Here is a 56425-nt window from a genome sequence, read left to right on the forward strand (position 1 = left end):
CCCTAAATAGCCAGAGAGGAGCCTGTAAAGTTTGTGTAAGCGGTCGGAGAGATAGCCCAGTATGAGACTGCAACCCATGCTCCGACGCCAGTCAGAACCCTCGGAAACCAGCCAGCTCCTCAACCAACCTTAGCAGCATTACTCCGGTCCCGTGCCAATCCTCTGCGAGCATGGGATGGTCAAACAACTCGGCATTAGGAAATGCGCGATCGCGAATTTTTCAATTAAGTTGCGATAGCTCCACTGACTGCCGCCTGGAACGCGAGTGTCCTTTGTAAAAGACGGTCCACGATCTCAGCATGCTCGATTGCTTGCAGTTCAATCTGGCTATTTCCCCGCAGGTTGCGCGCTCAATAACTCCGCCATACCTATATAGCGTACGCCCTCAGGCGAAACCTCAAATCGACACGGCAGCACCTCGACACCCGCCGCGATCGCCGCCCGCAACAGTTCCCCGTAAACTGGGTCGGCACTCTCGCCCGGTGCGAAGCGAATGCAGTCGCTGCGGTTGATGAAGTACAAAATTGCCGGCGTCGCTTTGCCAGCGATCGCGCTAAGTTCGCGCAGGTGTTTTTGACCGCGCGTTGTCACCGTATCGGGAAACAGCGCAAGCGTGCCCAACGCCCACGTTGCATTTTTGACTTCGAGGTAAATTGGCAGCTGCGATGCCTCCGGTCCCGTCAGCAGGAAGTCAATGCGACTGCCATCATCTTGCCCATAGCGTACTTCAGACTGCACCCGCGTGTAGCGTCCAGCTAGAGGCGGCAGCAGTTGGCGCTCTAACGCAGACTTAAGAATTCGGTTGGGCAAATTCGTATTGACGCCCACCCACGTTAGCTGCGTGTCCTCGACTTGAATGAGCTCCCAGGTATAAGCGAGCTTGCGCTTGGGGTTGGTGCTGCGCGACAGCAGCACTGACGAACCGATCGCCGATACGCCCGTCATAGGTCCCGTATTCGGGCAATGTGCGACGACGATTTCACCTGAATCCAGTTCGACCTCCGCAAAGAAGCGCTTGTAGCGTCGCAGTAGCTTACCAGACAGCAACGGTGGATATCGGTAAAGCCAATCGCGTTCGGAAAATGCTGTATCCTCGTCCGTCATTCAACAGCATCCTCGATCTCGTCCGAGCTTGCTTCTAGATTGTCGCCCGCCGCGGGCGGTTCAACCTGCAATACGATCGCTTTGCTGGGCAGCATCTCGAACTCGATGCCATCGAGGCAACTGGTAGCCTCAGCGAGCGCGTCTCCATCGGCAGATTGGCCCGCCGAAGCAAGCGGCTCCTGTAAAGGTCCATCTGGTAGGATCTCAGTCTGGGGTTGCTTCACCTCGGGCTGGAACTTTTCAGATTGAGCTTTCTCGGCACGGACCTTTGCGGGCAGCGAGGGCATTACGGCGAGGCGATTGTAAATTTTGCCAGCATCGGCATCTAGGGCCGGACGCACCTTGCCATGTCCCGGACCATACCAGGACGCGAAACCGCTCATCGGCAAGTTGTTGGCGCGTTCGTCGAGCCACTGGCGAGCCACTACCCAGCCAAGCGGTCGAGCGCCCAACCCGGTTCGCACGGCATTAGTCCACTCAAACGCCAATCGCTCCACAGGCACCGTCGGGTCGGAAGCTGCGAGAGCGAGCGGATCGATTGAAAACAGCGGTAGGTCGCCAGCCATTACGCCCGGCTTCCCGGCAACAAAACCCGGCCGCACGCGTATGGAAGCAAAATCAGGCGACGCAACAGCGGCAGCCAATTGCTGGGCGACAGTTGCAGCCTCAGTGCGATCGCGCAGGCGAACGATCGCGCGGTCCCCAATAGCAACTACAGTACCTTTAGCTTCCTCGAGCACCGACACATGACGGCTAGACGCGGACTGGGGCCAGAAACGATCGGCTATGAACGAGAACGGTTGCGACCAATCAAACGGTAGTTCGCCCCACGCAGCACCCGTCTCGGAAAAGACGGATGTCCCCGCTAGGGGTGTGTCCAGCGCGCAAAAAGAATCCAATGCCTCAGTCGAGCCGGCCTCAATGACCGGCAAGAGCGGAGCCGTCCCCGATGCCAAGAGGGCTCCTGCAGCAAAGTAAGCGCTCGTCAGTGACGCCATTTGAGAGAGTCTAGCCATAAGCCTCCACGATTAAATCTGCGCGCGGGTTAAACCACTGCTTTTGTCCCGTGACCGCATCTCAAAACAGCCCCCTTAGGGAAGACAATACATTCCCAAACAGTTCGGTTTATGCCTCGCAGGTTTATGCCTCGCAACAGAAGAATCTCGGTAGAAATGCCTAAAAGATCTTACCCGTCCGCGGCGTGACAGCGATCGCCGAGCGTCGATCTGGAATGTTTCCCCACCCGCATCTAGTCCCCGAGCCCGCTCTCCGTCAGGACAGCGCTAAAATTGTATCAGAATATTAAGAAATGTAAATCATTTGGCATGCTACTACGTCAAGAGCACCGCAGGAAGCTCGACTCTAGTAACGACCTCGACTTTTACGGCGTGCCGCGCTTCGTCACGCACGTCGACGGCAGCTTCATCGATCGTCTAACGCAGCTCTATCGCAAACGCCTGCAGCCAGGCACGCGAGTGTTGGACTTGATGAGTAGTTGGGTGTCTCATTTGCCGGACGATATATCGTTCGAGCGAGTGGACGGACATGGCATGAACGCCGAGGAACTTGCCCGCAATCCGCGGCTCGACCGCTACTTCGTCCAGGATCTGAACGAAAACCCCAAGCTACCGCTCCCCGATAGCGAATTTGCGGCCGTGTTGAATACAGTCTCGGTGCAATACTTGCAGTACCCCGAGGCTGTCTTTAGCGAGGTCCGCCGCGTTCTCGCGCCGGGTGGGATCGCGATTGTGAGTTTTTCCAATCGCATGTTTTTTCAAAAGGCGATCGCAGCGTGGCGCGACAGCAGCGAAGCCGGACGCGTTGAGTTGGTCCGTCAATACTTCCAGGCAGTACCTGGTTTTGGCGAACCGGACGTCGCAATTAAAAAATCCGCCGTGCCGCCAGTATTGCAGATGCTTGGCATTGGCAATGCCAGCCCATTTTATGCCGTTCTCGCCACTAAAGTCGCATAAGGGGCTATGCCAGGAATGGCACCGACATTTAGGAGTCTCGAATCCGTAAGAACTAGTTCGGGCAGAGATTTTAGTCGCTTGAGCGGCGATCGTCCTGACTTGTTCAATACCTGCTAGCTGCAATTTATTTCAGCAAGGTCGTGACCCGCTCCGCACCTTTGTCCTGCCGTTGGGTGGAGATCTTGAGAGTAAAGATGTAATGCCCTGAACCCCACATGCACTAAGGGTTATGGCTTTAGTCGGTGCCATTCGGCTCTCGTACATCCATCCATTTCCTTTATCGAGCTGTCAAGACCCGACTTCTAAACTTATGCAAGCTCCGAAGTGTGCGAAAATCGGGGCGGTCCGACGCCCGCTATTTCGGCCGACGCTCCTCAATCAAGACAATTGCAGTCCCTCGGCGCGATCGTCGTGCATTGCCAAGAGCAAGATAAACAAAGCGAACGGAAGCGAACGACCATGGTGGCAGCGATTCTTTTCGATCTCGATGGCACGCTGGTCAATACCGACCCCATTCACTTTAAGCACTGGAAGGTGCTTCTTCGCGATTACGGCTACGAGATCGACCGTGAGTTCTACGATGCCAAAATTAGCGGCGGCACCAATGAAGCCATCCTGGCGGACATTTTGCCGCAACTCTCGCCGGAACAGGCCCGCGACTTTGCCGAGTATAAAGAAGCCCAATTCCGTGCTTCAGGGTCTGACCTCCAGCGCCTGCCCGGGCTGACGGAAATGTTGGCATGGGTGCATTACAACAACCTGAAGAGTGCCGTCGTCACCAACGCACCGCGCGCTAATGCCGAGTTCATGCTCGCGACCCTCGATCTTGCCGATACTTTCTCGATCTTGGTACTGGCAGAAGATGCTCCCGCTGGCAAACCCGATCCCGCACCATACCTGATAGCAATGGACAAGCTGGGTGTCACCGCTGAGATGACGATCGCCTTCGAGGATTCACCGTCTGGCATCCGCGCGGCCGTAGCTGCAGGAATTTACACAGTTGGCGTTGCCTCGACTCACGACCCCAGTCGCTTGCACTCCGCCGGTGCCAGCCGCACCATCAGGGACTTTACAGACAAGGAGTTGTGGGAGTGGCTGCGCGTCCTCGACTGCGTAAGCTAGTAACACCCTGCATCGCTCACTGGGGCAGCTCGGTAGATGTTCCGTCGAAGGAGCATGCTGCAACGCTATTGCCAAAAGCAACTCATTCAATTTAACTCGACCGATGCGAGGTCAGGCACGATGGATGAATGGATGTGCGCCGCGATCGCTGAAGCGCGCCAGGGACTAGCCGAAGGCGGTATCCCAATTGGCTCAGTGCTCGTGCGCGACGGTGCGATTCTCGGGCGCGGGCGCAATCGGCGCGTCCAAGATAGCGACCCGATGACCCATGCTGAAATCGACTGCCTTCGCAAAGCAGGTCGTATCGGCAGCTATCGCTGTGCCGTATTGTATTCAACGCTGATGCCTTGTTACCTTTGTGCTGGAGCCGTCGTACAGTTTGGGATCGAAACTGTCATTGCTGGCGAGTCAGCCACATTCGGCGGCGCGCGCGCGTTCATGGAATCCCACGGCGTTATTGTCCGCGACCTCGACCTTGACGAATGCAAGCAGTTGATGCGCGATTTCATTGCGGCCAATCCGCGCCTCTGGGACGAAGATATTGGCGAGTAACCCAAGTGCAGGCCGCTCCAATTCCGGTGAGCTTCCCCTAGGGCAAACGCATGCAAACCTATCTAGATTTCTATGCCACGACCTTAGTAGGGTTTTAACGATCTGGAGTGCTTGAAATTCGCTCAGCGCTCTGAACAAGCCCAGAACGGCCCGTGCTTCTTGCGAAAATCGAGCTGAAGTTTAAATATGTCTTGACCCATAGTTTCCTAAGGAAGCGTTGACTAATCCCCCTGCGATCGGCTAGGCTTGTACCTTTGGGTACTTCACACTGTGGCTCCTGCAGCCGAGGAGGGGGAGTACGCACGCACGCCATTAAGGAGTTGAAATATCGTGCCCAAACGCCGCCAGCAAGTTGTTCTCCGCCATGATGTCAAAAAGCTCGGTAGCACCGATGATGTTGTCGACGTCGCGCCGGGTTATGCACGTAATTATTTGATCCCGCAAGGACTCGCTGCAGTTGCAACGCCGGGGCTCCTGCGCCAAGTCGAACAGCGCAAGGAAAAAGAGCGCCAGGCTCAACTTGCACTGCTCAAGGATGCCCAGGACCGCAAAACTGCACTCGCGACCGTCGGCCGCCTGACTATTCTCAAGCAGGTGGGTGAAGGCGATGCTATCTACGGCACCGTTACCACTCAGGACATCGCCGAGGCGATCGCGGCAGGAGCCGGCCAGTCGATCGACCGACGATCCATCGAGTTGACGGATGATATCAACGCCCTGGGCGTTTATAAAGCAGAGGTCAAGCTCCATTCGGAGGTGAGCGCGACTGTGGAATTTGAAGTCGCGCCCCTATAAACCGCACCCGAGGCTTTCATCACATCTGCTACCGAGCGCGCTCGCTGGCTGCAGTCGGTGTATCTCCATTAGATGGCAGTTTGCCCGCGGACAGACTGCGGTCCTAACGCGTTCGCGGGCGCTATCCTATGGCCAACGATCGCGACTTTGCGGTCGATATCCGTGCAATTTACGGTCTGAGATGTCCGACACTAGCGCCCGTTTGCCCGACACCTTGCCGCCGCACAATATCGAAGCCGAAGAGTCGATTCTCGGCGGCATCCTACTCGATCCCGAGGCGATCGCCCGCGTTGCCGACACCCTCTCGCCCGATGCTTTCTACGTACCGGCGCACCAAGCCGTCTACGAGGCAGCGATCGCGCTGTTCGCCCAGAATAAGCCGGCTGACTTGATGAACGTGACGGCCTGGCTGCAGGATCGCAATCTGCTCGCGGGCGTTGGTGGAGCAAGTAAGCTCGCGCAGCTCGTGGAGCGGACGGTCTCGGCTGTGAATGTCGATGGCTACGGCAGCTTAGTCACGGACAAGCACTTGCGCCGACAGTTGATCGGTGCGGGGCGGGCGATCGCCGATCTTGGATACGACACGGCGTTAGAGCTACCAGCCGTGCTAGATCGCGCCGAACAGACAATTTTCCAACTCACCCAAGCCCGGCAGCTCCTCGGGCTGGTGCCGATTGCTGAAACCTTGGTGCAGACCTTCAACGACCTCGAAGACCTGAACCAATCGGACCAATTGCCGGGGATCGATTCGGGATTTTACGACCTCGACGCCATGACCAGTGGGTTCCAGCGCTCGGATTTGGTCGTGATTGCCGGCCGGCCCTCGATGGGCAAAACGGCGCTGGCACTCAACATCGCTCGCAACGTTGCCGGAACCCATCAGTTGCCCGTGGCGGTCTTTAGCTTAGAAATGTCCAAAGAGCAACTCGCCCAGCGGTTACTTGCTAGCGAAGCTCGCATCGATAGCAATCGCCTGCGTTCGGGACGTCTGGCACAACAAGATTTTGAACCCCTAAGCGCGGCGATCGCGCGCCTGTCGGAGATGCCAATCTTCATCGACGACACTGCCAATGCCAGCGTCATGCAAATGCGCTCTCTCTCTCGCCGCTTGCAGGCCGAACAGGGCGAATTGGGACTGATCTTGGTTGATTATCTGCAGTTGATGGAAGGAAGCGGCAGCGACAACCGCGTTCAAGAACTCGCCCGCATCACGCGTGGATTAAAGACCCTTGCCCGCGAGCTAAAAGTCCCGGTTATCGCCCTCTCGCAACTATCACGCGGTGTCGAGCAACGTTCCAACAAACGTCCGATGCTTGCTGACTTACGCGAATCGGGCAGTATCGAGCAAGATGCCGATTTGGTGATCATGCTGTATCGCGACTCGTATTACCATCCCGACTCGCCCGATCGCGACATCGCCGAAGCCATCATTACCAAACACCGCAACGGTCCAACAGGAACGATCAAGCTCCTCTTCTCGCCGGAACTAACGCAGTTCCGCAACATGCTTGCCAAGCAGCCGGCCTATTGACGGGCGATCGCGATCTACCCCCTAGCTTTGACGTCAGTATCCGCTCGAAATCGGTCCTCTTCCCATGACGCGCTCGACCTTTACGAAAAGGTCGGCAAGCTCGGGCTGTGCGGGGAAGCAAATGAGCGCGATTGTCTAGTTGGTCTGGTCGTAAATTTTGAGCGTCCCAGCGCATGGATTGCGGTTGACGAAGTGTTTCGACGCGAGCGCGCGCCGGTCGATCGGCAAATACTCCTGGACGCTCGACAAAGTTATAATGCTGCCGAATTTCTCTTCGCGGACGCAATCGCTCTCGGATTTCGACATCCCCTCGGCAATCAGTTCGGGATTGGAAACAGCTTGTCAGCGATGAACGACTAGCTGTATTTTTCCGCTAATGGACGTTCGCGATCGCGCCAGCCCGAGTAAAATCCGACTTGCCGGAATCCAAATCCGCCGGTCAGAGCCCTAAATGCTGACAGCGGCCGTTCGAAGAGCCAGCCCCAGTCCAGGAGAATAATTGCCAACGATCGGAGCTGGGTTCAGCTTTCCGCCGAGCGTAGGAATAATTGGTCCATCGATATACTTGGTGGCGATCGCGGGCAGTTGCTTCTGGCTCGGGATAGTCCACCACCAAATAGATCGGACGTTTACCGCGGCCTTCTGTGGCACGACTCCAATCGGCTTCGCTGCAAGCTTTCGACCCTAAAGCGATCCCTTGGGTCTCCCGCAGTTCTGCAGGCGGTCAGATTCCCGCCCTAAACGGTAGCGATCGCTACCAGCACGCGATCGCAAATAATCGACACCGGCGGATTCGCGCGGCGTGCGCCTAAAAGTTTGAAAACTATCTTAAGATTTAGAGACAAAGGGCATAAGCACTCGCTCAGAGTAGAGCCCCGAGCTCAGACATCGACCTAGAGATAGAGGAGGCAAGTCATGGCGCTCGTTCCCATGCGACTGATGCTGGATCACGCAGCAGAAAATGGCTACGGCATTCCGGCGTACAACGTCAACAACATGGAGCAAATCCGGGCCATCATGGAGGCTGCTGACGAGACCAACAGCCCTGTGATCCTGCAAGCTTCGCGCGGCGCGCGCAAATACGCGGGCGAGATCTTTTTGCGTCACCTGATCCTTGCAGCGGCGGAATCCTTCCCCCATCTGCCGATCGCGATGCACCAGGACCACGGAAACGGTCCTGCTACCTGCTACTCCGCGATGCGCAACGGTTTCACCAGCGTGATGATGGACGGTTCGCTGGAAGAAGATGCAAAAACGCCTGCAAGCTTCGAGTACAACGTGGCTGTCACCGCTGAGGTAGTGAAGGTGGCGCATTCCATCGGCGTTAGCGTCGAGGGCGAGCTGGGCTGCCTGGGTTCTTTGGAAACCGGACAGGGCGACAAAGAAGACGGTCACGGTGCAGAAGGCATCTTGACCAAAGAGCAGCTGCTGACCGATCCGGACGAAGCGGTTAGCTTTGTAGAACAAACGCAGGTGGACGCGCTCGCAGTGGCGATCGGCACCAGCCACGGTGCGTACAAGTTCACCCGCAAGCCGACTGGCGAAATCCTCGCCATCAGCCGCATTGAGGAAATCCACCGCCGCCTGCCGAACACCCACTTGGTCATGCACGGTTCTTCATCCGTGCCTAAGAAGTGGATCGACTTGATCAACGAGTACGGCGGTCAGATTCCCGAGACCTACGGCGTTCCCGTCGAGGAAATCCAGAAGGGCATCAAGAGCGGCGTCCGCAAAGTCAACATCGATACCGACAACCGCCTGGCGATCACTGCAGCTATCCGCGAGGCCGCAGCTAAGGATCCCTCAAACTTCGACCCGCGCCACTTCATGAAGCCGTCGATCGAGTACATGAAGCAGGTTTGCGCCGATCGCTACCAAGCATTCGGCACGGCCGGCAACGGTACGAAAATCAAGCAAGCCACCCTCGACGAGTACGCGGCTAAGTACGCCAGCGGCGAGTTGGCTGCGAAGATTCAGTCTTCTCCAGCAATGGCTGGAGTCTAGACCGGTTTTTCACATGCGCAATTAACCCTTGCGTTTGTCGAGCTATGACAATAAACGGGCAGTCGTGATGGCTGCCCGTTTTTTTCTGCATGTCTTCTGATGTATGCGAGTAGCGTCACAACACTTTTAGCAAGCTGCGCGATGCGCTCGTCTCCCAAGGCAGTCTGCAACGCGATCGACGACCCCGCACCCGACTCGACGCACCACTCAGTTCGACGATCGGAAGCGGCGGGGGCGAATGACGGCCGCGTAACTCAGACCCCGGACTTCATCGTCCACGGGCACGAGCAACAAGCGCATCCGATCGTTGGTAAAACGCGCCTGCCCGCGCAGCACGGCCGGCCGGGACGGCGTGGCGATCGCGCGCACCACCCTGCCGTTGTAGGTTCGAAAGCGTACTCGAACGCGCCCCGACTCAACCGAAACACGTACGTTTACTGGATACGACCGTGCCTTCGTACGCGATCGCGCACCGATCTGCAGCTTCACGGCATGGTTCAGCACCTCCACCCAACCGATGCACTCGTAACCGCGACCGATCCGCGCCCGGCAGGTCGAGCGATATCCGCCGATCGCGCGATCGCCATTGCGGTTGAGATAGGACGCACCGCCGAAAACGATACCCGTTATCAACATCAATAAGGCGATCGCGAGGGCTACAGCTCCTGGACTGGCTTGCTGCCGATCCACAATTGGACGCTCCTAATATTCGCTGTTTTTAGTCAAGTGCTGACCCGCTTGAACCCCGAGCTCGCGCAAGGGAGGTGGCATTGTCCGGCAACCGAAGTGGGCGATCGCCGGGACTGGTCATTTCACAATCCCCATGCCAAAATAGATGCGAACATGCGAACTACTCGGAGTTACGTTGCGTCTGGGGGTACGACTGGGGTGGCGAGCTAGAATGACGGCACGCTCCCACCGCTAGCAGTTTTTTTGATTGAGGAGCACTTGGGCGATCGCCACGCAGCAAGTCAAAATCCCGCACGAACGTCAGAGACGCGGATTAGATCTGCGATTCAGACTCTAAAATCTACCAGCTTTTTATTGCAAGAGGCATCTATGGCTTCCAGTAGCGTAACAAACGACCCTAATAAAGAAAAAGCTCTCAACCTCGTGCTCGGTCAAATCGAGCGTAACTTCGGGAAAGGCTCGATCATGCGTCTGGGAGACGCAACGCGGATGCGTGTCGAGACCATCTCCACCGGGGCGCTAACCCTCGATCTAGCTCTCGGCGGTGGACTGCCGAAGGGTCGCATCATCGAAGTCTACGGCCCTGAAAGTTCTGGCAAGACAACCCTTGCTTTGCACGCGATCGCGGAAGTCCAAAAACAAGGGGGTGTGGCTGCTTTTGTCGATGCCGAGCACGCACTCGACCCGGCCTATTCGGACGTGCTCGGAGTCGATATCGAAAACCTATTGGTGTCGCAGCCCGATACCGGTGAAGCTGCGTTGGAAATTGTCGATCAATTGGTGCGATCGTCGGCAGTTGACTTGGTCGTAGTAGATTCGGTTGCAGCACTCACCCCGCGTGCAGAAATTGAAGGCGAGATGGGCGACACTCAGGTCGGTCTGCAAGCACGATTGATGAGTAAAGCTCTGCGCAAGATTGCTGGCAATATCGGTAAATCCGGTTGCACGGTCATTTTTCTCAACCAGTTGCGCCAGAAAATCGGTATTTCCTATGGCAATCCCGAAGTCACAACGGGTGGTAACGCACTGAAGTTCTACGCATCCGTACGCTTGGATATTCGCCGCGTGCAAACGCTCAAGAAAGGCAGCGAGGGCGAGTACGGTATCCGTGCAAAAGTAAAAGTTGCGAAAAACAAGGTTGCACCGCCGTTTCGCATTGCCGAGTTTGACATCATCTTTGGGTTCGGGATCTCGCGACTGGGCTGTTTGCTAGATTTGGCAGAGCAAACCGAGGTCGTCAAGCGCAAAGGAGCTTGGTACAGCTATAACGGCGACAATATCGCCCAAGGGCGCGATAACGCAGTGCAGTACCTGGAAGACAACCCCGAAATTGCTGCCACGGTCGAAGAGAGCGTTCGCGAGCAGCTTGACATTGGAGGCACGCCAACAGCACGCGGCAGTCACAGGGGCAAAGGTAGCGATGCCGATACTGGAGAAGAAGAATAAGATTATGCGGATTGGCGGATTGCGTAGCGACTGCTCGTTACTCCCAATCTGCCACAGCCAGCAGAGACCCAGCGCGTGGGATCTTTGCGGGACATGGTTTTGAAAAGAGCTTGGGAAGAGCGGGTGTTGGAACCTAAAGCATCGCATTTAGCTTGGAAAGCCGAACACTTTACTTTAATTTCAAGGGTTACAGACTTCGATTTTCAGCTTATGTCAGTTTTTGACTAGTTCTCACTGTCCGCGGATAGTTGATTGGTCGATATAAAGCCTTCCGATCTGTATCTCGACGCTATTTAGTTCTGGGAAGTAGCTATCTTTTGAACCCATGTCAGTTAAAAAGGGAGACGCCGATCGCACACCCGATCGCGCACTTCATCATCATGAAAAATGCCGACCATGGTACAGCCGCCGGCCTTACGAGCTTCAATAAGTTGCATCACCACTTCACGGTTCTCAGCATCCAATGCTGAGGTCGGCTCATCTAATAGCAAAATCGGGTAGTTAACCGCAAATGCCCGAGCGATGTTGACTCGCTGTTTTTCACCACCGGAAAACGTGGTGGGGGATAGCGACCATAATCGTTCGGGTAAGTGGAGTTGGGCAAACAAGTTGCGGACGGTGTCATAGGCTAGTTCTGGCTCATACCCTAGATCCAGTAGGGGTTCTGCCGCCACTTCGAGGGCGGGAACACGGGGAATCACCCGCAGAAACTGGCTGACATAGCCAATGGTGTGTTGCCGAACGTGTAGTAAGTCATGGGGCGGAAGTTGCGCTAAATCAACCCAAGTGTTTTGATGCTTGACCCAAATCTGCCCGGCATCAATACGGTAATTGGCATAGAGCGATCGCATGAAGGTGGATTTCCCGGAACCCGATGGTCCCTGGAGCGCGACGCATTCCCCGGCTTGGACCGTCAGCGACACGCCCTGAAGGACGGGGATTTGGGCACCGCCCTGATGATGCAGGGTAAAGGTTTTATAGAGTTTCGCCGCGTGGAGCGAGGCAGCGGCAGGTAATGCGGCTGGGACAGCCGTTGGGGTTGGCAATACAGAATAGGTCATGGGTATGGCGCGTGTGCTGGGGTATTCGGGTATGGTTCTGATGGTGTAGCGAGATTTGGTGACTCGCTGTTCTTGGATTAGGGCACGAGCGTAGCACTGACCAGTTGCTGGGTATAAGGATGCTGAGGATCGTCCAAGACCTGGTCGGTTAAGCCAGCTTCCACCACCAGACCGTTTTGCATCACCAGCAACCGTTGCGCCAGTAACCGCACCACCCCGATGTCATGGGTGACGAGAATGACGCTGAGGTGGAGGGTGCGCACCAGCGATCGTATTAAATCCAAGAGGCGAGCCTGCACGGAAACATCCAGTCCCCCGGTGGGCTCATCCATCAGGACCAGCTGAGGACGGGTCACCAAAATGCGCGCGAGCTGCAAGCGCTGTTGCATGCCGCCGGAAAAGGTGCTCGGTAGGTCGTCCATCCGCTGTTGTGGAATTTCTACTTGGGCTAACCACTGCAATGCCTCGGCGCGAATGTTGCCGTAATGGCGATCGCCCACGTCTAATAAACGCTCGCCAATGTTAGCTCCGGCGGTCACACGCAATCGCAACCCGTCGCGAGGATTTTGCTGCACAAACCCCCATTCTGTTTTCATCAGTTGACGACGGCGCGCTTCGGGTAAGGTCTGTAAGTTGAGGATTTGCCCTGCGCGATCGCGATAGCTCAGTTGCCCGCCATCAAGGGCAATTTGTCCGGCGATCGCCCTGAGCAAAGTACTTTTGCCGGAACCAGATTCACCAATAATGCCTAGCACTTGACTGGGATAGAGGTCAAATGAGATGCGATCGCAGGCGGCAATATCTCCATAGCGTTTCGTCAAACCATCAACGGTTAACAACGGTGTAAGTAGAGAATTTTCTGTAGTCATCACTCAAGTTTGGTTAGTCAAGTTTCCGGGGAGTTTGGGTCTGTTGCTGCTGGCGCTGGTGGCAATAATCGGTATCCGAACAGATCCAAAGGCGATCGCCCCGGTCGTTCGTTACAACTTCATCCAGATACGTATCCGTCGCTCCACAAAACTCACACGGTTGCTCCCAGCTTTCCACTGTGAAGGGATGGTCCTCAAAATCCAGGCTCTTCACCTTGGTGTAGGGCGGTAAGGCATAGATTCGCTTTTCCCGTCCCGCTCCAAAGAGTTGCAAGGCCGGGCTCATGTGCAATTTTGGATTATCAAAGCGGGGAATTGGGCTCGGTTTCATCAGGTAGCGATCGTGCACCATCACCGGATAGTCGTAGGCGATCGCAATATGGCCAAAGCGCGTGACATCTTCATATAACCGCACGTACATCGGTCCATATTCTTCAAGAGCGTGCATTTTGTTGGCTTCGGTGCGTGAAGGTTCGATGAAGTACAACGGCTCCGGCATAGGCACTTGATAGACCATAATTTGACCTTCCCGTAAGGCGGTTTCAGGAATGCGGTGGCGCGTCTGAATCAACGTGGCCGCCTCGGTCTGCTCCGTGGTCTCCACGCCGCAGACTTTACGAAAGAAGCGGCGAATATTCACGGCGTTCGTTGTATCGTCCGCCCCTTGATCGATCACTTTCAGCGTATCCGTTTGCCCAATCACCGAGGCAGTAACCTGGATGCCCCCCGTCCCCCAGCCATAGGACATGGGCATTTCGCGGGAGCTAAAGGGAATTTGGTGTCCCGGAATCGCCACCGCTTTGAGCAAGGCGCGCCGGACAGAGCGCTTGGTCTGTTCGTCTAAATAAGCGAAGTTAAAACCGGGTTCGGGTGTGGTTGGAGTCGGAGTCGGTGGGTGCATGGCTAAATGAGGAAGAGTTCAGGTGTGGCGGGGTTTTGCAACCCAAGGTTGAGGATCGAGGTGGGGCATGGTTGATCCACCCAAGGTGGAGTTTCGGGGGTAGTCCTTCACAGTAAGGGTGGAGCAAGGGCAGAACCTGCACTCAGCCATGCTTCTCAGCCAGCACGAGCTTCACACTTCAGGACTGCCCATTCATGGAGTGACCTCTGCAGGAGACTGGGGCATGTGTTGAGAGTCTGGGGTTGGGGAAGGAACGGAGGTATCCTCTGGAGCGGGATCGGCTGACAGGGGGTCAACTGGGGCGGCATCAGGTTTCGACGGATCCTGGGCTTGGCCGTATTCCCGACGCAGGGTGCGAATTAGATTCAGTTCCGCTTGGAAGTCGATGTAATGGGGGAGTTTGAGGTGCTGCACAAAGCCTTGGGCTTCGACATTGTCAGAGTGGAACAGCACAAACTCTTCGTCTTGGGCGGGACCGTCGATTCCCTCATTTAGGTCCCGTGCTTGCAGGGCGCGATCGACCAGTGCCATCGCCATCGCTTTGCGCTCGTTATAGCCAAAGGTGAGGCCGTATCCTTGGGTGAATTGGGGCGGAATCGTCTTGCTGCCCTTGAACTGGTTCACCATTTGCACTTCGGTGACGGTGATATCCGCGATCGCTACCTCAAATCCCAGTTCTTCTGGGCAAATTACCACCTCGACATCCCCCAGCCGCACTTCTCCCGCAAAAGGATGATTCTTGCCATAGCCGCGCTGGGTGGAATAGGCCATGGCGAGTAGGAAGCCCTCGTCGGCACGTGCCAGATTTTGTAAACGGGCATCGCGCTGCGTGGGCGTGGTGAGGGACTGGCGGGTGAGATCGAACGGGTCGGGAATTGGCGCGTAGGACTGCTTGCCATTGGGCGGGTCGGACGAATGAGCTGGGGTCGCATCGGTTGGGGCTGAATGGGTTGAGGATGTATTCGCGAGGAGTCCTACAGGATCGATCAGCTTTTCCCGAGCAAGAGTATTGGCAACTCTGGGCGTGGATTCTGAGACTGAAACAGGCGCGGTGGTGGGTGCCGTAAATTCGTTGGTTTCGGCGGCTAATTTGAAGTCCAATAAACGATGGACATAATCAAAAGTGGGTCCCAGTTTTTGGCCGCCGGGCGCATCTTTGAAGATGGCGGAAATGCGGCGTTGCAATTGCATGCGATCGGTGTTCAGCGGTTTGCTGTAATACAAGCGGGGCAGGGTGGTCCGATAGGCACGGAGCAGAAAAGCCGCTTCGACCAAGTCCCCCCAGGCTTGTTTGATCGCCAGGGCGGCGAGGTCGGGATCGTACAAACTACCTTCAGCCATCACCCGATTTACTGCAAGCTGCATTTGCTGCTTAATCTGTTCCAGTGATAGTTCTGGCACGGCAGGATCGCCGCGGCGTTTAGCCTTGAGCAGAGCTTCGGCATTTTGGATGGCCTGTTCGCCACCTTTAACTGCAACGTAGGGCATTGATTTCTCCGAGGTTTACCTATTCATCTACGGGCATCGAAAAACTCTTGACCCACTGCTCAAATCCCAAAGATTCTTAGCAAGCATGGGCTTTTTTATGCTCGAGGCTGGTCGAGAGGGGCATTTCGTAGCAGCCCGCCGCTCGAGATTGCGCGATCGCATGTTGCATCATGTGCCTCCCAATCCCTTGTCTGTGAAAGTCGGGGGCAACGGCGACTCCTGCCACCCCGCCCGCCGAGGTGCCGGTTGCACCAGAGAATCCATACTCAACAAGAAATATGTGCCTACGGGGGACTGCGGCAGTGCCGTCAATATGACCAGCCCGATTGGGTGGTTAGGGTATTGCTGCAGGCGCTGAAACAACTGCTCGGCCAGAGCGAGGTCGTCCCTGGGTTCGCGATCGATCTCGACTTCGTAATTCAACCGCAGCACTGCCGACAAATCACCAAGCTTCGTTTCCCCCCTCAACACTGACATTACACGCCTTCATGAGGATTGTTGACACGAGCCGTGCGGGGTAAACCCAACACTCGATCGGCGGCAAACCACCAGAGATCTAAACCTAGGGGATAGTGTTGGGTCATCGCTTGCCATTGCTGCCAGAAGGGTCGCGCCAATGGCGATTGGATGGTGATAGTTTCTAAAATGCCGGGACCTTGGAGGGTCACAGCATGCGTTCCAGTCATTGTCGGTAGTTGCACGAGCAAACTGGTCGACGCTTCCGGATATTCGGCTGAGCCCCAATAGAATTCATCTAAGTTGGGCAGAGTGCTCGCATCGGTAATCAAAGCAAAATCTGACTGCTGCGACACGTCCGTAAACCGACAGCCGGTATGAAATACCAGCCAGGCACGAACCGCTTCAGACGTGCCGGGTTGCAACCAAACCTGCGTTTCCAGGTCAAGCAGCGTCAGGCACGCCGCCGCGCAGCTAGGGGTCAACTCCGGCGGATGGGGCGGCGATACCGTGGTTTGAGGGATTCCCGGTCGTGAAAGGGCATCCAGCAACGCTCGAAAGGTGCGTTGGGCATCATGTACTGGATCGCGAAAGCCAGGTAGTTGGGTGGTTGGCATAGTGGCTTCGAGGAAAGGAGGGAGAGGTGGATGGTGGACAGGCAAACGCGTGAATGAGTAACGGCGTAAGTGAGTTCGGAATCCACAGCTAAACAGTCGCAACTGGAGCAGGCTGGTTTGGAACTTGGCTTACTACCTCACCTTCCCGTGGAACCTCAATCATCTCCGAGCTGTTCCACAGTCCGGGCAGCAATCCGTCCGTAATAACGGCGGGGCTGTAGGCAGCCACTCGGCAGTGGCGAGCAGTTTAACCAATCTTTGGTTTGTCCTTTAGTTGCTATCAATTCTTCCAGCTCCAATTTTCTTTAGTGCGATAGTCCAAATGAAGGGAACCGGATTCCTCTAGGTGAATTCCAACAATCGGCGCGATCGTTCGCCAGATGGCAAGGGCTTGGCAAGCGCAATCGAATAACTGACCCGGGGACTGACCAAGCGGTCGAAATCATGCCGAAATTGTGAATCGCGGCACCTACAGCGGCAGGATTTTGTTGCCAAGCAGTCACCCGGTAGCCCTGATTGAAGGCAGCGAAGGCATGAACCATCCCCACAATTCCGGCTCCAACGGTTGCAATTTCAGTGGTTTTTAACGGCATGATTTGGTCCATCTCCGGCAATCACAACAGAACTTAAGCTTGGCTGGCACGTCCAACTTTGCCTCAAGGTAGTGTTGAGGCCGCTTGCTGCTGCTTTGGTAAGCTTTTCCCGGCTTCGCGCCGGTCTTGCACCGCGGTAACAACCATGTCAAAGACTTCTAATTGAATTGCCAGTTTGGCTTCCATCTCAACCTTCTCCTCGGAGCAGGGTAAAGAAATTTACGCGGGTCGATTCCACTTCTGCCGCCGCTGCTTGCCGATTCGCCTGAGCCGATACCTGTAACGGTTGAATCACCTGCCGCTCCACACGGTCCTGCCAGTCAACCTGTTGGAGCAGCGCATCACAAACGGCGGCAAGTTCGGCATGGCGAAGGGAGCGTCCGGCCACATAGCCGAAGCCGGTCAAAGCTTCTTCATTCGTCGGCGTTCCCGACGCTGATGGCACTAATTGCACCACACAGCGAACGATCGTCATCTCCCCCAGGTTGAACGGCTGCCCGGTTCCCTCAGCTCGCCCACGCACCATCGCCAGCCCGATTTCGGGCGATCGCAGAAATTCATAGGCCGGCAAGTCACCCAGCGAGGTTACACCGGCTTCCAACTCAGACAAAGCTGCCTTGGCCAAAACCGAGATCCAGCCCGATCTCGATAAGCCCGTTAGCGTCATGGTTCGCGCTGCGTTCAACATCACTTAATCAAAGGTTAACGGGAACTTGAATTCGTCTAGATGTCTAGATGAATTATGAGGCATAATTGAATGCAATGCAATGCCCTTATCCTGTTTCTATTCGCGTCTAAGTCTCTAAAACCGTTGTTACATGCGCCAAGATGCTCTGCCTCTGTATTTGCAAATTGCCGACGAACTGCGGCGAAATATTAATGATGCGGTGTTTAAGGTGGGCGATCGACTGCCGACGGAAAGTGAGCTGAGCGAACGGTTCGGGGTCAATCGTCACACCCTACGGCGGGCGATCGAGGTGCTGCGGCAAGAAGGCATGGTTGAAGTCGAACGCGGCCGGGGCACCTTTGTGATGGCTGACCCGATCGCTATGACCATTGGTAAGCGGGTTCGCTTCACAGAAGCGCTCAAGGCGCAATCCCTCCAGCCCCACTGGCAGGTACTTCGGGCGCTGGAAATTCCGGCAGATGCCAAATTGGCTAAGCAGTTAGAGATCGAGATCGGAGCCGCCGTGGTGGTGTTTGAACGGCTTAGTTCCATTGACGCTATTCCGCTCGGTCTTTCCACTAGTCACTTCCCCAGTCAGCGATTTCCAGGGTTGCTGGAGCATTGCCAAACCTCTCGTTCGGTCTCAAAGCTTTTGCAACAGGAATATGGATGCGATCACCTGCGGCGGCAAACCCGTCTTTCTGCCCGCGTAGCACAAACAAGCGATGCTCGACTGCTTAAAATGCCAGCCAATCAACCCATTCTCCTGTCAGAGTCGATCAACGTCGACCAGAAGGGGGCGGTCATTGAATATGGGGTGACTCGCTTGCGGGGCGATCGCATGGAACTCGTGCTGGAAAACGAAGACGATTCCATGTAAAAACTCGGTTGCAGAAGGAGCTTGAATGCAGCCCTTAAACAACCCTTTACTTAAGCTTAACCGCCAGTACAATCAATCTTAAACTCGCGATCGGATGATGCATTTGGCTTGTAGCGGATTACAGCTGTAAAAGTTGTCTGGGCATCCTACACCTACATTAAACACATCCTTGTTAGATGTGTTGAAGGTGATGAGATGTCGAAAAGTCCGGCGTCTTAACGTTCAACGGTCAAACCACTGTCATGCGATTAGCTACGGAGTCTGCTTTAGAGAACGCTTTTGCCGCTCCTGCGGTGCAGGTTCGGAAATTAACAAAATCGTTCAAAGGACGTGCTGCTCTCAGCTCTGTTGACTTAAACATTGCGGTAGGAGAGATGGTGGCCTTGGTTGGGGCTTCGGGGTCAGGGAAGTCTACTCTGTTGCGCAATCTGAACGCGTTGCATCAAGCAGAGGTTGGCACCGTAGAGATTTTTGGCAGCCCCCTGCAAGTAGATGGAAAGCTGCACTCCAAGACAAGACAGCTCCGCAGCCAAATTGGCTTTATTTTTCAGCAATTTAATCTGGTTAATCGGTTAACCGTGCTGGAAAACGTTTTAGTGGGCGGGCTCTCTCAAGTTCCACTCCTACGTTCGTTGCGCCGTGGCTTCAGCAAAACTGAAAAGCTACGGGCGCTCTCGGCACTGGAACGAGTTGGCATTTTGGATCAAGCTTACAAACGAGCTTCAGCTCTGTCCGGCGGTCAGCAGCAGCGAGTGGCGATCGCCCGCTGCTTGATGCAGGGAGCGCAAATCATTTTGGCTGATGAGCCAATCGCCTCGCTAGATCCTGAATCAGCCCGCAAGGTAATGGAACTGCTAACTTGCTTGAATGAGAGCGAGGGGATCACCGTGGTCACTTCCCTGCACCAAATCCAAATGGTGCGGCGTTATTTCAAGCGAGCCGTAGCATTACGCGATGGTCGAGTTCGTTTCGATGGTCTCATGATTGATTTGGACGACCGCCAATTAAACGAAATCTACGGTGCTGCTGCTGAAGAGTTAGTTCGCAGCGGTCATGGTGAAGTGTTCACGGCGTCCAAAGCATATTGATCTGCTGCCCTTACCGTCCTAAAAATTGCCGTCAATATGGTACGTATTGAGCGGTGTCATTTAGTTGAGTTGAAATTCGCACAAGGATCGATCCATGACATATTCGACACTAACAAGAGTAGCGGCTCGTCTTACTTTGCTGGTCACTGGAGCCGCATTAATTGCAAGCTGTGGCGGCACCCCAACCCCAGATGAATCAGGTAGCGATACCACTGCCACCGCCGAGGCATCCGGTGATGCTTGTGCTCCTGAAATTGCTGAAATTGACTTCGGTATCATTTCCACCGAATCTCAGACCAACTTGGAAGAACTATGGGAACCGTTCTTGGCTCTTATGTCCGAGGAAATGGGACGCCCAGTGAACAGTTTCTATGCCACCGATTATGCCGGTGTGATTGAAGCGATGGGTGCTGGCAAGATTCAAATTGCATGGTACGGCGGCAAGTCTTACATCGAAGCAGCTAAGCGCTCTGGTGCGGAAGCCTTTGCTCAAACTGTGGATAGCGATGGTTCCAAGGGGTACTACGCACACTTGGTAACCAATGTTGATAATCCGATCGTCTCTGAAATCGATCTTGAAGCAGGAGACGGAGATCGGTACGTCATTGAAAATGCGGCTGAATTGACCTTTGCCTTCAACGACCCGAACTCAACTTCTGGCTTCTTGGTACCTAGCTACTATGTCTTCGCCCAGAACGGGGTTAATCCGAATGAAGCCTTCAGCGAACTGATCTTTGCCGGTAGCCACGAAGCAACTGCGCAAGCTGTAGCCAACAATCAAGTTGATGTTGCTACCAACAACAGTGAATCGATGTCTCGTCTGCAAAAAACTGATGCTGAGGCGTTTGAGCAGGTGCAAATTATTTGGACCTCGCCTCTCATTCCTAGCGATCCAATCGCCTACAAAAGCGATCTTCCGGATTGTTTGAAGGAGGAGTTCCAAGACTTCTTCTACAATATTTCCGATGAATCGGTGTTAGGACCTTTGGATTGGTCTCGTTTTGATGAAGCTGGCGACGAGGATTGGAATCCTATTCGCGAGTTGGATATTGCACGGAAAATCGAAGAGATCAAGAACGACGGCGCTCTCAGTGAAGACGACAAAACCGCCAAGATTAAGGAATTAGGTAAGCAACTAGAGGAGTTGCAATAAGTTTCACAATACTCCTCCAAGACTTCCGCCTGAATTCAACCAGAGCGCGCTCATTTTTCCCGGGGTGAGCTAATCTTACCCCGGAAGTTTGTAAATTCCCAAGACTGACTAAGCAATTCGAATGACCAAAACTCATCGCGGTCGGTAAAAACCAGCCAAACAAACCGCTTGCCGACTTTTTATCATCATAATTAGCGATGTTTTCGCCTTAGCCTCGACTCAGTGGAGGCTTGAGTGAGATGCCTGTTGATCTGTCTGCTAAAACAGACTTGATGCATACGTAAACGATACCGAGAATTTTGTGTAGGATGATGCAAAATCAAGGGGATAGCGCCCCAACCCCAACCACCCAACCCTCAGCCGACGTTCGTCGAGTTATGGCAGAGGAAAAGCCCTTTTGGACAATTTGGAGTATTGGCGGACTCCTTCTAAGTATTGCGATTCTTCTTTATTCAGGCATTATCAGCGACCTTAGTTTTGTTGAGCTGATTGAAGGCACGGGTTCGATGGTCAACTTGATCTTGAAGTTTTTTCCACCGGACTTCCTTCGATGGTGGAGCTACTTCCAAGCAACGATCGAGACGATCGCAATGGGAATTTGGGGAACTTTACTGGCGGTGATTGTCGCGATTCCCTTATCAATTTTGGCATCAGAAAACGTTTGTCCCACTTGGGTGGTGTTCCCTACCCGCCGCATTTTGGATGCGATGCGGGCAATTAATGAGTTGGTGTTTGCCCTGATCTTCATCGTGGCAGTTGGACTCGGCCCTTTTGCTGGCGTATTGGCGTTGTTTATTCATACCGCCGGTACCCTAGGTAAGCTGTTTTCAGAGGCAATCGAGGCGATCGATCCTGGTCCGGTCGAAGGTATCCGAGCCACAGGCTCCAGCAAAGTTCAGGAAGTTATCTTTGGCATAATTCCGCAGGTGGTCCCGCTGTGGACATCTTTTACGTTGTATCGTTTTGAATCTAACGTGCGGTCCGCTTCGGTATTAGGGATTGTGGGCGCAGGTGGTATTGGGGTTGCGTTGTATCAGAATTTTCGGGCGTTCAATTACCAAAATGTTTCCGCAATTTTGATCATTCTGATCGTCACGGTGGGTGCGATTGATACGATTTCAGCACGTATCCGCAACCGATTGGTTTAAGTTTGGATGTATTGCCGCATCCCTTGGTTGGGTCTACACGCCATAGTGGTTGGGTCTACACGCCATAGATTTATTCAGATGGTTGCGGCAATCTTTACTCAGGTAGGAGAATATGACCCGTTTAACTTAGACTTATTAGTACTCTGAAAAGGGAAAGCTATTTTTGGCAGCAACTGCGCCGACAAGCTGCGTTCATAAACACTGTTAACTCATCCAAAATAGAAGATTAAATACCTAATGTAAGTACCCAATCAAAATACAATTGAGATTAATACCATGAACGGCGAATTACTGCTTTATCTGTTGCTGGGCGTGGGCGTGGGAACTCTCAGCGGGTTAATTGGCATCGGTGGTGGAGTACTAATTACCCCTGCGCTGATCTATTTATTTGGCTTCTCCCAACACCTCGCCCAAGGAACGACGCTCGCATTATTAGTTCCACCCATTGGCTTATTGGGAGCTTGGACGTACTTTGACAAAGGTCATGTTGACATTCGTGCCGCTGGTTTTATTTGTGTTGGCTTTGTCTTGGGTGGGTTGTTCGGTGCTAGGTTTGCTGTGGATTTACCCGAAGAGTTTCTGCGAAAAGCATTCGGTGTGTCGCTTATCTTAGTTGGGCTAAAAATGTTTACTAGCTAGCAATTGCATGCCATCAATATAGCACCCACAAGTTTATGGGTAGAATTTATGGTTAGATAGGTGTTATGGCTTCGATCTAAATAGAACGAAACCCCTTTTGCATTGCTGCGAACAATCTAGTTTATTGCAAAGCTTGGTTTGCCGTTTGCTCTATTTTTCTAGCTGCCTCAGCCTTGCGTTCGCTGTAGCGATCGGTCAATTCATCAACCTTGTCACGTAACAAAATCGTAAATCGATAGAGCTCTTCCATCACATCAATCACGCGATCGCGGTAGGGCGAGTCTTTCATTGTGCCGTCCTCGTGAAACTCTTGATAGGCTTTAGCTACAGAGGATTGATTGGGGATAGTAAACATGCGCATCCACCGTCCCAGAATCCGCATTGTATTCACAGCATTAAAGGATTGCGAACCCCCAGAAACCTGCATGACTGCAAGAGTTCGACCCTGAGTGGGTCGAACTGCACCTATACTGAGCGGAATCCAATCAATTTGGGTTTTCAATAGCCCCGAGATATTGCCGTGCAATTCTGGGCTAGACCAGACCTGGCCTTCCGACCAAAGTGACAGTTCTCTTAGTTCTTGCACCTTGGGATGGGTTTCTGGCTCTGCCCCATGTAAGGGCAAACCATATGGGTTGAAAAATTTCACCTCCGCGCCAAATTCTTCAATGATGCGGGCAGCTTCTTCGGCGAGCAAACGACTGTATGACCGTTCGCGCAATGAGCCGTAGAGGAATAGAATGCGGGGTTTACGATCTAAACTCATTTTGAATTGATAGAGTTGACAACAAATGTGTAAGAGCACTAGCAAACGAGCAGGGCATTGATATATGTCCCGGTTGGATTAGTGTGTGACTGGCACACCAAACTCTGCATCTTTAATCGCGATCGAACATTGATACTTGAGTTGGCGATCGCAGTCCGCTAATAGTGTCATAACTTCTACTTCACTTAACGCGGCTAGAGCTGGAGAAATTCGCACATACTGCTGGAGATATTCATAATAATATGCGTGGTGCTGAGCTTGAGTTAAATCTGGCGCGACTGACACGACAAAATCATAGGTTTCAATTGTCTTATTTTTCCCATTGCAATTGCCTTCGGTTAGATCGACTCTGTAGTCTTCGTAAGCTAAAAAGCAATGAATTTGGGGAATAAAAGCGAGTCCGTGAGGTGCTAGTAGCGCATTAACCCCGGTGACAATGTCATCATTCAGGCGATAGAAGCCGAGATTTTTACGTATGGGCAGATCGTGTTCCAGAGCCAAACGGGCGATCGCCCCATGCTTGGTGGTACAGGTTCCTCGCTCTTCAGCGAACAAAATTAGGGAGTCTTCATTACTGGAATTCACGCCATAGGGTAAATCTTTCGTCCACTGACAGGCTTCATGAAACGTGCTTACACCTTGCTGGAGATACTGCGCCGAAATAACACCGCGTTCTTGCAAGGTCACATCTGGCAATACCTGAATCGGTGACATTGACATTGAGTGCATCACAAAATCCTCCAAAAAATAACACGTAAAGCCCGAACACGGTCATATGGCTTGAAAATCTGTCTCCCTGAGCGGTAGAGAGTTTTCGGGTTAGGGCAATAATCTTGGGATGTATCCCAACAAACTGCTGGAAGGCATTTTTATATCACCGCTGTGTAAAGTAGTCCCGCCACAATCGAGCCCAGAAAAGCAAAGCCTAAATAGGCCATGAACACCGGCCTGCGCGCGAGTGCAAACACCGCAATCATAGCCGGAATGCTGGTTGCGCCGCCAGCCAGGAGGAAGGTCATACCCGCACCAGGGGACATGCCTTGCTGAATCAAGCCATCGACTAAGGGCAACGCCGCATAGCCATTGAGATAGGCTGGAATACCGACCAATGCCGCCGCCAAAATCGAACGTAAGCTGCTGTCACCCGCAATCGTTTGAATCCAGCCATCTGGCACATAAATAATCATCAAGCTTTCGAGCAGAAAAGCCAGCGCCAACCATTTACCCAAAAACCAGGCGTTCTTGCGCGCCCCTTCCCAAAATTTTTGCCGCCGCTCTGCTTCCTGCCAATACTGCCAAGCAACAGGCTTGGGATTGCGAACCCGATTGCCCCCGCACCCCCCATTGCCCACCCCTGCTTGAAGTGGATTGGCAAATGCCTGGGATGACCAACCCGATCCAATCAAGATCGAGGTTCCATAGCCACCCAATAAGCCAACCCCCACGGTAGCTATGGTTTTCGCGATCGCAAAGTGCAATCCCAAGGTGCCGACTGTAAGCACAAACATAGATGGATCCATTAATGGCGACGACAGCCAAAAGGCCATGACTGCAGCTACGGGCACCCCCATTGAGAGCAATGCCGCAATCAGGGGTATGACCCCACAGGAACAAAATGGCGAAAACGCCCCAAACATGGCTGCAAGGGGAATCATCACTGCCAGGCGACCTTGGAAGGCTTTGGCAATCAGGTTATCGGCTCCGCTCGCTGTGGCGTAGGCAGCAATGCCAATCGACAGCAGCAGAAAGAGGATCGTCTCCCATAAGTTTTTGAGCGTAAACCACAAGCTCGGACCGACCTGAGTCGGCACTAAAAACGCGAGTCCCAGCACAATCAGGGCGATCGCCAGCACGACGCGGTCAAGCTGTTGCAGGCTGCGCTGAAAGCGGGTCAAAACTTTGGCAGTCATGGGCGAACGTTCCTTGACGAATGCATTGCGGAATGGATGCTGATGAGACTAGTGAAAAGACGTTGAGGGCAATATGCTGAAGCTCAAATGCTTAGACCTTACTTTTGTATTTCGTGAAATATCGAATCAATGCCAAATCCTACATCGATGCTCATAAACTCAACTTGCCATTGCCATCGACCTGCCCAGGAAGTGGGTGAAGTTATGTCGTCCTTGAGCCAGGGTGCGGTGACGTCACCTCGACTCAATCTCGCTCAGTCAAGTCCAGATCGGCCACCGCAATGACCTGATTGCGAGTACAACATTCCTCAAACAAGAAATCAATCAGCGATCGCAGCACCTTAGGCTCCACCGCATACCAAATCCACTGCCGATCCTTTTGTGCCGTCACGATCCCGACCTGACGCAATTTATCCAAGTGATGAGACAGCGTCGGAGCCGCAACCTCCAACTCTTTTTGAATGTCCCCGGCAGGCAAGCCCTGGGGGTGCGCTGACAACAGCAACCGGACAATGCGCAGTCGCGAGGGTTGTCCCAGGGCAGCAAAGGCGCTGGCAATATCATCCGTTGTGGATGAGGAGGTATTTGGCATTTCCATATTTTGACAATAATCGAAATACATTGCAATGTCAACTAATTGGATGTGTCCTGTTCTGCAAATTCATCCCTCATCCCGCAGCCCCTTCAGTCACACGGGGCGAAGGGGAGCTGGATCGAGAGTCATTCTTGCCCGAAAGGAGGAATTTACCTCGGTGACAAGTCGGAGTTCGCCCGATATTACGGCCGCTATCCCATTGCGCGCAGTCAAGCACAATTTGCTGACCCGCAACGCAAACCGTCCAGAAAAGGTGCGATCGCCTGGCCGTGAAGATACTTTGGTCAGAACCTTCCGGGATTCTCTTTAAGCTGCATGATGGAAACCTCGCTGACGCCCGACGATCGCTGGGTTTCGAGGCAAGTGTCAAGAAACATGCCGCCGAACGGAAACCTGGCTGAACTTGCGACAATTGCTACAAAGCCGGTCTCGACTGTACTTGCCAACTTATCCTGACGGCGGTCGGAGAAATCGGTATGCAGCAACTGCGGATCGTCCGAATTCCTCAGAATGGTAAGGCAAGCTTAGCGGCAGTTTGAACAAAAGCTTGGCAGTCAGTCTGGCGATCGCTCAGCGAGAGTCATCGGGCGGCTTGGTAGCGATCGCCAACTGAACGCGATCCAGCTCGCGTAGGCGATCCATTACGGAAACAACTCTACCGTGGGGGACTGCTTCATCGGCGTTAATGACGATGAGGGTGTCAGCGTCAGGGACAAGGAGTACGCTCACTCGTGCGGTCAGGTCGGCTAAGGAAACTGGCGTTTCGTTGATGGCGATCGCGCCGTTGGATGCGATCGTGACCGTGAGTTCTGGGGCGGGTTGCGATTTCGCCGTGCCAGCTTGAGGCAGGTTGACACTCAACCCCTCAGCGCGGGTCAGATACAGTGTCGAGATGATGAAGAACGCTAATATCGAAAATATTACGTCGATGGTGGGAACGAGGTTAATTCCGAATGGTGGGTCTGACTCAGCGGGTAGACGCATAGTTGGGCTGACCCCCTTTCTCGTGGTAGCGGCGGTACAGCAGTTCGAGCTGACCGCCGTACTCTTGAATTAGCGCCAGCTGGCGCTGGTAAAACCCGCGAAAAAGATTTGCAAACACCAACGTAAAAATGGCAACCACCAACCCCATGACCGTCGAGACCAGCGCTTCGCTGATGCCTCCGGTCACAACTGTGGTGCTTTCGCCGCCGACATCGCCAATCTGCAGCGCTGAGAACGAAGCGATCAAACCAAGGATTGTCCCGAGCAAACCCAGCAACGGGGCAATGCTGATGATGGTCTCGAACATAGTCGAAGAGCGTTTCAGTGTCGGAATTTCAGCTTGAGCAGCGCTTTCGAGGGCAAGGCGAAACTCCTCCGCGGTCGGGCGATCGAGTTCGAGGGCCTCTAGGAAAATGCGCGCGATCGGCAGGCTGGCTTGTTTCCGCAAGCGCTGGACGGCAACGTGTGGATCATTCGGGTAGATGCGCAGGATGTCGCGGGCGACGCGGGGTTGGCGGCGGTTTACGCGGCCCCAAAAAATTAGTCGCTCGACGATTAACGCCACAGAGATAATCGAAGCTCCCAGTAAAGGGTACGCCACGATCCCCCCAGCAGTCAGAAAGTTATCGATCTCCATTCCATACACTCGGGTCATCTTGCACGAGAAATCGCCCGAGCGGACCCGAGCGCGCTGTAAAAAGAGAAGCTATTTCATCCCTCCATCATTCAAACACAAAGTTACGAAAGATTTTCAAGAAGATGGGAAATTGGTTACACGCAAGAAGTTCCTGCCAAGCCCTACCATTGCGCCTCGATCGCAGTTAACCCGCTACCCCCCCTAAGCGAGCATCTGCATCAAATCCAGTCTTGGAGGATATTACAAGCCTGTGAATTACTGATTCAGAGGCGCCGTCGCTGTTGATGGAAGTAGCGTTGCCTTCTAAATCCTGCTGAAATTATTAGAATTCAGTTTCAATTATTATGAATGACCTAGCCCTGCGTCTCGGGAGAGCAGCGAGCGATGGAGGCGCGGCTAATGGAGGATTGTTCGGGTTCGGCTTTGCAGACTCGACACCCAGCTGGGTAAGCTGCCTTTGCTGAATCTGAGTTTGTGCTCGAACCCGCCCTCTGGGTCCTGAAGTTGCTTCGAGAGGCAGCGCACTGCCCAATTGGGATGACCCGCGGACGACCGAGGCTCGTGAACCGCGCAGAAATTGTGGCAGGCCGCCCTGACGACACCGTGCCAGCCAGCGCGGGAGCGTACCTTGATGTTTGCCAGGCACCCGCGCCGTGGTTGAGATCGTCATCTGCTCTCCTCGAAATCAGTTACGGCGCTTGCAAGCGCCCTGGCGCTGACGGATGTTTCTCCACTCACAGCAATGCCTGGAGTTCCACGGTTCTCTAGCTAATTTCAACGTGGCTGGCTCCACTGATCGGAGTTTCTCCAGTCGCTGTTCCTACTTCTAGCGTCGGTTACTCATTTTTTACACTTGATACAACTTGACCCAGCTCAGCCGCCTTCGTTGGTTGAAAAAACGCTCTAATAACGTGGGGTTAACCTGGAGTCGACTAAACGTTAACCTCATTTCGGTATAAGTATAGATGTCTAGACAAAGCGTTGCATTTAACCTGCTATGGCCGAAGCGATTTTCACCAACTACCGCTTACAACTACCAGATGAAGAGGTGCTTGGTACCCTCGTTGTGTGCGATGGAGCGATCTCTGATATCCAGCCAGGGGTCGTCAGCCGTGGCCAAGATGGTGCCGGTGACTATCTACTGCCGGGTCTGGTAGAGCTGCACACCGATAACTTCGAGCAGCGGTTATCGCCCCGTCCAAAGGTTTACTGGCCCATGGAGATAGCAGCGGTTTACCACGATCGCGATTTGGCCGCGGCGGGCATCACCACCGTGTGTGACGCGATCGCGGTGGGCGACATCACCCCTGCCTCCATGCGTATGACCCAGTTCGGCCCCATGATCGATACCATTCACCAAGGTCAAATCGAGGGACGGTTTGCGGTGGATCATCGGCTTCATCTGCGCTGCGAATTGGGCTACGAGCATGTACATGCGGTAACCGAGCCCTATGCAACCCATCCCCTCCTGGCCCTGATTTCGTTGATGGACCATACCCCCGGACAGCGTCAGTTTGCTCGGGTAGATAAGTACAAGGAGTATTACCAAGGCAAGCACGGTGTGAGCGAAGCAGAGATGGAGGGCTTTATTCAATTGCGCGTCGATAACCAGCAACGCCATGCTGTGGACAATCGGCGTAAGCTCGTTGAGCTGACCCAGACCCACCAAATTTGCCTTGCCAGCCACGATGATGCCACCCCAGAGCATGTCAAGGAGTCCCTGCAAGATGGGGTGAAAATTGCCGAGTTTCCGACCACGCTAGCGGCGGCAAATGAAGCCCACCAGCATGGTTTGCAAGTATTGATGGGGGCACCAAATTTGATTCTCGGCGGGTCCCACTCGGGCAATGTGTCTGCAATGGAATTGCTCGAGCATGATTTGGTCGATATTATTTCCTCAGATTACGTGCCCCAAAGCTCGATCCAGGCAATGTTCATCATTGCCGAGCAACAGGATAAGCCGCTTCATGAAGCGATGCGTTATTTCACCTCGAATCCGGCAAAAGCGATCGGGATGGCTGCCGATCGCGGCAGTTTGGCGATCGGGAAACGCGCCGATTTCATCACTATCCACCACGACGGTGTAGTGCCCAGACTCACTTCAGTCCGTCGACAGGGCAAACGGATCGCTTGACCCACTGCTCGACCCACTGCTTGACCCACTTGAGTTTGCCAGATTCAAGCCATGCATAATATCGAAGCTCTTTAATTAAAGCCTAATGACTTCGCGGGTTTTGTAAGCTCAATCCACACTAAGGCTGAACTGCCCTTTCCCCCTGAATGCCAATGCAACCGACGGACTTAGCGCCCAACCTGGCTTTGCAAGGTGCCACCGTTTTAACCCCCAACGGCTGGTTGGACGAAACTACTGTTCTAATCCGCGAGGGTAAATTTGAGGCGATCGGTCACCTGCCCAAACCAAGCGGCTATATGTCAATTGATGTTACCGGACTCCAGCTGCTGCCGGGTCTGGTCGATATTCACGGCGATGCCTTCGAACGGATGATTTGTCCGCGTCCGGGGATAATGTTGCCCCTGTCAATGGCCTTGGTAGAAAACGATCGGGCCTTGTTGAGTGCGGGCATCACCACTTTTTTTTACTCGATTACTGACTCATTTGAACCGGGTTTGCGTAGTCGAGACATGGCACGTCAACTAATTGGCCGCCTGACCCAAACGAACAATGGTTTGCGAGTTGATAGTCGCATCCACATTCGTCACGAACAAGCCAATACTGCAAATCATGACGAACTCTGCCAGTGGTTAGAATCGCGTGCCGTCACTCTGCTCTCACTGAATAATCATTTGCCGCCAACCTTGGATGATGAAACCTTGCAAAGATACACCAAGGGATTGCGCCAACGGGTTAAGTTGTCCGAAGCCGAGATTCGCGATTTGATTGCCGTTGCCTACGATCGCCAAGTTGAGGGTCTGGTGCAGTGTGAGGATTTAGTGCAGCGCTGCCATCAGTTTGGGATTCCAGTGGCCTCCCATGATGACGAAACCGCTGCCGATGTCGCTAAAAGTGGGGAACGGGGGGTGGCGATCGCCGAATTTCCGGCTTCCGTTGCCTTAGCAAAACAATCCCGTGCCTATGGCGCGGCAGTGCTGATGGGTGCACCCAATCTTGTGCGGGGTGGGTCTCATGTGGGCTACATGAGTGTGGCTGCTGCTGCCCAAGCCGGGGTGCTCGATTGTCTCTGCTCGGACTATCACTACCCCTCCCTTTTTCACGCGCCCTTTCGCTTAGCAGAACAGGAATTGATGTCCTTCGAGCAGGCATGGCGTTGTGTTTCGGAATATCCGGCCAAGGCAGCAAAGTTAGGACAACAGAAAGGGCAAATTGCCCCTGGCTATGATGCCGACTTTCTGTTGCTATCGCCCAATGGAGACCTGCCGAATGCAATTCGGGCGGTTTACATTGCAGGGCGGTTGGTGCAAAAGTCCTCCTAATTCGGCTTTTGTTCGGTCAACCAGCCCGCTCTACCAACTTAGAATCAATAGATATCGACAACATCATGGAACAGACGCTCACAACACTTACAAGTATTTTGTCGGTCTATCGCGATCGCGGGCGCGCCCAATATGGCAGCGAAGCGGTCAGCCAATTAGAGCATGCGTTGCAATGTGCAACCTTGGCTCAAACGGCTGGGCAATCAGAGGCAATGATTACCGCTTGTTTGCTGCACGACTTCGGACACTTGGTGCACCATCTTGGGGACGATCCGGCTTTACTCGGCATCGACGATCGCCACGAAGCCCGCGCTATTCCAGTTTTAGAACAGCTCTTCCCCGCCGCCGTAACCCGACCCATCCAGCTCCATGTCGCGGCTAAGCGCTACCTCTGTGCCGTGGATCCAGACTATTGGGACTCCCTGTCTTTGGCTTCAAAGCGTAGCCTGGAACTCCAGGGTGGGGTGTACTCGGCTGAAGCCGCTGCCGCCTTTATTCAACAACCGTATGCCGAGCAAGCCGTGCAACTTCGCCGCTGGGATGACCTCGCGAAAGTCGCGAATCTAAGCACACCCGATTTGGATCGTTTTCTGCCCTGCCTCCAAGTCGCCAGCCAAACCAACCCGGTTTAAGCTGCCGCGATCGCCTTAAAGCTCCAAGTCCCTCTCCAGGAATGATTCGCCCCTATCACATGCCGGACCAGGCCATACCTTTCCGGTAACCTGACCCACCATGACCCTGATTGCCCAAATTAGCGATCTTCACGTTCAGACTCCTGGACAACTCGCCTACGGTGTCGTTGATACCAATCGTCTCGTAGCGCAAGCGATCGCCCAAATCAACCAACTTCAGCCCCATCCCGATGCGATCGTTGCCAGCGGGGATTTAGTGCAGCACGGCACCATCGACGAATATGAAACCTTGAAGACCATCCTGTCTCCACTGCGATCGCCCCTATTTCTGATGCCCGGCAACCATGACTGTCGGGCAAACTTGCGTCAGGTTTTCACCCATCAGCCTTTCAGTTTGAGTCCCTTAGGGCACCTTAGCTATGCGGTTGATTGCGATCCATTGCGATTGATCTTGCTGGATAATACACACCCCAAAAAGAAAGCTGGTTGGTTGGATGAGCAACGACTCAAATGGCTTGCACATCAACTTGAGGAAGCCCCTCAAAGCCCTACCATTATATTTATGCATCATCCACCTTTTCTCACTGGTATTCCGTGGATGGATCGGCACCAGTTAGAGGGGGAGAGGGAACTCAAAGCATTGGTTGCTAAACATCAGCAGGTTGAGCGAGTTAGCTGCGGCCATTTGCATCGAGGGATGTATTGTCGTTGGGCAGGAGCGATCGCCAGTGCTCAACCAAGCTTGGTTCATCAAGGAGGATTAGAGTTGCGACCTGATACACCCAGCCAGTTCGTCATGGAACCTCCAGCCTATCAATTACACATCTGGAAGAACCAGAGTCTAATTTCCCACATAGCTTTTATTGGCAAATTCGACGGTCCCTATCGTTTTTCTGATGGGAGAAGAGTAACTTCATTAACACATAACTAGAAGCGAAAACATTCAGCTTCATTTAAAAAAACCTGACTTTGGACAAAAGCCCGAAAAGATTCCCACTGATTGCTCAAAAGCTTTTTGGAAAATTTGGTAAAGAATATTAATCTAAACGTAGGGCAATTCGTCTTACTCATGTTCAGTCACGACTTGTAGACGACTATATCTTCAAGTATAGGAATTATCATTTTGAACAGTAACTAAATATCGACTAAGCGGGTTTGGTTTACAACCCGTTCGCGACTACTTCACGAGTCTATATAGTCGATCGTCCATGTTCAACGGTACGACTGCAACCTTTTCTCAAATGCCTCTTGTTGCCTTGATCACAGAAAGCGGGCGATCGGACTCGAACCGACGACATTCAGCTTGGGAAGCTGACGTTCTACCACTGAACTACGCCCGCAGAAACCCTTTGAACTCTTTTTATGCTTGCGATTGCAAGTATATTACAGATATACTAGGAATAAATGTGTTTTCATGTATATAGCAAAACATAAAACACCTCCCCATGTCAATAGAATATCAGGGGAAGTACATGCTTTGTCATATATCAAGGACAATTTTGACAAAGCGAGGTTGTGTAATTTTCATGATCACTTTGTCAGTATTTTTTTGACGATCGCTCGTGGGCAATGAGACTTTGCTTGTTTCTAACCCAGTCGGCCAACAGCATCAAGTGATATCTTTTGCACGTAGCACTTACTCTAAGCTAATGCATGCCTTCAATAAATGTGCCATTTATTTTTAGTAGGCGATCGTAGTCCTGTAATTTTTGCGGCATCTCACTTATCCCCATACTTGTATTGTATTTGCTTTTTTATTTTTTGTTTCTCAAATGAATATTCAAGAATATTTAAAATTTTTTCTTTTTTGCGCGTATCCCCTCTCTCAAATACGTAGCATGAGCATCTTGACAATCCCATGCTTCTTCAGTGTCCTTCTTGAATCTTAAGAATATGGCAAAGCCTTTAAGGTTTATGTAGTTGGAAATTATGTCAATTAAAGTGCCTGCGAAAATTATAGGTTTTTAGATCGCATGGCGGGCTTGGTAGCGGCGTCGGTCATGGCAAGTGGTAAAAGCAGCACATTAAGCCCATGCAGGATAAATGCAGTCTAAGCGCAGCGCAAGCGTGAGGCTAAACGAGTACTATTTATGTCCCGCATGGGACGGGAGTTCACGACGCCCGTTTAAATAGACGCATTATGCAGGAATTGACACCCAGAAAAGTGCATGCTAGGTTCGAAGAAATCTTGGTGGATTCGGCTCGCAGCAATTCGGCGAACTCTTGTGTGGCAAAGGCGTAGGTTGCGTAACCGGCTCTAATTAAAGTTTGGGGTCGCAGGTCAAACAATGTCCACACTAGAACCAGATCTTTTGAAAGGTTATCTCGAAGCCGAGAAGCGTGGGCTTCGTTATGAAAGAAATGACGCGTTAGAACGCTTTTTGGATTCGTTTACCAATCTGCCGTTGGAGTCACAGCACGGCTGGTCGCTCTGCCTTGCATCGAAGATCGTAGATAATGTTGAATCTACTCCGGTTCGGATACCGCTTTTCCGCCGTGCGATCTTACCCGCACTGGAGAACAGAATCGCTACTAAACTCTAGGCGCGCGCGTCGGCTGGCCGGGTTTGCTCAACACATCTATAAATGTAGTGACCTTCGTCCACGTCTTGTTGACGGCTCCCTCACTAAACAAGCTCTACTATTAACGGCGATTGCACGCGATCCCAATGACACGTCAGCGCGGCGTAAACTTCTGACCTACTTGCTCAGCGGCTGAACTACTCGCTCCACGAACTTCCCACCGGCATGCTAAATGGTCGCGACTCAGCGCCCGTTGAACAATGCCTCGAAATGCTTGACGAATTGGACGATTTTAATCATCACACCGAAATTCTGGGTGTCACATACGACTACTCTAACTGGATTGCCCAATGCCACGTTCACTACAGTACTTACGCGAAATACCTGACTGTCCGTCGGGGAGCGTCCTGTTACGAAGACTATCTCTCGTTGTTCAGCGATGCCTAAAAAACGGATTCAGGCGAAGCCGCCGATAGCGAAGTTATTTAAGCAACGATCGCTCCAATAGCTAGGTCTTCCAAGGCGTAAGGCTTTTGCCCATCCTCTCAGTTTGCCTCTAAACCAAATGTTTGTTTAAAGTGTTGACTTGTTAGGGGTCGATTCGGTTATACTATTTCCAAGCTAGACACTTCAAGCTCTAAATTCTTTGCTGGAGCCGACAGTCGAAACTGAATTATCTCGGTTTTCTCACCCTGACTGAATGGCAAAAGTCTTCATTAAATCGCCTGAAATTGCTCCAGGGCTGGTTTCCATAGCAAGCCTTTGAATTCTCGCGATCGCTTAGATCGCCGTGGTTGCAGTGGGTCGGATCGAGGAAGCTCCAAAGACTCGCCACGCGATTTCATGGGCTTTCTGCCCGCCCAGAGCTGAAGCCAAAGCGATGCGATTGTCTCAGAAGTTCTGTTAACCAATCAGTATCTGAGTACTTAATTTAGAACGAAAGGAGAAAGAATAATATGCCATTCCAAGCAACACAATATGGAAACTTTGTTGCTGAGATATCAGCCTCCCAGCGGAACTTAATCCCTGACTATAACGGGACAAACAGCCGATTTGATTGCATTACGATTGGCAGTGGCATTGGTGGTGGAATCTTTGCTGACGATCTTGCCGATCGCAATCAGGATCGCGATCGCGAATTTTTAGTGCTTGAAGCTGGCTCATTTTTATATCCGACTCACGTTTACAACATTTGTAACTTTCCGAACTATGATGTCGCAGGTAATTTTGCCGTTGAAACATTCACTCAAGAAGGAAGCGGGAACTTCATTGGAGAGAGACCTCAACTTAATTTTGGCGGCCGCTCAATTTTCTGGTCTGGGTTGATTCCGTCCATCCAACCCTGGGAACTTAAATTCTTTCCCGATCGGGTTCGACAAGATCTTGAAAACACCTATCTTTCCCTTGCAGGGAAAGTCATGAATGAATCCATCTCACTGGGCGAAATCAGCAGGGCGGTTGTCGAGTATTTTCGCGGTACTGCTTTAAATGACGACTTTTTTATTGTGGAGACTCCTAGGGCGCTCCATCAACCTTACCTCCACCCTGATGGGACGGCATTAGATGAGTTTTTACCGAGCCAACGGGTGTTTTTAATACTGCTGAACTCCTGGTCAATCAGCTCGGCTTAGTAGGGAAGCAGAATCAACCTGGTCAGACCACTGAATTTAATGTCAAGTTGAATAGCTTCGTTGAATCCGTCGATCGTCTCGAGGATGGAACTTATGAGGTCAAAACAGTTAACACGCTAACCAATCAGTCACGTAGCTTTTTTGCGCCTAACGTTGTTATCGCTGCAGGATCGATTGAAAGTCCCAAGTTGCTTCAGCGCTCAAATGTTTTCGATCGGTTGCCTGCTTCTGTGCAAAAACTTGTGGGTTTAGGATTAACCGACCACCCAACTACAAATCCGATTAAAGCCAAGGTCACTAACCTTGGTTCTACTATCATCAATATCGACGATCATGGGAAAGTTATGTTTTACTCCCGTGGGAAGGCGGAAACCGATGGCTCTGTCCGCTATCCTTTCAACATTGAGATGAATATTAACGGTGAATATTGGCATAGACGAGAAAACGATCCAACCGATCCATCGGCCGGGCTAATTGATGAAGTGACTGTCGATCTCAAGTTTAGTTTTGGCAACCCGCTGGAAGATAGAAATATTGTCAATCCCCATAGTTCAGATGATTACAAGTCTAAGATCGAATTCAAAGATCACCGAGATCCGAGCTATCTTTATAGGGAGCGTTTCCCAGCTCTCGCAGATTGGACTAATACCGAGGAAGAAGTTTATCAGACACTTAATAATCTAGTCTTTGAAATCTTCTCTAAGTTCGAGTTTTTCGGTAATAATGCACGCCCGCTAGATGAGAGTTGGTATGGACCTTTTAATAATTTTGGTTATGGAACGGTTCATCATGCGATTGGGACTTTGCGCATGCCTTACAAACTCTCCTGGAGTGGAAATTTTCAAGTCGAATCTGTGGTGGATGAGGACTTACAAGTTATCAACAATATTGGATTGTATATATGTGACATGTCAGTCATGCCATTCAGTTCGGCAGCTAATCCTGTTCGCACATTAGGGGGTTTAGCCTTGAGACTTTCCCAGCATTTGGGAGTACAACTCTAAGCAGTTATTGAGGCAAGCACATTAGGTTATCTTGATTGATTTGCTTAAGATCTATGAGTCTGTTTGAAAAGTCGAGTTGCGCAAAATCGGGCACATACTTCGCGACGAGGAAATAGAGCTGTTGAGGCTTTTCTACGGATTGCTCAGGGGATTCTAATACCCGACTAGACTCTTTTCAAGCAACCTCAACGCTCTTGCTGCGGTTCAGCTTCTGAACGATAGTTGACATCACGGTTATCATCCGATGAATGAAGTGTCCGCAACCGTACTAGTCATATTCTTTGCAGCCTGTCTGCCCTGCACAGTTCTGGGCTAACTTATAGCAGTGATGCAGAAACGGGATTTAATTTCTGGCTGGAATGAATCAAAAGTAAAAGATCCAGTAGCTTTCGCCTCCTTTGTGGGCTGGAGCCATCTAGTATTGTCTGGCCTCTTAGCCATTGTCACAGTTGCCTGGGCTCTCCAGCTAATTCCCGAGAGTGTATTTGACTTTCTTCTTGTCGCTGCATCACTCGTCCCGTTAATCGCTCTATTTAGAGCTAAGGTCAAGTACGGGCGATAGGCCAACTAGCAAGCGGAAGCAGTGCCACGCCCAACCTGTCGCTTCGAGTTAGGTCGGGGGTGGATGCTCGCTCCTGGCGTTAAACGAAGATATTCTTGAGCTGTAGCCCGGATCCGGATCTTTTCTGCTGAGTGTGCGAATTCACTGACGCTCAGGTGGGAGTGCCTGCACACGCAGTGACTATTGCTTCAGCGATCGACAACGACCTTGGAGTTGATGGCGATGATGCAGACGACTTTATCATGGAGATTCGAGCGGCAGTTTGGGATAGACCTCTCCGCGATGCCCTGGGTCGGGATTTCGGCCTCGAGTACTTCAGACCGGCAGTATTGCTCCTCCCTCTACTGCTGCTTGGTCACATGATTCACCGCCTTGGGCTCATATCCGTAAGCCCACTCTTGCCAACCACCAAAGCTCTGCGGGTCTCCACCCTCGAAGCGGTGCAACTTAGTTATTTGGCAGCATAGCGCCCTTTTAACGAGTCCTTGCAGTAGACCGGGGGAGGGCCGTTTCCAATTGCTTCGACACACTCTGGTGAAGCGCCTTCAGCCGCTTCTATAAGTTACCCGGTCGCTAAAGTCCATGTAAATTAGGCTTCAGCCCCTTCTCCTCAATCACCGTCTCGATTGAAGAGTAGTTTCCTAGACTGGCTTGTTAGGGGGGGGATTCAGTTATTCTTTAGGTAAGTAAGCCACCGCTAATCCTAATTCTAATTACAGCCTTTACCAAGCTAGTGAGGTCCACATTTTTTTTAATTATCTGAATAGCAGGGGTTCGAAATTGAGAGTGTACCTCTCGAGATTGAGAAATTCCGTATTTACCTAGGGAGCAAAACAATGCCGACTAAGCGCCGAGTCTATGATTTCACTGTCACGTTGCTCGAAACAAACCCGGCGGTATGGCGACGCATTCAGGTTCCGGAGAAGTATTCGTTCTGAGACTTACACGTCGCGATCCAAGATTCGATGGGTTGGCTTGATTGTCATCTTCACACGTTCCGATTTGGAAAAGTCGGGACCACGAAAGAAATAGGAATCCCGGTCGGTGAGGGGTTCTCGGACTTGGAGACTCTGCCGGGCTGGGAGATCCCGATTAAGGACTACTTCGACGTCGGCAAGAGCTGCACTTACGAATATGACTTTGGAGATGGCTGGATTCACGATTTGACGCTGCAAGGGCTTGTGCTAGCGGAGAAGGGCAAGCGGTACCCAATTTGCTTGGACGGCGCAATGGCGTGTCCACCCGAGGACTGCGGAGGGATACCGGGCTATTATCACCTCATCGAAGTCTTCGAAGATCCGGACAACGAGGAATATGAAGAATTACTGTCGTGGTTGGGCCGCCCGTTTGACGCGAAAGTCTTCGATCCTTCACTCATCAGATTTGAAAACCCGACCAAGCGGTGGGAGTATGCTTTCTCCGGCGGTACATAACATGAAGTTGAAGAGGACGAAGGAACCTGTTACGTCAATTGCTATCGCAACTGACACGCCAGAACCGCTTTGCCACTTAACTTGGTGCTAGGTTTTCACTCATTCGTTTTAGTTTCCTTCTCGATTAAAGAGTTGTTTCAGAGACTAGATTGTTGAGAGTTGATTCGGTTATTCTTCAGGCAAGCACGCCACTGCAAACCTAAAAGGTCGCCGGAATCAACGGTCGAAACTGAATTCCCTCGGTCTTCCCAACCTGCTGTGGCTTGCCTTCAAGACTTTAGACGTCGTAAAGCAGTTTAAGCATGAGCAACGACTCCCTGCAGGCGCAAATTGAAGCTGCAACCGGGTACGAAGATTTACCGGTTCCGGCGTTGACTCAACAGTGGGCTGAACGAGTGTTGGACGCAGCGCAGATTCGGTCAGGTGACAGAGTCCTGGATGTAGCCTGTGGGACTGGTGTGCTTGCACGGTCAGCCTTAGAGCGGGTGGGTTCCTCAGGCTCTGTTTCCGGGATCGATCCGGGGTTGGGGATGCTGCAAGTGGCCGAGCGCCTGGCACCAACAGTCGAGTGGCGGCAGGGGTCAGCAGAGTCGCTGGCCTACGCCAATCAGTCATTTGACGCTGTTGTAAGTCAATTCGGCTTGATGTTTTTTGCAGATCGCCACAAGGCCCTGCAAGAGATGCTACGAGTATTGACCCCAGGTGGGCGCCTAGCGGTCGCAGTGTGGGATTTACTTGAGAATATCCCGGCCTATGCAACTGAGGTCGCGCTGCTGAACCGCCTGGCAGGCGAGGACACGGCTAACGCAGTGCGAGCGCCATTTCAGCTAGGCGCGCGAAGCGACTTGGAGAAATTGTTTGGGGAAGCAGGAGTTTCTTCGGTCGCGATCGCGACACACAAAGGGACAGGACATTTCCCGAGCGTAAAGATAATGGTCGAAGCGGATCTGAGAGGCTGGCTGCCGGTCATGGGTATTTTCTTGGATGAGGAGCAGATTCAATCTATTTTGGTGGAGGCTGAAACCGCTCTCGATCGCTACGTCACAGCAAAAGGAAGTGTCGAGTTTGATGTTTCCGCACACATTGTTACGGGATTGAGGTCTTAGCGGTTTCGAGAGCGATGATTTTGCCATAAACAAGGCACTGCAGCTGAAGCGGTTGAGCGCTGGCTGCTTTTTCACACCTCGTCCGCGTAGCTGAGTAGATCGATAGATATCAAAGTTCATAATCTACACACTACAATCGATTAGACATCAAGAAAAACCATCTGTTTCATCTATTTCTAGAATAATGAGTGATTTTTCTCCGACGACTAACGATATCGAAAATCTAAACTCTGAAGTTGCTGAAGATGTAGATAGGTTTCAAGAAGCTCTTCAGATACGTAAGCTCGATCAATCTGCTTTACATCAAACTGTTTTACATGTATCCGGACCTGCGGGGATAGTTGGCGTAGCAGGAGCAATAGTCGGAGTTTCGATCTTATACCAAATTGAAAAAAGTAAGTATCGGATGCTAGAAGTAGGAACAGCGACCTGAGGAAACTCTGATGAGTGGCGTCACCCACGTTGAAATTCGCGAGAGTACTGAGGAACTCCAGGCACTGCTGCGCGCGGAGAAGCAGCCGTCAGCGAAAGAGCGCTTGCAAGCGCTCTACCTGATTCGAGCCGAGCAGTTCACGGTCTCGGCTGCAGCGCGGGTGCTGGGCAAACATCGAGGCACGCTCCAACGCTGGCTGGCCCGTTATCACCAGGGCGGTCTGCCACAAATGCTGGCGCGCTCCATTAGCCCCGGTCGTCCGCGTGTCATTCCCGATTGGGCGGTGCGCTGCCTCCAGAAGCAACTCCAGGACCCAGAGGGCGGGTTCGAGCGCTACACGCAGATTCAGCAATGGCTGCGCACTCAGCTGGGTGTCGAGGCCGACTACGCCACCGTCCATCACTTGGTGCGCTAACGGCTGCAAGCGAAACTGAAGGTCCCGCGACCGCGCCATCGACGGCAGAGTCAAGCGCGGCGTGCGGCTTTAAAAAAACTTAGGGGCGGACCTGTCACTGCTCGGAGCGCACCGGTTGGGGCAGAAGCCACTCAAAGGTCGTATCCGCTACTTCACGGAAGATGAGGGTCGCTCCGGACTGAAGACCACGACGGGTCGTCGCATCACGCTGTCCGGCGTGAAGCCAGTAGGGGAATGGCAGTGGAAGTTCAAGGCATTTGGTTGTACGCCGCGGTGGAACCAGCGACGGGTGAGAGCTTTGTCTTGCAGCTGTCCCACGCCGACAGCCAGTGTTTCCAGCGTTTTCTTGAAGAGCTGTCGAAAATTTATCCGGATGACTTTCTCTTCCTGCAAGTGGACAACGGTCGCCTGCATACGGCCAAGAGTCTGGAGCTCCCAGAAAACGTGATGCTGTTATTCCAGCCGCCGTAATGTCCGGAGCTCAATCCCACCGAGCGGGTGTGGCAGCACCTGAAGCGAGACTTGCACTGGGAGGTGTTTGAGGACTTAGAGCAACTGGAAAGTAAGCTCGAGCAGCTGCTCGAGGAACTCACCCCAGAGGTTGTGGCTGCGCTCGCAGGCTATGACTTCATTCTCGACGCTCTATCTGTCGCGAAACTTCTTTGATTTGGTATCAGCTCTTAGCAGTTAGGGATTGCCGGGGAAAGCTTTCGGACTTACTATGTGTAGCGATCGCGCCTCGCTCCTTTTCTCAATGCCTGGTTAGCGGTTCCCGACACGGCGATCGTAAAACCACCATCACATTAGGAGTCACATCCTGCAGTCAGCGGATGGCTACACACCCGAAACCGATGCAATCCTGCTGCTGTAATCGGGAGATCCTGCCTTGTTCCTTTACCTGCGAAACCTGACCGTTCCAACGCCTCAAGGCACGAAGTGGTCTTTAAAGGCTGGGATGAATTCAAACCGGTGGAGCACGACTTTTCCAAAACTCAACTGTTTCGCATCGATCTGAGCTCTAAGTCCAACCGCAGCCCGTGACTCAAACCGTGTCGTTTGCCCGCCCCCCACGCCGATTTTCCAAGGATGAAGCCAGGCAGCATGCCGTTGGGCGTGGCGAACTAAAAGTAGTGGTGGGTCGCAGCCAATTCAGGGCATGACTTCCGGGCAATTCTGGCTAACATGATTGACTAAGAAATGTAGCACCCTACCTCGGTCTCTCATGAAAACTTTCTTCCTTCCCCTTCTCCTTTATTTCATTGTTTTCCTCATAAACGATGCCCAGCAACGTGGATAATTAGGTCTTAGAAATGCTCGAGATTAGTAACATTTGGTACTTCGTGCATGGCTGTAAAGTTGAGACTGCAAGAGTTTTAGCCCCCACCATTACCTATAAACCATACGCAGAGGAGAAAACCGCAGTAAATGCACATCCATTTGCTGTGGCTCAAGTGGCAGCGGACTTATTGGATTTGCCCGGCTAGAAGGGCAAACTAATGCGATATTTCCCCTACAGAGATGGGCATGCGGCACAACGTAATGATGAGCGATTCTCAACCGATTCAATACGGCGGGCAAGCTGCCATCCTGGGTGATTTATTGCCTATCGCAAAGAGCTAGGGCTGCAATAAGTAAAGCCCCTCAAACCTCGGGGCTTTCACCATCTTCCAATTCCTCCCGGGAATTCAAGGTAGACTCGGCTTGCCTCGACCTCAATCACGCGAACGTTCGGTATTAGCGAAGTAGTAACCCGTCACGGCTGTGGCAAGAGGGGTAAGGAAGGTATAGATGGTCTTCGCAGTGTCATGAACCTCGTTTAGCGCGCGATCGAATCGGCGATTAATAGCCTCTTCATCGTTGCCAGGAGCGTGGACAAGATGCCAGGTGAGGATGCCAATGCAGATAGCGTGGAGTGAGGCGACCACGGCGAGGGTAATCCACAACGAGTAGGCAAGCTCCCCAGAAACTCGCGTTTCATAGTTTCTGCGTCGATCCTCCTGCGAAATTTGCCGGACCGACCCGGGGTCGCCGAGCGTCTTTTTCTGGTCGTCACCCAACAAGGCCTCCAGAGTAGCTTCTGGAGATGTTGTGCCTCCCAATTCTCTATCAGGAACTGGGAGGCTGCTCCCAAGTCTAGCTTCTGGATCGAACATGCGTATTAGTTAATTTGCATTTTGCACCAATCTCAGAGGTGGAGCAGCATGAGGGTTAAGAGCGGCTCAATCAGGAGAAGCTCCCTAGCCCTTATTTCTCATGGATAAACTGCTCTTCCTTACTCACTTGTTCCTGAGTGAACTTCTGCTCCAAACCTTCGCCACCTATCAATAGCAGAATTTCCAGGCGATGCTTGCCTCCCGCTTTAGTAGCGACGCAAAACCCTCGATACCAACCCTGGAAGTCAGCTGTAGCTCTGTGCTGCTTCCTCGCTCACAAACACTGGTCTTGGGGGCTATTGATGACGTTAATTCAGAGTCACTTGCTCGCCAGCTCCTAACTCCTCCTCCACGAGGCCGCCATACCGACCTGCACGTTTGGTAGACCTCGCCTGCTTTGCCATAGAATTTACGTTCAAGCACTTTCGTTGTTGGCTCCACTACTTCCAGAACCTTTTCGGACTCCACGTGGTGTTGGTCTATCTCTGCTGAGATCGATGACGCATTCCCTCTTCTCAAGAGAACTTCACGGGCAAGTGCCCCTTATCACCTTTGCAGCTGCCTTTAAGACAGATTCTTCAGCTGCTTAAGGAACTAAAGCCCACATCTTCGTCCAAGTGCTCGCGCATGCGGGATGCGCCAGACGAGAATTCCTCCTCAGACTAAGAAAAAGGGGGATCAAGTCTCTGGTGAGCTGTGCTGGCAATCGGACTCTGATGGATAAGCGCAAATCCAGGACTGGCAAAGCCAACAAATGTATCTATGAGGCTGTTAGAAAAGTCGGGTTGTGCGAAATCAGTTATCAACATCGCGACGAGAAAATAGGACTTTTGGGGATTTCAACGGGTTGCTCAAGGCACTCCGATACTTGGGTCAACCCTTTTTAAACAACCTCTTAAGGATATGCCCGTCCCGGACTGGGTAACTTTGTTTTTCCCAAAAAAATCCAATGGGACCTGTCACAAGCGTTTCTTGATACCAACACGACCCCTGTCGGCAACCCACATAATTAGACTGTTGGGAATTGTCGGCATACTGAGGCGGTTTTCAAGAAGCTAGAGCAGGGTTTTAGAACGTGTAGCTTAGCAGTGCTCCTACTGAAGGCAATGCTAGGGTTGCTGCTCTACTCGAGGCTAGGATGTCTGCTAAGTCATTAGGCTTGCTCTCACTCAAGGCTCAGTAGTATGACCCAAATTGCGGGCATCGGCAGAGCAAGTAGTCGCAATATTAACTAATTCGCTAGCACTCTGGTTGCATCAGCGAGAGCGAAAAAGGGCTCAGCTGCAGGCATGGACTGACATCAGCCTATATCTTTCCTCAAAACTTCTTGAAGGTTGGTGCAAAGTTAGTGGACGACTAGCAACTTCGTCGGCTCCTCGGTATCCAACTGGCGGATGTACAGACCAGCCTTGTGCTGCCCCTTGCGCTCGGCCTCGACAGCATTTGCATAGAGGCGCATGAGGGCAAGCCCCTTACGCAAAACTTCTGTTGCGTTGATGTTCAGTTCCTTAGAGATCTCGGAAAGCTCAGCTGAAGCGCTCTCGCTCAACCGTACCTTGAACTCGCGAGGCTTGTTCTTCATAGTCCCCTACTAACTCCATTTTTGTCCCCTTTTTGGGGGCTCTATTTTGATTATAGTAGCCAGATCAGCCAGCTATACTAGCTAACCTCCGAACATCTGTTTCGTCCCCCCCCTCTCCCAATCAAGCTCTTCGCGAGCTACTCCGGCAGCGTCGCACAACGCAACTTTCTTCCAACCACTCCCACCTGGTTAAATCTGTTGCCGGAAACGGCAACATGCATCCCTCGGTGGAAATCGCGCCTCCCACGCCCGAACAGGTCCTTTGCAGGGGCACGAAAGAGCTTAAAGGGGGACAATTCGCACAACTCCAAACTCGCTGGGCGTTGGTCGATCGTATGTTCAACCACCTCAAGCACCATCGCGGTCAGGTGACGACTTTCTGTCTCAGGTCGGACTCGCAATGGGCTCGACCGATTTGCCCTCCATGACAAGATTCCGCGTTGGCGAGACTCGGACGCGATCGCCAAAAAAATTGGGCAGAGAGACTGCCATCACTCAATCTCCCTGCCCGCCACTGATACTAGGTCTTGTCTGCATCATTAAGACAAGCCCGCCGCGCGATCGCGGTTTTAGACTAACTTCAAATTCGGGTAAGCCTCCAGCAAGTCGTCGGCCGTGAGCGAGTCGCCCTCAGCCTGGGGCGTCCAGAGCACTTCCACCGCGAGCAAGCGATCCTGCCCGACCCCGGCAGCTTCGCGCAGTGCTTGCTGTAGATCCTCGGCACTCTTGATGGGAGACAGCGGCAATTTACCTTCCGCTCCCACCAGCAACGTCACGAGTAAATACTCGCTCGGTGCTGAAGCGTCTGTCGCTTGTGACTCACTTTGTTGCAACCGGCCGTTCGCATTTGAGAGCGTTTCTTCGCCGAACTTGCTGCGCTCGAACAGCGCTGCCTGGTTGAAACGTGACTCTGCTGCACTGAGAGTCATTTGCTGGGATTCCGTTGCTCCGTAGGCCCAGTAGTCCGAGTGTCGCAAGAGCGCCAGAGCACTTTCCTGTAGCACGCGCGCCCGGCCAGAAGCCAGCTCTGTATTGGCAGATCGTGCCAGCTGAGCCAACTCCCGTTGCAGTCCGCTCGCACTTGCCAGCAATCCGACTTGAACCTTTGCTACCGATACGCGGGGATTGCTCGTGACGGTCTCGCCGCTACCGAGTCCGCTACTCCGGAAGGCGTTAATAACGAAGTTCGCCAGCGCGAGGACAACCAGGATAGAGAAAAGCGACCCAAAGCCACCAAAGCCAAAGAATGGGAAAAGGAACGGGAAACCAAACCCGCCACCGGGTGCGCGATATCCGCCACCACCGCGCGGCATTGTCGTGCGCGGCGTACGGAAACTACCACCGCCAATGCGCCCACCGCTCCGTGCGGCCAGTGCCGTACCGGCATCACCTAACACCAAGGCGAGGACCAGCCCGAGGGCAACAACTGCTTTAAGCAGCATTTGCCAGCGCGATCGCGCAATTGCAAACATGCGTAACTCCTTTTTAAAAAGTCCCAAGGTTGTATCGCGTTGCAGCCCATTAGATATCCAACAGATGTCTGGGAACTGCCGAACTCATTGGTTCTCATTATTAACGATCGCTCCCCCACCTGCGGTTCGGTCGACCGGACGCTTTACCGTATCGCCGACTCCCGGCCGGACTGCAACTTGAAGCCTTTGCCACCCGGCCGCTCGACCGCAATTGTGCGGACACACTTCCCAGCCGATCGCCCATTCAGATTCCGGATACTTATGCGTCCGCTGCAAGACCACCTGCGGAATAGGATAAGGTCGCCGACCCGCACGTTACAGTTATGCCCAACCGCACTCGACCGACTGCTCGTGAATCGCCCGCTTATCTGCCGAACACTCTGCGAAGCCGATGTCGCAACCGTTGCCGACTTCGACCGCCGCTATCTCGGTGGAATGTGGAGTGAAGAGGGCTATCAACGCGAACTGACTAGCCCCAATAGCGAAATCCTCTTACTCGCAACTCCCCCTAGCACGTTCTCGAACGCCGGAGAGACCCGCCCCGGAGAAACGATCGCCGCATGGGGAAGCTTTTGGGCAATCCTCGATGAAGCCCACGTCACGCTGCTCGGCGTCGTTCCCGAGTACCGCCAACAGGGTTTAGGACAACTCCTTCTAGCAAGCTTGCTACAGCGCGCGATCGCGCGAAAGCTGCGTCGTGCCACCCTTGAAGTCCGTAAGTCTAACCAGGCTGCGCGATCGCTCTACGCTAAGTTCGGTTTCCGCCCGGTTGGGGAGCGTCCGAACTACTATCGCAACCCACCTGAAGCTGCCACGATTCTCTGGCGTAACAAGCTTCAGACCTCTACAACTGCCGTAGCAATTGCCAACCTTTGGGAGCGAGGACGCGATCGCGCCTATCAGTGTGGATGGCAACTAATTGATTAGTTTTGTTTGATACAGGCCAACTATTTATTAGTCGATTTTGTCGCGATCGCCGTAACGATTGCTACGTTTATCCTTCCTCCTTGAAGGCTCAAATCCGCCAAGACCCGCCAGAATAGCTGTGCTAGAATCGGCGTAATACGGGCACGCACAGGTGATGTACTAGGCTTATGTTCGAGCGCTTCACAGAAAAGGCAATTAAGGTAATCATGCTGGCTCAGGAAGAAGCACGTCGCCTGGGTCACAATTTTGTCGGTACGGAGCAGATTCTTCTGGGCTTGATTGGCGAAGGCACTGGCGTCGCCGCGAAAGTCCTCAAATCAATGGGTGTCAACTTAAAAGACGCGCGAATCGAAGTTGAGAAAATTATCGGGCGGGGATCGGGCTTTGTTGCTGTTGAGATTCCGTTTACTCCCCGAGCTAAACGCGTCTTGGAATTGTCGTTGGAAGAGGCACGCCAACTCGGTCACAATTACATCGGAACCGAGCATTTATTGCTAGGTTTGATCCGTGAAGGTGAGGGCGTTGCCGCGCGCGTTCTGGAGAACCTTGGCGTCGATCTATCTAAAGTTCGTACGCAAGTAATTCGGATGCTGGGCGAGACGGCTGAAGTGTCTACTTCAGAGAATCGCGGCCGGACCAAAACTCCTACGCTTGACGAGTTCGGCTCCAATCTGACGCATATGGCCGGCGAGGGTAAGCTCGATCCGGTGGTCGGGCGCCAGAAGGAAATCGAGCGGGTCATCCAGATCCTCGGTCGCCGGACAAAAAACAACCCCGTGCTGATCGGCGAACCCGGCGTCGGTAAAACCGCGATCGCTGAAGGATTGGCCCAACGTATTGCCAACGGCGACGTACCCGACATCCTCGAAGAGAAGCGCGTCGTTACCCTCGATATCGGCTTGCTCGTAGCCGGCACGAAGTATCGCGGCGAGTTCGAGGAACGTCTGAAGAAGATCATGGACGAGATTCGCCAGGCAGGGAACGTCGTCCTAGTTATCGACGAGGTGCATACGCTGATCGGAGCCGGTGCGGCTGAAGGTGCAATCGACGCTGCCAACATCCTCAAACCAGCACTGGCACGCGGCGAACTACAGTGCATCGGTGCTACCACCCTCGACGAATATCGCAAGCACATCGAGCGCGACGCTGCCCTCGAGCGCCGCTTCCAACCAGTGATGGTCGGCGAACCGAGCGTTGAAGAAACAATCGAAATTCTGCGGGGGTTGCGCGATCGCTACGAGCAACACCACAAACTCGAAATTACCGACGATGCGCTGGATGCCGCGGCCAAGCTCTCCGATCGCTACATCTCGGATCGCTATTTGCCCGACAAGGCGATCGACTTGATCGACGAGGCTGGGTCGCGCGTGCGCTTGATCAACTCGCAGCTACCGCCGGCAGCTAAGGACCTCGACAAGGAACTTCGTCAGTTGCTGAAACAGAAGGACGATGCTGTCCGTTCTCAAGATTTCGACCGCGCTGGCGAGCTGCGCGATCGCGAAATGGAGATCAAGGCGGAAATCCGCGCGATCGCGGCATCGCGCAAGTCCGACTCTACTGAAGGTGACAGCGACGGACCGCGCGTCGACTCGGAAGAGATCGCGCACATCGTCTCGTCCTGGACGGGCGTCCCGGTCAGCAAGATCACCCAGACCGAGTCGGCCAAGTTGCTGCACATGGAAGACACCTTGCACCAGCGCATCATCGGTCAAGAGGATGCAGTGAAAGCGGTTTCGCGTGCCATTCGCCGCGCTCGGGTGGGATTGAAGAACCCCAACCGTCCGATCGCGAGCTTTGTGTTCTCCGGTCCAACTGGCGTGGGTAAAACCGAGCTTACCAAAGCGCTGGCAGCGTATTTCTTCGGTGCTGAGGACGCCATGATTCGGTTGGATATGTCCGAATTCATGGAGCGCCATACAGTTTCGAAGTTGATCGGCTCGCCTCCCGGATACGTCGGCTACAACGAAGGCGGTCAGCTGACCGAAGCCGTGAGGCGGCGTCCCTACACGGTTGTGCTGTTTGACGAGATCGAGAAAGCGCACCCGGATGTCTTCAACATGCTGCTGCAGATCCTCGAAGACGGTCGCTTAACCGATGCCAAGGGACGTACGGTGGACTTCAAGAACACCCTACTCATCATGACCTCCAACATCGGCTCCAAGGTCATCGAGAAGGGTGGCGGCGGTCTCGGCTTCGAGCTGGAAACAGACTCCTCTGAATCTCAATACAATCGCATCCGTTCTCTCGTCAATGAAGAGTTGAAGCAGTATTTCCGCCCAGAGTTTCTCAACCGCATCGACGAGATCATCGTCTTCCGCCAGCTGACGCGCGACGAGGTTAAGGAGATTGCAGATATCTTGTTGCAAGAAGTCTTCTCGCGACTGACCGAGCAGGACATCGCGCTGCAAGTTACTGAGAAGTTTAAGGAGCGTCTCGTTGAAGAGGGCTACAGCCCTGCTTACGGCGCACGACCACTGCGCCGGGCAATCATGCGATTGCTGGAAGACGTAATGGCTGAAGAAATTCTCTCCGGTCGTTTGCGTGAAGGCGACACGGCAACAGTCGACATCGACGATGAAGAAGGTGCCGTGAAGGTCCTCACTGGGGAGCCGGCACAGCAGAAGCTGCTCTCGCAGGCAGCCGAGTAGCCCCGGTCCCTCGTCAAACGGCGCAGCGTCGAGGTAAACATCATCTAACCCGTACTAACAGGAGACGTAGTTTAACTGGTTGCGTCTCCTGTTTTGTTTACGTGCTGTCTCATGTCAATCTGCAAAATATTTATACCAATTTGAAGAATGCCTACAACAGATGGTGCAATCGAGCCCCGGGAGTAAAAGTTCCCGAGCTGCCATTTGTCGCAGCACTTCCTAGAGTTGGTATTACAACAGATCGAGCAAATAAGCTTTGAAGTTAAATGATCCTGGATCCCTATTTGTCGCATTATTTCTTATGGCTGGCATCATTTGCCGACCGTAGGTCGCCAGCACGAATACGCAGCGTTGACATTTCAGCAAAGTTGCACGATCGCTCAGAGACCTAGCTGTTTGCAGCAGCCTTGAGGGCGCAAACAGCATTTCTGAAGATTGTTCATGCTCGCTCACCAGACCTGACCGCATAAGTCCTGAAGCAGTCAGGGTCGGCCCGACAAGCGCGAAGCGGTCCAAAGCGATCGGGAGCTCCTTGGAAGTTGAGATCGCACCGGCAGCCAGGCGCTCGGGAAAATCTTTCTTCAGACTGAGCTGCCGCCGCCGCGATCGACTAGGATCCCCACACTGCGGTCATTTGCAGTCCGAACAACAGGCGATCGGGCACAGAAAATAGTTCATAAAAAGCAAACTAACGACAGTTAGATGCTTACATTGCTTCACACTACTTAATATAATGGGGGCTATTGGCTAGGTATTTATCCTCAGTAAGCATGGTTGACACCAACTTCCCATGGCTGACGACGATCGTCCTGCTGCCCCTGATTGCGGCGATTCCGATTCCCTTTGTGCCGGAGCGTTTCGGTAAGGCTATTCGCTGGTACGCTCTCAGTGCAGGGCTCCTAACACTCGGGGTTACGGTTTGCGCCTTCGTGCGATTCTACGACCTCAGCGATCCCGGCTTCCAGCTGGAGGAATCCTATGCCTGGCTGCCGCAGTTGGGTTTGAATTGGTCGATGGCCGTTGACGGTCTGTCAATGCCGCTCGTCATATTGTCCGGGCTGATTTCCACGTTGGCACTGCTAGCTTCTTGGCGAGAGCAGCGCAAGCCGCGCTTCTACTACGTGCTGTTGTTGGTTCTCTACAGCGCGCAGGTTGGCGTCTTTGCATCGCGCGATTTGCTGCTGTTCTTCTTGATGTGGGAGCTAGAGCTGATTCCGGTCTACCTGCTCATTTCAATTTGGGGCGGCCAGAATCGCCTTTATGCAGCTACAAAGTTCATCCTCTACACGGCACTGGGATCGATCTTTATTCTTGTTGGTGCTCTAATATTGGCCTTCGGCGGCGACACCCTCACCTTCGACATGGGCGAGTTGGGCTTGCAAAAGATTCCCTTCGGTCTGGAAATGCTTGCCTACGCGGGCTTCGCGATCGCTTTCGCCGTTAAATTGCCGATTTTCCCACTGCACACGTGGTTGCCGGACGCTCACAGCCAAGCTTCCGCTCCCGTATCAATGATTTTGGCGGGCGTCCTCTTGAAGATGGGCGGCTACGGGCTCATTCGCATGAACGTCGAGATGATGCCCGAGGCTCATGTTTACTTCGCACCTGTCCTGGCAGTGCTCGGTGCGGTAAATATTGTCTACGGCGCGCTGACGGCATTCAGCCAAGACAATCTAAAACGACGTCTGGCTTGCTCCTCGATTTCGCACATGGGCTTTGTACTGATCGGTATTGCGTCCTTTACGGAGCTGGGTTTGAATGGTGCGGTTCTGCAGATGCTCTCCCACGGTTTGATTGCGGCGGCGCTGTTTTATTTGTCCGGCGTGACCTACGAACGCACTCATACCCTGGCAATGAAGAAAATGGGGGGCATTGCCCAGCAGATGCCAAAAGTGTTTGCGCTGTTCACGGCGGCGTCGATGGCTTCGTTGGCACTTCCTGGCATGAGCGGGTTTGTTAGCGAACTGACCGTATTTCTCGGCATCACCACTAGCGATGCTTACAGCAGTTCCTTCAAAGTAGCGATGGTGTTTCTGTCAGCAGTTGGGTTGATTCTGACCCCGATTTACTTGCTCTCGATGCTGCGCCAAGTTTTCTACGGCACGAACAGTACTGGCATCGTTATCGAGAACTACCTTGGCGACGCCAAGCCCCGCGAAGTATTTGTCACGATTTGCCTGTTAATCCCGATTGTCGGTATTGGTTTGTATCCCAAACTAGCAACTCGCACCTATGACGTGAAGACGGTAGAGGTTGCTGTCAAGGCGCGCGATGCGGTTCCCGTGATCGCCCAGCGTCAGGAGCGCTTCCAGGAGGCACGTCTGGCTTTGCCGTTCTACGCTCCGGCATTTGCAGCTCCGGGTCTGCCTGCCTCATCACTTCAAGCCTTACTAGATACCGAGCTGAATGTTGAATAATCCCCGGAGTGTTTTCGTCTGAAGCGTCAAGAGCGGTCCGCGCGGCCGCTTTTTTTCGATCTCGATTCGACTTGCTGCAGTATGGCGCACCCTTTGGATGAGGTTCGCGTGCGCGCGGGAGAGAAACTGGGATAAAATCGATGCTGTTTTGCTTGCAATGAGGGATCATGCTCAGAGCTGGAATTGTCGGATTGCCCAACGTCGGCAAATCGACGCTATTTAATGCGCTGACGGCGAACGCGACGGCCGAGGCTGCGAATTTTCCGTTCTGTACGATCGAGCCAAATGTAGGCATAGTGTCGGTACCGGACGATCGTCTGGAGAAGTTGGCAGAGATTTCGCACTCGGCCCGGATCGTTCCAACGCGGATCGAATTCGTGGACATTGCCGGATTGGTGGCTGGCGCAAGTCAAGGTGAAGGGTTAGGCAATCAATTCCTTGCCAACATCCGTGAAGTCGACGCGATCGTTCACGTGGTGCGCTGCTTCGAGGACGACAATATCATCCACGTCTCGGGCTCGGTGGATCCAGTGCGCGACATCGAGACCATTACTCTCGAATTGGTTCTGTCAGATTTCGCCCAGGTTGAAAAACGCATCGATCGCGCTCGCAAGCAAGCCAAGCGCGAAAAAGAGATTCAGGTCGAAGTTGATGCTCTCGAAAAGCTGCTGCCCGCTCTAAACGACGGGCAGCCAGCCCGTCAAGTGGAGCTAGTCGCAGAAGAAGATGCAGCCATTCGCGCGCTAGGATTGCTGAGTCGCAAACCAGTTATTTACGCTGCAAATGTTTCCGAGGACGATCTCGCCTGCGGGAACGAGTGGGTAGAACAGGTCCGCGCGCTCGCGGCGCGAGAAGGAGCAGGTGCCGTTGTCGTGTCGGCACAGGTAGAAGCCGAGCTGATCGAGTTGCCGGAAGAGGAACGTGCCGATTATCTGGAGTCCCTTGGTGTTGCCGAAGGCGGTTTGCGATCGCTCATCGGTGCAACCTACGACTTATTGGGCTTGCGAACCTATTTAACGTCAGGCGAGACCGAGACGCGTGCCTGGACGATTTGCGCGGGAATGAAAGCGCCTCAAGCAGCTGGGGTCATTCACTCCGATTTCGAACGCGGCTTCATCCGAGCAGAGACGGTTGCCTACGCGGATCTTGTCAGCACGGGCTCGATGGCAGCTGCCAAAGAAAAAGGTTTGGTCCGTTCTGAAGGCAAAGACTACGTTGTGCGCGAGGGCGACGTGATTCTCTTCCGGTTCAATGTCTAGCAACTGACGCTACTAGCTGCTCTCTAACTGCGCGAGCCGCAGCTAGAACGAATGCGCCGGGCCAGTGGTGCCGCCGGTATCTAACTAATTCGCCCTACACCCAGCTCTAAGTGTCACTTGCAGGATTTGATGTTGGGGCTCGAAAGGCGTATCGAGCCATTGATAATCTCGCCGAGCCGACGCAAGCGCACACCACCACTACGTAACCTTTTAGGATACGATGACACCCTTGCGTGTATAGAAGGCAACGTATCCTTCGATATGTTTGGCTCGCTCTTTGGCCTGCGGATAGGACCAGGCAGCGTCGCTCAACGATTCGCCACCAATAGTAATCGTATAGTAGCTGGCCGTCCCTTTCCAAGGGCAAACAGTGTGTGTATCGGTGCCCTGGAAGTAATCCCAATACACGTCATCGGGAGGAAAGTATTCGTTACCTTCCACGCGCTCGCATCGTTGGCTATTAGCAAGGACAACGCCATTCCAGGTTGCTTGGGTCATGTCAATAAGCCTCCGCTCGGTAAAAAGTTACGGTCTACACGATCGTCGGTTACGGTCGGTCGCTTGGTGTTATAAGACCTCACGCCATAGACCGGGGACCGCAATACTCTTGAAGCGATCGCGACGTACTTCTGGCACGGGCAACTCTAGTGGCGATAGTTATCCCCACGATTATTTTCCCCTAGCACCCGGCCAATTTATTTGCAGCCGTCCGCTCGCAACTTGATAACGTTCGCTACTAGAAATCATCGAAACTGCGGGGATCGGCAGTCTCTTGCTGCTTGCCTTTGCGGCTACGTGTCGAACGGGCCGATTGACGCTGCCAGCCTTGAGAGTCGTATACACGTTGACCTTCCCAGGAACAATGCTTGCAGGCATAGCGCCGGACCGGAACGACAAGGTTGATCAGGCGATCTTCCCAGTGACGGTGTTTCTTGTAAATCGAGCCCTCGCATTTAGGGCAGCGCAGGCGCGCAAGATGCGGCATCTGCAACAAACGATATCGCAACCGCCGGAAGGCAATCGTCAGGGCGATCGAGATCGCAACCATCGCTAAGAGGTTTGAGGGGCTAGCAAACCTGGAAGCGAAATCTAAAATCGCGCCACCAACAGCTGCCATTGAGGTCCCAAGTGCCTGCAAACAATCCAATAGAGCCGCACGGAGGGAGAAACGCTCGAGCAATAAGAACAGTCCAACTAAGACTAATAAAAGGGCGATTGTTTCCTGCCACCATTTCTGCCAAATTTGTTTCCAGAGTGGTAATTCCTTCCGTGCCATGTGCTTACTCTCCCAAAGTTTTTGTGAGTTCGAACACAACTATCAAGATTTTTTTGAAAATGGTAATCTATTTTATACTAATTTAGACAATGCCTACGACAGATGATGCAAACAACCCCTAAGACTAGAGAACTCCTATCTGCTACTTGTCGCAGCACTTCCTAGAGTTGGGCACCTCGATCAATTCGCTCAAGACCGAAGTTCAGCACAGCAGCATAGGCATTTCAGTAGCCAATAAATACATTCCCGCAATATATAGAGGTCCTTAGTTGGCATTAATCCTTTTCAATTCCTTTTGGGAGGAGTATATTGAGCCGCTCTGTTCTTCCTCTGTATTCCCCCTGTTTCCCCAGGCAAGTTTCAGCCGACTCGAATGAAGTTCTGTTCTTTCAGCCATTATTTGCTCGTTGGCATTAAAGAGTAACTAACGGCTAGTGCCGCCAAAGCGAAACAAAAAACTTTGGTAACTGGACACCTCGATTAGTTCGATCAAGCTCGATGGTGGGTAGGGCAGCACGGGCAATTCAGCCGCGTGGAAGCCACAATCCGGCAATTTTCGAAATGCCCGTTAAGTTAAATTACCGGTCCTGCCAAAGGGTAAGCGCAACAGACATCGAGCTGGATAGTCGAACCTAGCCTAGACCTGGCAAGATCCCACAACCGAGCCTTCACCACCCTGAGTCACAACCAGCACCATCGAACCGGAGCCAGATCGCACCGGATGGAAGCTTATATGCAGCAAGCAAGCCCGGGCTCTAGGTTAAGAAATGTTGCGCGATCGTCCTGCGGCAAAGTGGTTGTAACCCCGTCGCAGCGAAGCTTCTGTCAAGCGAGGGCTCGTCCGCAGCCTAGGCGGTAGGCTGCTCTGCATTGTGTCCGTTGGTATCATGCATGCTAGCCCGTTAACATTTTGCAATTCACAAGCGCGACTGATGGACATCTTGACTCTGGGTTGGGTTGGTATTTTCTCTCTTTTTACTTGGTCGATCGCGATGGTGATTTGGGGGCGTAACGGCTTCTAGTTTGGGGGAGTAACGGCTTCTAGGCATTCGCCGTTCCTCAAGAATTTCACGATCTCTAGTTGGGGTCGCAATGCTCTTCAAAAGGAAGATTAAGTATCGCGGCTCTTACTTTGATACTTCCACACCCACGCTCCTATTAGGCTCTCGAAACTGCCGTGACTGACGTTCCCTTTCTTAACTGGCTGTTTCTGGCGGCAATGGGGTTGCTGGTACTTGTCAGCAGCGGAATCTTGTATTTGACGGCTGCTGAGTGGCGCGATCGTCGCCGTCGGTCTCGAGACAAGCAATCCGGGCGTTAGCGCCTTTAACAATAACGCCAGAGGAGATTTAAGAAATAGCCGCCTGTTCTTACAAGAACAGGCGGCTATTTGTTTGCACGTCTTTACACGTGATGAAATTCTCATTGTTGCAATCGCGTGTTTGCGGTTGCGCGACTAGCTTTCCACTTGTTGCGGCTTAGCCGGTTTGACAGGCTTAGCCGGCTTAGCCAGTTTAGGTCTGGCCGGCTTACCGTCGGGCGTGAAGACGGGTTCTTTGTCCTTATCTTTGTCTGATTTGCGCGGTGACAACAGCATGTTCATGTTGCGCCCTTCCCGCTTAGGTAGCTGCTGGAGTTCGGCCAGCTCGCTTAAGTCAGTAGCCATACGGCGAAGTAAGGTTTCGGCAAGGTCTGCATGCTGAATTTCGCGTCCCCGGAACGTAACTGTTGCTTTTACCTTATCCCCACTTTTTAGGAAGCGCTTCGCTTGATTGATGCGCACTTCGTAGTCGTGGTCGTCAATCTTGTAGCGCATCTTGACTTCCTTGAC

59 protein-coding genes, 1 tRNA gene and 2 pseudogenes (1 of these 62 cut by a window edge) are annotated in these 56425 nt (G+C 52.9%); 34 read left to right on the top strand and 28 right to left on the bottom strand.

Annotation, left to right across the window (positions count from 1 at the left end):
* Window positions 1–327: 327 nt before the first annotated feature.
* Window positions 328–1104, bottom strand: coding sequence for a DNA/RNA nuclease SfsA (sfsA, locus tag KR51_RS00790; protein WP_022603866.1), 777 nt, complete (start codon window positions 1102–1104; stop codon window positions 328–330).
* Window positions 1101–2120 carry a hypothetical protein gene (locus KR51_RS00795; protein WP_022603867.1) on the bottom strand — a complete coding sequence of 340 codons (1020 nt, stop codon included), beginning with the start codon at window positions 2118–2120 and terminating at the stop codon, window positions 1101–1103. Before KR51_RS00795 ends, sfsA begins: the two co-directional genes overlap by 4 nt.
* A gap of 309 nt (window positions 2121–2429) precedes the next feature.
* On the opposite strand from KR51_RS00795, the gene KR51_RS00800 reads away from it, so the two are divergent.
* From KR51_RS00800 to dnaB, 5 genes are all read left to right on the top strand, one after another.
* On the top strand, window positions 2430–3077 hold the full coding sequence (locus tag KR51_RS00800; protein ID WP_022603869.1) for a class I SAM-dependent methyltransferase: 648 nt from the start codon (window positions 2430–2432) through the stop codon (window positions 3075–3077).
* Window positions 3078–3401: 324 nt separating this feature from the next.
* A complete protein-coding gene (locus KR51_RS00805; protein WP_232214487.1) occupies window positions 3402–4199 on the top strand; it encodes an HAD family hydrolase in 798 nt (265 codons plus the stop codon).
* Window positions 4200–4319: 120 nt separating this feature from the next.
* Window positions 4320–4751, top strand: coding sequence for a nucleoside deaminase (locus KR51_RS00810; RefSeq protein ID WP_022603873.1), 432 nt, complete (start codon window positions 4320–4322; stop codon window positions 4749–4751).
* A gap of 330 nt (window positions 4752–5081) precedes the next feature.
* On the top strand, window positions 5082–5546 hold the full coding sequence (gene rplI / locus KR51_RS00815; RefSeq protein ID WP_022603875.1) for a 50S ribosomal protein L9: 465 nt from the start codon (window positions 5082–5084) through the stop codon (window positions 5544–5546).
* A gap of 181 nt (window positions 5547–5727) precedes the next feature.
* A complete protein-coding gene (gene dnaB, locus KR51_RS00820; protein WP_022603877.1) occupies window positions 5728–7077 on the top strand; it encodes a replicative DNA helicase in 1350 nt (449 codons plus the stop codon).
* 135 nt (window positions 7078–7212) lie between these two features.
* On the opposite strand, the gene KR51_RS19000 is transcribed toward dnaB, so the two are convergent.
* Both KR51_RS19000 and KR51_RS19005 read right to left on the bottom strand, forming a co-directional pair.
* Window positions 7213–7383 carry a hypothetical protein gene (locus KR51_RS19000; RefSeq protein WP_022603879.1) on the bottom strand — a complete coding sequence of 57 codons (171 nt, stop codon included), beginning with the start codon at window positions 7381–7383 and terminating at the stop codon, window positions 7213–7215.
* 50 nt (window positions 7384–7433) lie between these two features.
* Window positions 7434–7583: a hypothetical protein gene (locus KR51_RS19005; RefSeq protein WP_156914896.1), complete on the bottom strand. Its 150-nt coding sequence runs from the start codon at window positions 7581–7583 to the stop codon at window positions 7434–7436.
* Between the two features lie 138 nt (window positions 7584–7721).
* Between KR51_RS19005 and KR51_RS19010 the strand changes: the two genes are divergently transcribed.
* Window positions 7722–7889, top strand: coding sequence for a hypothetical protein (locus KR51_RS19010; RefSeq protein ID WP_156914897.1), 168 nt, complete (start codon window positions 7722–7724; stop codon window positions 7887–7889).
* Window positions 7890–7992: 103 nt separating this feature from the next.
* Complete coding sequence (gene fba / locus KR51_RS00830) at window positions 7993–9081, top strand: class II fructose-bisphosphate aldolase (RefSeq protein ID WP_022603881.1); 1089 nt, start codon at window positions 7993–7995, stop codon at window positions 9079–9081.
* 207 nt (window positions 9082–9288) lie between these two features.
* On the opposite strand, the gene KR51_RS00835 is transcribed toward fba, so the two are convergent.
* The gene (locus KR51_RS00835; RefSeq protein ID WP_022603884.1) at window positions 9289–9771 is read right to left on the bottom strand and encodes a hypothetical protein; all 483 of its coding nucleotides are present in this window, start codon (window positions 9769–9771) and stop codon (window positions 9289–9291) included.
* A 369-nt stretch (window positions 9772–10140) separates the two neighbouring features.
* Between KR51_RS00835 and recA the strand changes: the two genes are divergently transcribed.
* Window positions 10141–11217 (top strand): recombinase RecA, encoded by a 1077-nt coding sequence (gene recA, locus KR51_RS00840; RefSeq protein ID WP_022603886.1) that lies wholly within the window; start codon window positions 10141–10143, stop codon window positions 11215–11217.
* A 332-nt stretch (window positions 11218–11549) separates the two neighbouring features.
* Here the strand turns inward: recA and phnL are convergent, their stop codons facing one another.
* From phnL to phnG, 9 genes are all read right to left on the bottom strand, one after another.
* Window positions 11550–12278, bottom strand: coding sequence for a phosphonate C-P lyase system protein PhnL (phnL, locus tag KR51_RS00845; protein WP_022603888.1), 729 nt, complete (start codon window positions 12276–12278; stop codon window positions 11550–11552).
* A 77-nt stretch (window positions 12279–12355) separates the two neighbouring features.
* Window positions 12356–13147: a phosphonate C-P lyase system protein PhnK gene (phnK, locus tag KR51_RS00850; protein WP_022603890.1), complete on the bottom strand. Its 792-nt coding sequence runs from the start codon at window positions 13145–13147 to the stop codon at window positions 12356–12358.
* A 13-nt stretch (window positions 13148–13160) separates the two neighbouring features.
* A complete protein-coding gene (locus tag KR51_RS00855) occupies window positions 13161–14048 on the bottom strand; it encodes an alpha-D-ribose 1-methylphosphonate 5-phosphate C-P-lyase PhnJ (protein WP_022603892.1) in 888 nt (295 codons plus the stop codon).
* Window positions 14049–14240: 192 nt separating this feature from the next.
* Entirely contained in the window at window positions 14241–15536 is a 1296-nt protein-coding gene (locus tag KR51_RS00860; protein WP_022603894.1) for a carbon-phosphorus lyase complex subunit PhnI, read from the bottom strand.
* Window positions 15537–15612: 76 nt separating this feature from the next.
* A complete protein-coding gene (locus KR51_RS21125) occupies window positions 15613–15762 on the bottom strand; it encodes a GNAT family N-acetyltransferase (RefSeq protein WP_408638075.1) in 150 nt (49 codons plus the stop codon).
* Window positions 15705–16013, bottom strand: a complete 309-nt coding sequence (locus KR51_RS20425; protein WP_022603895.1) for a hypothetical protein — start codon at window positions 16011–16013, stop codon at window positions 15705–15707. The genes KR51_RS21125 and KR51_RS20425 overlap by 58 nt, the downstream gene beginning before the upstream one ends.
* A complete protein-coding gene (phnH, locus tag KR51_RS00870) occupies window positions 16013–16609 on the bottom strand; it encodes a phosphonate C-P lyase system protein PhnH (RefSeq protein ID WP_022603896.1) in 597 nt (198 codons plus the stop codon). Before phnH ends, KR51_RS20425 begins: the two co-directional genes overlap by 1 nt.
* Window positions 16610–17265: 656 nt before the next feature.
* Window positions 17266–17388, bottom strand: a complete 123-nt coding sequence (locus KR51_RS20850; protein WP_022603897.1) for a hypothetical protein — start codon at window positions 17386–17388, stop codon at window positions 17266–17268.
* Between the two features lies 1 nt (window position 17389).
* On the bottom strand, window positions 17390–17869 hold the full coding sequence (gene phnG / locus KR51_RS00875) for a phosphonate C-P lyase system protein PhnG (protein WP_022603898.1): 480 nt from the start codon (window positions 17867–17869) through the stop codon (window positions 17390–17392).
* Window positions 17870–18020: 151 nt separating this feature from the next.
* On the opposite strand from phnG, the gene phnF reads away from it, so the two are divergent.
* From phnF to KR51_RS00900, 5 genes are all read left to right on the top strand, one after another.
* Window positions 18021–18749 carry a phosphonate metabolism transcriptional regulator PhnF gene (phnF, locus tag KR51_RS00880; protein WP_022603899.1) on the top strand — a complete coding sequence of 243 codons (729 nt, stop codon included), beginning with the start codon at window positions 18021–18023 and terminating at the stop codon, window positions 18747–18749.
* Between the two features lie 242 nt (window positions 18750–18991).
* Entirely contained in the window at window positions 18992–19837 is an 846-nt protein-coding gene (gene phnC / locus KR51_RS00885) for a phosphonate ABC transporter ATP-binding protein (protein ID WP_022603900.1), read from the top strand.
* A 94-nt stretch (window positions 19838–19931) separates the two neighbouring features.
* The gene (phnD, locus tag KR51_RS00890; RefSeq protein WP_022603901.1) at window positions 19932–20990 is read left to right on the top strand and encodes a phosphonate ABC transporter substrate-binding protein; all 1059 of its coding nucleotides are present in this window, start codon (window positions 19932–19934) and stop codon (window positions 20988–20990) included.
* Window positions 20991–21367: 377 nt separating this feature from the next.
* Window positions 21368–22138, top strand: a complete 771-nt coding sequence (gene phnE / locus KR51_RS00895; protein WP_022603902.1) for a phosphonate ABC transporter, permease protein PhnE — start codon at window positions 21368–21370, stop codon at window positions 22136–22138.
* A gap of 276 nt (window positions 22139–22414) precedes the next feature.
* Window positions 22415–22777: a sulfite exporter TauE/SafE family protein gene (locus KR51_RS00900; protein WP_022603903.1), complete on the top strand. Its 363-nt coding sequence runs from the start codon at window positions 22415–22417 to the stop codon at window positions 22775–22777.
* A gap of 121 nt (window positions 22778–22898) precedes the next feature.
* On the opposite strand, the gene arsH is transcribed toward KR51_RS00900, so the two are convergent.
* The 6 genes from arsH to KR51_RS00935 form a co-directional block, all read right to left on the bottom strand.
* Window positions 22899–23543, bottom strand: a complete 645-nt coding sequence (arsH, locus tag KR51_RS00905) for an arsenical resistance protein ArsH (protein ID WP_022603904.1) — start codon at window positions 23541–23543, stop codon at window positions 22899–22901.
* A gap of 78 nt (window positions 23544–23621) precedes the next feature.
* A complete protein-coding gene (locus tag KR51_RS00910) occupies window positions 23622–24272 on the bottom strand; it encodes a hypothetical protein (RefSeq protein WP_022603906.1) in 651 nt (216 codons plus the stop codon).
* Between the two features lie 140 nt (window positions 24273–24412).
* A complete protein-coding gene (locus KR51_RS00915; RefSeq protein ID WP_022603908.1) occupies window positions 24413–25453 on the bottom strand; it encodes a permease in 1041 nt (346 codons plus the stop codon).
* Window positions 25454–25697: 244 nt separating this feature from the next.
* Window positions 25698–26075, bottom strand: coding sequence for an ArsR/SmtB family transcription factor (locus KR51_RS00920; RefSeq protein ID WP_022603910.1), 378 nt, complete (start codon window positions 26073–26075; stop codon window positions 25698–25700).
* A gap of 543 nt (window positions 26076–26618) precedes the next feature.
* Window positions 26619–27032: an ExbD/TolR family protein gene (locus KR51_RS00930; RefSeq protein WP_022603912.1), complete on the bottom strand. Its 414-nt coding sequence runs from the start codon at window positions 27030–27032 to the stop codon at window positions 26619–26621.
* Window positions 27016–27669, bottom strand: coding sequence for a MotA/TolQ/ExbB proton channel family protein (locus KR51_RS00935; protein WP_022603914.1), 654 nt, complete (start codon window positions 27667–27669; stop codon window positions 27016–27018). Before KR51_RS00935 ends, KR51_RS00930 begins: the two co-directional genes overlap by 17 nt.
* Window positions 27670–28666: 997 nt before the next feature.
* On the opposite strand from KR51_RS00935, the gene KR51_RS00940 reads away from it, so the two are divergent.
* The 4 genes from KR51_RS00940 to KR51_RS17865 all read left to right on the top strand — a co-directional run bounded on the left by KR51_RS00940 (window position 28667) and on the right by KR51_RS17865 (window position 32685).
* Window positions 28667–29803: an alpha-D-ribose 1-methylphosphonate 5-triphosphate diphosphatase gene (locus tag KR51_RS00940; RefSeq protein ID WP_022603918.1), complete on the top strand. Its 1137-nt coding sequence runs from the start codon at window positions 28667–28669 to the stop codon at window positions 29801–29803.
* Between the two features lie 152 nt (window positions 29804–29955).
* Window positions 29956–31122 carry an alpha-D-ribose 1-methylphosphonate 5-triphosphate diphosphatase gene (locus KR51_RS00945; protein WP_022603919.1) on the top strand — a complete coding sequence of 389 codons (1167 nt, stop codon included), beginning with the start codon at window positions 29956–29958 and terminating at the stop codon, window positions 31120–31122.
* Between the two features lie 65 nt (window positions 31123–31187).
* Entirely contained in the window at window positions 31188–31754 is a 567-nt protein-coding gene (locus KR51_RS00950; protein WP_022603921.1) for a phosphonate degradation HD-domain oxygenase, read from the top strand.
* A 100-nt stretch (window positions 31755–31854) separates the two neighbouring features.
* Window positions 31855–32685 (top strand): phosphodiesterase, encoded by an 831-nt coding sequence (locus KR51_RS17865; RefSeq protein WP_022603923.1) that lies wholly within the window; start codon window positions 31855–31857, stop codon window positions 32683–32685.
* A gap of 337 nt (window positions 32686–33022) precedes the next feature.
* Here the strand turns inward: KR51_RS17865 and KR51_RS00955 are convergent.
* Window positions 33023–33094: transfer RNA gene (locus KR51_RS00955), tRNA-Gly, on the bottom strand.
* A gap of 948 nt (window positions 33095–34042) precedes the next feature.
* Between KR51_RS00955 and KR51_RS19020 the strand changes: the two genes are divergently transcribed.
* From KR51_RS19020 to KR51_RS19035, 11 genes and pseudogenes are all read left to right on the top strand, one after another.
* Window positions 34043–34297, top strand: a complete 255-nt coding sequence (locus KR51_RS19020; protein ID WP_022603924.1) for a hypothetical protein — start codon at window positions 34043–34045, stop codon at window positions 34295–34297.
* A 261-nt stretch (window positions 34298–34558) separates the two neighbouring features.
* Entirely contained in the window at window positions 34559–34723 is a 165-nt protein-coding gene (locus KR51_RS00960; RefSeq protein ID WP_156914899.1) for a hypothetical protein, read from the top strand.
* 509 nt (window positions 34724–35232) lie between these two features.
* The gene (locus KR51_RS20430; protein ID WP_232214488.1) at window positions 35233–35907 is read left to right on the top strand and encodes a hypothetical protein; all 675 of its coding nucleotides are present in this window, start codon (window positions 35233–35235) and stop codon (window positions 35905–35907) included.
* A gap of 47 nt (window positions 35908–35954) precedes the next feature.
* Window positions 35955–36911 (top strand): GMC oxidoreductase, encoded by a 957-nt coding sequence (locus KR51_RS20435; protein ID WP_232214489.1) that lies wholly within the window; start codon window positions 35955–35957, stop codon window positions 36909–36911.
* A 738-nt stretch (window positions 36912–37649) separates the two neighbouring features.
* Window positions 37650–37940, top strand: coding sequence for a hypothetical protein (locus KR51_RS00970; RefSeq protein WP_156914900.1), 291 nt, complete (start codon window positions 37650–37652; stop codon window positions 37938–37940).
* A gap of 483 nt (window positions 37941–38423) precedes the next feature.
* Window positions 38424–38906, top strand: a pseudogene (locus KR51_RS00975) (plasmid pRiA4b ORF-3 family protein); the annotation flags it as partial.
* A gap of 302 nt (window positions 38907–39208) precedes the next feature.
* Entirely contained in the window at window positions 39209–40012 is an 804-nt protein-coding gene (locus KR51_RS00980; protein ID WP_022603932.1) for a methyltransferase domain-containing protein, read from the top strand.
* Between the two features lie 184 nt (window positions 40013–40196).
* Entirely contained in the window at window positions 40197–40445 is a 249-nt protein-coding gene (locus KR51_RS19025) for a hypothetical protein (RefSeq protein ID WP_022603934.1), read from the top strand.
* Window positions 40446–40455: 10 nt separating this feature from the next.
* Window positions 40456–40860 carry a helix-turn-helix domain-containing protein gene (locus KR51_RS00985; RefSeq protein WP_040654693.1) on the top strand — a complete coding sequence of 135 codons (405 nt, stop codon included), beginning with the start codon at window positions 40456–40458 and terminating at the stop codon, window positions 40858–40860.
* Window positions 40861–41094: 234 nt separating this feature from the next.
* Complete coding sequence (locus KR51_RS19030; protein ID WP_156914901.1) at window positions 41095–41331, top strand: hypothetical protein; 237 nt, start codon at window positions 41095–41097, stop codon at window positions 41329–41331.
* Between the two features lie 27 nt (window positions 41332–41358).
* On the top strand, window positions 41359–41526 hold the full coding sequence (locus KR51_RS19035) for a hypothetical protein (RefSeq protein ID WP_156914902.1): 168 nt from the start codon (window positions 41359–41361) through the stop codon (window positions 41524–41526).
* 1046 nt (window positions 41527–42572) lie between these two features.
* On the opposite strand, the gene KR51_RS00995 is transcribed toward KR51_RS19035, so the two are convergent.
* The 3 genes from KR51_RS00995 to KR51_RS01010 form a co-directional block, all read right to left on the bottom strand.
* A complete protein-coding gene (locus tag KR51_RS00995; protein ID WP_022603938.1) occupies window positions 42573–43013 on the bottom strand; it encodes a hypothetical protein in 441 nt (146 codons plus the stop codon).
* Between the two features lie 1345 nt (window positions 43014–44358).
* Window positions 44359–44595: a hypothetical protein gene (locus KR51_RS01000; protein ID WP_022603940.1), complete on the bottom strand. Its 237-nt coding sequence runs from the start codon at window positions 44593–44595 to the stop codon at window positions 44359–44361.
* 569 nt (window positions 44596–45164) lie between these two features.
* Window positions 45165–46067: a DUF1517 domain-containing protein gene (locus KR51_RS01010; RefSeq protein ID WP_022603942.1), complete on the bottom strand. Its 903-nt coding sequence runs from the start codon at window positions 46065–46067 to the stop codon at window positions 45165–45167.
* Window positions 46068–46418: 351 nt separating this feature from the next.
* Between KR51_RS01010 and rimI the strand changes: the two genes are divergently transcribed.
* A complete protein-coding gene (gene rimI / locus KR51_RS01015; RefSeq protein ID WP_071783178.1) occupies window positions 46419–46994 on the top strand; it encodes a ribosomal protein S18-alanine N-acetyltransferase in 576 nt (191 codons plus the stop codon).
* Between the two features lie 167 nt (window positions 46995–47161).
* Entirely contained in the window at window positions 47162–49642 is a 2481-nt protein-coding gene (locus KR51_RS01020) for an ATP-dependent Clp protease ATP-binding subunit (protein WP_022603946.1), read from the top strand.
* 231 nt (window positions 49643–49873) lie between these two features.
* Here KR51_RS01020 and KR51_RS20045 read toward each other — a convergent pair whose 3' ends face one another.
* Entirely contained in the window at window positions 49874–50158 is a 285-nt protein-coding gene (locus KR51_RS20045; RefSeq protein ID WP_198016647.1) for a hypothetical protein, read from the bottom strand.
* Window positions 50159–50412: 254 nt separating this feature from the next.
* Between KR51_RS20045 and KR51_RS01025 the strand changes: the two genes are divergently transcribed.
* A complete protein-coding gene (locus tag KR51_RS01025) occupies window positions 50413–52059 on the top strand; it encodes an NAD(P)H-quinone oxidoreductase subunit 4 (protein ID WP_022603948.1) in 1647 nt (548 codons plus the stop codon).
* Between the two features lie 167 nt (window positions 52060–52226).
* Window positions 52227–53318 (top strand): redox-regulated ATPase YchF, encoded by a 1092-nt coding sequence (gene ychF / locus KR51_RS01030; protein ID WP_022603950.1) that lies wholly within the window; start codon window positions 52227–52229, stop codon window positions 53316–53318.
* Between the two features lie 210 nt (window positions 53319–53528).
* Here the strand turns inward: ychF and KR51_RS01035 are convergent, their stop codons facing one another.
* A complete protein-coding gene (locus KR51_RS01035) occupies window positions 53529–53816 on the bottom strand; it encodes a DUF427 domain-containing protein (protein ID WP_022603952.1) in 288 nt (95 codons plus the stop codon).
* Window positions 53817–54054: 238 nt separating this feature from the next.
* The gene (locus KR51_RS01040) at window positions 54055–54594 is read right to left on the bottom strand and encodes a hypothetical protein (RefSeq protein WP_022603954.1); all 540 of its coding nucleotides are present in this window, start codon (window positions 54592–54594) and stop codon (window positions 54055–54057) included.
* Between the two features lie 932 nt (window positions 54595–55526).
* Between KR51_RS01040 and petN the strand changes: the two genes are divergently transcribed.
* Window positions 55527–55616: a cytochrome b6-f complex subunit PetN gene (gene petN / locus KR51_RS17870; protein ID WP_071783179.1), complete on the top strand. Its 90-nt coding sequence runs from the start codon at window positions 55527–55529 to the stop codon at window positions 55614–55616.
* Between the two features lie 155 nt (window positions 55617–55771).
* A complete protein-coding gene (locus tag KR51_RS19040) occupies window positions 55772–55915 on the top strand; it encodes a hypothetical protein (RefSeq protein ID WP_156914904.1) in 144 nt (47 codons plus the stop codon).
* Window positions 55916–56170: 255 nt separating this feature from the next.
* Here the strand turns inward: KR51_RS19040 and infC are convergent.
* Window positions 56171–56425: pseudogene (infC, locus tag KR51_RS01045) on the bottom strand (translation initiation factor IF-3) (its annotated part continues 285 nt past the right edge of the window); the annotation flags it as partial.

Source organism: Rubidibacter lacunae KORDI 51-2 (genome assembly GCF_000473895.1).
Classification (GTDB): Bacteria; Cyanobacteriota; Cyanobacteriia; order Cyanobacteriales; family Rubidibacteraceae; genus Rubidibacter; species Rubidibacter lacunae.

Bases quoted from the DNA above. Each gene is read 5' to 3' on its own strand.
- sfsA (WP_022603866.1), bottom strand. From the start codon at position 1,104: ATGACGGACGAGGATACAGCATTTTCCGAACGCGATTGGCTTTACCGA.
- KR51_RS00795 (WP_022603867.1), bottom strand. From the start codon at position 2,120: ATGGCTAGACTCTCTCAAATGGCGTCACTGACGAGCGCTTACTTTGCT.
- KR51_RS00800 (WP_022603869.1), top strand. From the start codon at position 2,430: ATGCTACTACGTCAAGAGCACCGCAGGAAGCTCGACTCTAGTAACGAC.
- KR51_RS00810 (WP_022603873.1), top strand. From the start codon at position 4,320: ATGGATGAATGGATGTGCGCCGCGATCGCTGAAGCGCGCCAGGGACTA.
- dnaB (WP_022603877.1), top strand. From the start codon at position 5,728: ATGTCCGACACTAGCGCCCGTTTGCCCGACACCTTGCCGCCGCACAAT.
- KR51_RS19000 (WP_022603879.1), bottom strand. From the start codon at position 7,383: ATGTCGAAATCCGAGAGCGATTGCGTCCGCGAAGAGAAATTCGGCAGC.
- fba (WP_022603881.1), top strand. From the start codon at position 7,993: ATGGCGCTCGTTCCCATGCGACTGATGCTGGATCACGCAGCAGAAAAT.
- recA (WP_022603886.1), top strand. From the start codon at position 10,141: ATGGCTTCCAGTAGCGTAACAAACGACCCTAATAAAGAAAAAGCTCTC.
- phnL (WP_022603888.1), bottom strand. From the start codon at position 12,278: ATGACCTATTCTGTATTGCCAACCCCAACGGCTGTCCCAGCCGCATTA.
- phnK (WP_022603890.1), bottom strand. From the start codon at position 13,147: ATGACTACAGAAAATTCTCTACTTACACCGTTGTTAACCGTTGATGGT.
- KR51_RS00855 (WP_022603892.1), bottom strand. From the start codon at position 14,048: ATGCACCCACCGACTCCGACTCCAACCACACCCGAACCCGGTTTTAAC.
- KR51_RS00860 (WP_022603894.1), bottom strand. From the start codon at position 15,536: ATGCCCTACGTTGCAGTTAAAGGTGGCGAACAGGCCATCCAAAATGCC.
- KR51_RS20425 (WP_022603895.1), bottom strand. From the start codon at position 16,013: ATGTCAGTGTTGAGGGGGGAAACGAAGCTTGGTGATTTGTCGGCAGTG.
- phnH (WP_022603896.1), bottom strand. From the start codon at position 16,609: ATGCCAACCACCCAACTACCTGGCTTTCGCGATCCAGTACATGATGCC.
- KR51_RS20850 (WP_022603897.1), bottom strand. From the start codon at position 17,388: ATGGAAGCCAAACTGGCAATTCAATTAGAAGTCTTTGACATGGTTGTT.
- phnG (WP_022603898.1), bottom strand. From the start codon at position 17,869: ATGACGCTAACGGGCTTATCGAGATCGGGCTGGATCTCGGTTTTGGCC.
- phnF (WP_022603899.1), top strand. From the start codon at position 18,021: ATGCGCCAAGATGCTCTGCCTCTGTATTTGCAAATTGCCGACGAACTG.
- phnC (WP_022603900.1), top strand. From the start codon at position 18,992: ATGCGATTAGCTACGGAGTCTGCTTTAGAGAACGCTTTTGCCGCTCCT.
- phnD (WP_022603901.1), top strand. From the start codon at position 19,932: ATGACATATTCGACACTAACAAGAGTAGCGGCTCGTCTTACTTTGCTG.
- phnE (WP_022603902.1), top strand. From the start codon at position 21,368: ATGGCAGAGGAAAAGCCCTTTTGGACAATTTGGAGTATTGGCGGACTC.
- KR51_RS00900 (WP_022603903.1), top strand. From the start codon at position 22,415: ATGAACGGCGAATTACTGCTTTATCTGTTGCTGGGCGTGGGCGTGGGA.
- arsH (WP_022603904.1), bottom strand. From the start codon at position 23,543: ATGAGTTTAGATCGTAAACCCCGCATTCTATTCCTCTACGGCTCATTG.
- KR51_RS00910 (WP_022603906.1), bottom strand. From the start codon at position 24,272: ATGCACTCAATGTCAATGTCACCGATTCAGGTATTGCCAGATGTGACC.
- KR51_RS00915 (WP_022603908.1), bottom strand. From the start codon at position 25,453: ATGACTGCCAAAGTTTTGACCCGCTTTCAGCGCAGCCTGCAACAGCTT.
- KR51_RS00920 (WP_022603910.1), bottom strand. From the start codon at position 26,075: ATGTATTTCGATTATTGTCAAAATATGGAAATGCCAAATACCTCCTCA.
- KR51_RS00930 (WP_022603912.1), bottom strand. From the start codon at position 27,032: ATGCGTCTACCCGCTGAGTCAGACCCACCATTCGGAATTAACCTCGTT.
- KR51_RS00935 (WP_022603914.1), bottom strand. From the start codon at position 27,669: ATGGAGATCGATAACTTTCTGACTGCTGGGGGGATCGTGGCGTACCCT.
- KR51_RS00940 (WP_022603918.1), top strand. From the start codon at position 28,667: ATGGCCGAAGCGATTTTCACCAACTACCGCTTACAACTACCAGATGAA.
- KR51_RS00945 (WP_022603919.1), top strand. From the start codon at position 29,956: ATGCAACCGACGGACTTAGCGCCCAACCTGGCTTTGCAAGGTGCCACC.
- KR51_RS00950 (WP_022603921.1), top strand. From the start codon at position 31,188: ATGGAACAGACGCTCACAACACTTACAAGTATTTTGTCGGTCTATCGC.
- KR51_RS17865 (WP_022603923.1), top strand. From the start codon at position 31,855: ATGACCCTGATTGCCCAAATTAGCGATCTTCACGTTCAGACTCCTGGA.
- KR51_RS19020 (WP_022603924.1), top strand. From the start codon at position 34,043: ATGTCCACACTAGAACCAGATCTTTTGAAAGGTTATCTCGAAGCCGAG.
- KR51_RS20430 (WP_232214488.1), top strand. From the start codon at position 35,233: ATGCCATTCCAAGCAACACAATATGGAAACTTTGTTGCTGAGATATCA.
- KR51_RS00980 (WP_022603932.1), top strand. From the start codon at position 39,209: ATGAGCAACGACTCCCTGCAGGCGCAAATTGAAGCTGCAACCGGGTAC.
- KR51_RS19025 (WP_022603934.1), top strand. From the start codon at position 40,197: ATGAGTGATTTTTCTCCGACGACTAACGATATCGAAAATCTAAACTCT.
- KR51_RS00985 (WP_040654693.1), top strand. From the start codon at position 40,456: ATGAGTGGCGTCACCCACGTTGAAATTCGCGAGAGTACTGAGGAACTC.
- KR51_RS19030 (WP_156914901.1), top strand. From the start codon at position 41,095: ATGGCAGTGGAAGTTCAAGGCATTTGGTTGTACGCCGCGGTGGAACCA.
- KR51_RS00995 (WP_022603938.1), bottom strand. From the start codon at position 43,013: ATGTTCGATCCAGAAGCTAGACTTGGGAGCAGCCTCCCAGTTCCTGAT.
- KR51_RS01000 (WP_022603940.1), bottom strand. From the start codon at position 44,595: ATGAAGAACAAGCCTCGCGAGTTCAAGGTACGGTTGAGCGAGAGCGCT.
- KR51_RS01010 (WP_022603942.1), bottom strand. From the start codon at position 46,067: ATGTTTGCAATTGCGCGATCGCGCTGGCAAATGCTGCTTAAAGCAGTT.
- KR51_RS01020 (WP_022603946.1), top strand. From the start codon at position 47,162: ATGTTCGAGCGCTTCACAGAAAAGGCAATTAAGGTAATCATGCTGGCT.
- KR51_RS01025 (WP_022603948.1), top strand. From the start codon at position 50,413: ATGGTTGACACCAACTTCCCATGGCTGACGACGATCGTCCTGCTGCCC.
- ychF (WP_022603950.1), top strand. From the start codon at position 52,227: ATGCTCAGAGCTGGAATTGTCGGATTGCCCAACGTCGGCAAATCGACG.
- KR51_RS01035 (WP_022603952.1), bottom strand. From the start codon at position 53,816: ATGACCCAAGCAACCTGGAATGGCGTTGTCCTTGCTAATAGCCAACGA.
- KR51_RS01040 (WP_022603954.1), bottom strand. From the start codon at position 54,594: ATGGCACGGAAGGAATTACCACTCTGGAAACAAATTTGGCAGAAATGG.
- petN (WP_071783179.1), top strand. From the start codon at position 55,527: ATGGACATCTTGACTCTGGGTTGGGTTGGTATTTTCTCTCTTTTTACT.